General features: G+C 43.3%; 51 protein-coding genes and 2 pseudogenes (2 of these 53 running past the window's edge). 12 read left to right on the top strand and 41 right to left on the bottom strand.

Going from position 1 to position 57,671, the window contains the following annotated elements; all coding sequences use genetic code 11:
* The 6 genes from VZF35_RS16470 to galU all read right to left on the bottom strand — a co-directional run.
* Nucleotides 1-739: the beginning of a polysaccharide biosynthesis protein gene (locus VZF35_RS16470; RefSeq protein ID WP_407306568.1), read on the bottom strand. It extends 1,133 nt beyond the left edge of the window; 739 of the gene's 1,872 nt are visible here — the first part of the coding sequence; it begins with the start codon at nucleotides 737-739; its stop codon lies off the left edge, out of view.
* Nucleotides 740-838: 99 nt separating this feature from the next.
* A complete protein-coding gene (locus tag VZF35_RS16465; protein WP_407306565.1) occupies nucleotides 839-1,987 on the bottom strand; it encodes an acyltransferase in 1,149 nt (382 codons plus the stop codon).
* Nucleotides 1,988-2,113: 126 nt separating this feature from the next.
* Entirely contained in the window at nucleotides 2,114-3,178 is a 1,065-nt protein-coding gene (locus VZF35_RS16460; protein ID WP_407306563.1) for an acyltransferase family protein, read from the bottom strand.
* Nucleotides 3,179-3,308: 130 nt separating this feature from the next.
* Nucleotides 3,309-4,046 (bottom strand): hypothetical protein, encoded by a 738-nt coding sequence (locus tag VZF35_RS16455; RefSeq protein ID WP_407306561.1) that lies wholly within the window; start codon nucleotides 4,044-4,046, stop codon nucleotides 3,309-3,311.
* 475 nt (nucleotides 4,047-4,521) lie between these two features.
* Entirely contained in the window at nucleotides 4,522-5,289 is a 768-nt protein-coding gene (locus VZF35_RS16450; protein ID WP_407306559.1) for a hypothetical protein, read from the bottom strand.
* A gap of 195 nt (nucleotides 5,290-5,484) precedes the next feature.
* A complete protein-coding gene (gene galU / locus VZF35_RS16445; RefSeq protein WP_407306557.1) occupies nucleotides 5,485-6,372 on the bottom strand; it encodes a UTP--glucose-1-phosphate uridylyltransferase GalU in 888 nt (295 codons plus the stop codon).
* A 38-nt stretch (nucleotides 6,373-6,410) separates the two neighbouring features.
* On the opposite strand from galU, the gene VZF35_RS16440 reads away from it, so the two are divergent.
* A complete protein-coding gene (locus VZF35_RS16440; protein ID WP_407306555.1) occupies nucleotides 6,411-6,989 on the top strand; it encodes a putative ABC transporter permease in 579 nt (192 codons plus the stop codon).
* Here the strand turns inward: VZF35_RS16440 and VZF35_RS16435 are convergent.
* The 9 genes and pseudogenes from VZF35_RS16435 to VZF35_RS16395 form a co-directional block, all read right to left on the bottom strand.
* Nucleotides 6,986-8,716, bottom strand: coding sequence for a methyl-accepting chemotaxis protein (locus VZF35_RS16435; RefSeq protein ID WP_407314654.1), 1,731 nt, complete (start codon nucleotides 8,714-8,716; stop codon nucleotides 6,986-6,988). The two genes, VZF35_RS16440 and VZF35_RS16435, sit on opposite strands and share 4 nt — an antisense overlap.
* A 198-nt stretch (nucleotides 8,717-8,914) precedes the next feature.
* Nucleotides 8,915-9,532 (bottom strand): ATP-dependent Clp endopeptidase proteolytic subunit ClpP, encoded by a 618-nt coding sequence (clpP, locus tag VZF35_RS16430; RefSeq protein WP_407306553.1) that lies wholly within the window; start codon nucleotides 9,530-9,532, stop codon nucleotides 8,915-8,917.
* 82 nt (nucleotides 9,533-9,614) lie between these two features.
* The gene (locus VZF35_RS16425) at nucleotides 9,615-11,708 is read right to left on the bottom strand and encodes a PAS domain S-box protein (protein WP_407306551.1); all 2,094 of its coding nucleotides are present in this window, start codon (nucleotides 11,706-11,708) and stop codon (nucleotides 9,615-9,617) included.
* Nucleotides 11,709-12,040: 332 nt separating this feature from the next.
* Entirely contained in the window at nucleotides 12,041-12,379 is a 339-nt protein-coding gene (locus tag VZF35_RS16420; protein ID WP_407306549.1) for a P-II family nitrogen regulator, read from the bottom strand.
* A gap of 79 nt (nucleotides 12,380-12,458) precedes the next feature.
* On the bottom strand, nucleotides 12,459-13,688 hold the full coding sequence (locus tag VZF35_RS16415; protein ID WP_407306547.1) for an ammonium transporter: 1,230 nt from the start codon (nucleotides 13,686-13,688) through the stop codon (nucleotides 12,459-12,461).
* A gap of 206 nt (nucleotides 13,689-13,894) precedes the next feature.
* Nucleotides 13,895-15,202 (bottom strand): DUF445 domain-containing protein, encoded by a 1,308-nt coding sequence (locus VZF35_RS16410; protein ID WP_407306545.1) that lies wholly within the window; start codon nucleotides 15,200-15,202, stop codon nucleotides 13,895-13,897.
* Nucleotides 15,199-16,461, bottom strand: a complete 1,263-nt coding sequence (locus VZF35_RS16405; RefSeq protein ID WP_407306543.1) for a DUF445 domain-containing protein — start codon at nucleotides 16,459-16,461, stop codon at nucleotides 15,199-15,201. Before VZF35_RS16405 ends, VZF35_RS16410 begins: the two co-directional genes overlap by 4 nt.
* Nucleotides 16,462-16,537: 76 nt before the next feature.
* A pseudogene (locus VZF35_RS16400) lies at nucleotides 16,538-17,724 on the bottom strand (MFS transporter).
* Between the two features lie 66 nt (nucleotides 17,725-17,790).
* Nucleotides 17,791-18,237, bottom strand: coding sequence for a MarR family winged helix-turn-helix transcriptional regulator (locus tag VZF35_RS16395; RefSeq protein WP_407306541.1), 447 nt, complete (start codon nucleotides 18,235-18,237; stop codon nucleotides 17,791-17,793).
* A gap of 453 nt (nucleotides 18,238-18,690) precedes the next feature.
* On the opposite strand from VZF35_RS16395, the gene nuoE reads away from it, so the two are divergent.
* The 4 genes from nuoE to VZF35_RS16375 all read left to right on the top strand — a co-directional run bounded on the left by nuoE (nucleotide 18,691) and on the right by VZF35_RS16375 (nucleotide 23,774).
* Nucleotides 18,691-19,200 (top strand): NADH-quinone oxidoreductase subunit NuoE, encoded by a 510-nt coding sequence (nuoE, locus tag VZF35_RS16390; RefSeq protein ID WP_407306539.1) that lies wholly within the window; start codon nucleotides 18,691-18,693, stop codon nucleotides 19,198-19,200.
* Nucleotides 19,197-21,080 carry an NADH-ubiquinone oxidoreductase-F iron-sulfur binding region domain-containing protein gene (locus VZF35_RS16385; protein WP_407306537.1) on the top strand — a complete coding sequence of 628 codons (1,884 nt, stop codon included), beginning with the start codon at nucleotides 19,197-19,199 and terminating at the stop codon, nucleotides 21,078-21,080. Before nuoE ends, VZF35_RS16385 begins: the two co-directional genes overlap by 4 nt.
* A 24-nt stretch (nucleotides 21,081-21,104) precedes the next feature.
* Nucleotides 21,105-22,847, top strand: a complete 1,743-nt coding sequence (locus VZF35_RS16380; RefSeq protein WP_407306535.1) for an NADH-dependent [FeFe] hydrogenase, group A6 — start codon at nucleotides 21,105-21,107, stop codon at nucleotides 22,845-22,847.
* Nucleotides 22,848-23,024: 177 nt separating this feature from the next.
* Nucleotides 23,025-23,774 carry a ThiF family adenylyltransferase gene (locus VZF35_RS16375; protein WP_407306533.1) on the top strand — a complete coding sequence of 250 codons (750 nt, stop codon included), beginning with the start codon at nucleotides 23,025-23,027 and terminating at the stop codon, nucleotides 23,772-23,774.
* Between the two features lie 78 nt (nucleotides 23,775-23,852).
* Here the strand turns inward: VZF35_RS16375 and VZF35_RS16370 are convergent, their stop codons facing one another.
* The 3 genes from VZF35_RS16370 to VZF35_RS16360 all read right to left on the bottom strand — a co-directional run bounded on the left by VZF35_RS16370 (nucleotide 23,853) and on the right by VZF35_RS16360 (nucleotide 26,642).
* Entirely contained in the window at nucleotides 23,853-24,416 is a 564-nt protein-coding gene (locus tag VZF35_RS16370; protein ID WP_407306531.1) for a DUF5317 domain-containing protein, read from the bottom strand.
* Nucleotides 24,417-24,441: 25 nt separating this feature from the next.
* Nucleotides 24,442-25,731: an HD-GYP domain-containing protein gene (locus tag VZF35_RS16365; RefSeq protein ID WP_407306529.1), complete on the bottom strand. Its 1,290-nt coding sequence runs from the start codon at nucleotides 25,729-25,731 to the stop codon at nucleotides 24,442-24,444.
* Nucleotides 25,732-25,988: 257 nt separating this feature from the next.
* Nucleotides 25,989-26,642, bottom strand: coding sequence for a hypothetical protein (locus tag VZF35_RS16360; RefSeq protein ID WP_407306527.1), 654 nt, complete (start codon nucleotides 26,640-26,642; stop codon nucleotides 25,989-25,991).
* Nucleotides 26,643-26,900: 258 nt separating this feature from the next.
* On the opposite strand from VZF35_RS16360, the gene VZF35_RS16355 reads away from it, so the two are divergent.
* Nucleotides 26,901-27,413 (top strand): gamma carbonic anhydrase family protein, encoded by a 513-nt coding sequence (locus VZF35_RS16355; RefSeq protein ID WP_407306525.1) that lies wholly within the window; start codon nucleotides 26,901-26,903, stop codon nucleotides 27,411-27,413.
* Nucleotides 27,414-27,598: 185 nt separating this feature from the next.
* On the opposite strand, the gene hcp is transcribed toward VZF35_RS16355, so the two are convergent.
* The 9 genes from hcp to VZF35_RS16310 form a co-directional block, all read right to left on the bottom strand.
* The gene (hcp, locus tag VZF35_RS16350) at nucleotides 27,599-29,242 is read right to left on the bottom strand and encodes a hydroxylamine reductase (protein ID WP_407314652.1); all 1,644 of its coding nucleotides are present in this window, start codon (nucleotides 29,240-29,242) and stop codon (nucleotides 27,599-27,601) included.
* 167 nt (nucleotides 29,243-29,409) lie between these two features.
* Nucleotides 29,410-30,114: a hypothetical protein gene (locus tag VZF35_RS16345; protein WP_407306523.1), complete on the bottom strand. Its 705-nt coding sequence runs from the start codon at nucleotides 30,112-30,114 to the stop codon at nucleotides 29,410-29,412.
* A 138-nt stretch (nucleotides 30,115-30,252) separates the two neighbouring features.
* Nucleotides 30,253-30,420: a hypothetical protein gene (locus tag VZF35_RS16340; RefSeq protein ID WP_407306521.1), complete on the bottom strand. Its 168-nt coding sequence runs from the start codon at nucleotides 30,418-30,420 to the stop codon at nucleotides 30,253-30,255.
* Complete coding sequence (locus VZF35_RS16335) at nucleotides 30,417-30,803, bottom strand: GntR family transcriptional regulator (RefSeq protein WP_407306519.1); 387 nt, start codon at nucleotides 30,801-30,803, stop codon at nucleotides 30,417-30,419. Before VZF35_RS16335 ends, VZF35_RS16340 begins: the two co-directional genes overlap by 4 nt.
* A gap of 586 nt (nucleotides 30,804-31,389) precedes the next feature.
* Complete coding sequence (locus VZF35_RS16330; protein WP_407306517.1) at nucleotides 31,390-33,249, bottom strand: ABC transporter ATP-binding protein; 1,860 nt, start codon at nucleotides 33,247-33,249, stop codon at nucleotides 31,390-31,392.
* Complete coding sequence (locus VZF35_RS16325) at nucleotides 33,242-34,978, bottom strand: ABC transporter ATP-binding protein (protein WP_407306515.1); 1,737 nt, start codon at nucleotides 34,976-34,978, stop codon at nucleotides 33,242-33,244. The genes VZF35_RS16330 and VZF35_RS16325 overlap by 8 nt, the downstream gene beginning before the upstream one ends.
* A 189-nt stretch (nucleotides 34,979-35,167) precedes the next feature.
* Nucleotides 35,168-36,133: a zinc-binding dehydrogenase gene (locus VZF35_RS16320; RefSeq protein ID WP_407306513.1), complete on the bottom strand. Its 966-nt coding sequence runs from the start codon at nucleotides 36,131-36,133 to the stop codon at nucleotides 35,168-35,170.
* Nucleotides 36,134-36,168: 35 nt separating this feature from the next.
* The gene (locus tag VZF35_RS16315; protein WP_407306511.1) at nucleotides 36,169-36,846 is read right to left on the bottom strand and encodes an efflux RND transporter periplasmic adaptor subunit; all 678 of its coding nucleotides are present in this window, start codon (nucleotides 36,844-36,846) and stop codon (nucleotides 36,169-36,171) included.
* A gap of 55 nt (nucleotides 36,847-36,901) precedes the next feature.
* Complete coding sequence (locus tag VZF35_RS16310; RefSeq protein WP_407306509.1) at nucleotides 36,902-37,414, bottom strand: PadR family transcriptional regulator; 513 nt, start codon at nucleotides 37,412-37,414, stop codon at nucleotides 36,902-36,904.
* Nucleotides 37,415-37,765: 351 nt separating this feature from the next.
* On the opposite strand from VZF35_RS16310, the gene VZF35_RS16305 reads away from it, so the two are divergent.
* From VZF35_RS16305 to VZF35_RS16290, 4 genes and pseudogenes are all read left to right on the top strand, one after another.
* Entirely contained in the window at nucleotides 37,766-39,808 is a 2,043-nt protein-coding gene (locus VZF35_RS16305) for a glycosyltransferase family 39 protein (RefSeq protein ID WP_407314650.1), read from the top strand.
* 15 nt (nucleotides 39,809-39,823) lie between these two features.
* A pseudogene (locus VZF35_RS16300) lies at nucleotides 39,824-40,791 on the top strand (glycosyltransferase family 2 protein).
* Nucleotides 40,784-41,173: a GtrA family protein gene (locus VZF35_RS16295; protein WP_407306507.1), complete on the top strand. Its 390-nt coding sequence runs from the start codon at nucleotides 40,784-40,786 to the stop codon at nucleotides 41,171-41,173. The pseudogene VZF35_RS16300 and the gene VZF35_RS16295 overlap by 8 nt, the downstream one beginning before the upstream one ends.
* Nucleotides 41,164-41,451 carry a hypothetical protein gene (locus VZF35_RS16290; RefSeq protein WP_407306505.1) on the top strand — a complete coding sequence of 96 codons (288 nt, stop codon included), beginning with the start codon at nucleotides 41,164-41,166 and terminating at the stop codon, nucleotides 41,449-41,451. The genes VZF35_RS16295 and VZF35_RS16290 overlap by 10 nt, the downstream gene beginning before the upstream one ends.
* 68 nt (nucleotides 41,452-41,519) lie before the next feature.
* Here VZF35_RS16290 and VZF35_RS16285 read toward each other — a convergent pair whose 3' ends face one another.
* The 6 genes from VZF35_RS16285 to VZF35_RS16260 all read right to left on the bottom strand — a co-directional run bounded on the left by VZF35_RS16285 (nucleotide 41,520) and on the right by VZF35_RS16260 (nucleotide 48,540).
* Nucleotides 41,520-42,815 (bottom strand): acetyl-CoA hydrolase/transferase family protein, encoded by a 1,296-nt coding sequence (locus tag VZF35_RS16285; protein ID WP_407306503.1) that lies wholly within the window; start codon nucleotides 42,813-42,815, stop codon nucleotides 41,520-41,522.
* Nucleotides 42,812-43,111, bottom strand: coding sequence for a hypothetical protein (locus VZF35_RS16280; protein WP_407306501.1), 300 nt, complete (start codon nucleotides 43,109-43,111; stop codon nucleotides 42,812-42,814). Before VZF35_RS16280 ends, VZF35_RS16285 begins: the two co-directional genes overlap by 4 nt.
* Nucleotides 43,112-43,177: 66 nt before the next feature.
* Complete coding sequence (locus VZF35_RS16275) at nucleotides 43,178-44,626, bottom strand: 4-hydroxyphenylacetate 3-hydroxylase family protein (protein WP_407306499.1); 1,449 nt, start codon at nucleotides 44,624-44,626, stop codon at nucleotides 43,178-43,180.
* 68 nt (nucleotides 44,627-44,694) lie between these two features.
* Nucleotides 44,695-45,498, bottom strand: coding sequence for an N-acyl homoserine lactonase family protein (locus tag VZF35_RS16270; protein WP_407306497.1), 804 nt, complete (start codon nucleotides 45,496-45,498; stop codon nucleotides 44,695-44,697).
* Nucleotides 45,499-45,838: 340 nt separating this feature from the next.
* Complete coding sequence (locus tag VZF35_RS16265; RefSeq protein WP_407306495.1) at nucleotides 45,839-47,908, bottom strand: sigma 54-interacting transcriptional regulator; 2,070 nt, start codon at nucleotides 47,906-47,908, stop codon at nucleotides 45,839-45,841.
* A gap of 233 nt (nucleotides 47,909-48,141) precedes the next feature.
* Nucleotides 48,142-48,540, bottom strand: coding sequence for a J domain-containing protein (locus tag VZF35_RS16260; protein ID WP_407306493.1), 399 nt, complete (start codon nucleotides 48,538-48,540; stop codon nucleotides 48,142-48,144).
* Between the two features lie 308 nt (nucleotides 48,541-48,848).
* Between VZF35_RS16260 and VZF35_RS16255 the strand changes: the two genes are divergently transcribed.
* Entirely contained in the window at nucleotides 48,849-49,091 is a 243-nt protein-coding gene (locus VZF35_RS16255) for a hypothetical protein (RefSeq protein WP_407306491.1), read from the top strand.
* Nucleotides 49,092-49,153: 62 nt separating this feature from the next.
* Nucleotides 49,154-49,567: a lytic transglycosylase domain-containing protein gene (locus tag VZF35_RS16250; protein ID WP_407306489.1), complete on the top strand. Its 414-nt coding sequence runs from the start codon at nucleotides 49,154-49,156 to the stop codon at nucleotides 49,565-49,567.
* Nucleotides 49,568-49,700: 133 nt separating this feature from the next.
* Here VZF35_RS16250 and VZF35_RS16245 read toward each other — a convergent pair whose 3' ends face one another.
* The 8 genes from VZF35_RS16245 to VZF35_RS16210 form a co-directional block, all read right to left on the bottom strand.
* On the bottom strand, nucleotides 49,701-50,669 hold the full coding sequence (locus tag VZF35_RS16245) for an ABC transporter ATP-binding protein (protein WP_407306487.1): 969 nt from the start codon (nucleotides 50,667-50,669) through the stop codon (nucleotides 49,701-49,703).
* A complete protein-coding gene (locus tag VZF35_RS16240) occupies nucleotides 50,666-51,652 on the bottom strand; it encodes an ABC transporter ATP-binding protein (RefSeq protein WP_407306485.1) in 987 nt (328 codons plus the stop codon). The genes VZF35_RS16245 and VZF35_RS16240 overlap by 4 nt, the downstream gene beginning before the upstream one ends.
* 14 nt (nucleotides 51,653-51,666) lie before the next feature.
* Entirely contained in the window at nucleotides 51,667-52,599 is a 933-nt protein-coding gene (locus tag VZF35_RS16235; protein ID WP_407306483.1) for an ABC transporter permease, read from the bottom strand.
* Between the two features lie 5 nt (nucleotides 52,600-52,604).
* On the bottom strand, nucleotides 52,605-53,621 hold the full coding sequence (locus VZF35_RS16230) for an ABC transporter permease (RefSeq protein WP_407306481.1): 1,017 nt from the start codon (nucleotides 53,619-53,621) through the stop codon (nucleotides 52,605-52,607).
* A gap of 98 nt (nucleotides 53,622-53,719) precedes the next feature.
* Entirely contained in the window at nucleotides 53,720-55,291 is a 1,572-nt protein-coding gene (locus VZF35_RS16225) for an ABC transporter substrate-binding protein (RefSeq protein ID WP_407306479.1), read from the bottom strand.
* A 320-nt stretch (nucleotides 55,292-55,611) separates the two neighbouring features.
* On the bottom strand, nucleotides 55,612-56,235 hold the full coding sequence (locus VZF35_RS16220) for a response regulator (protein WP_407306477.1): 624 nt from the start codon (nucleotides 56,233-56,235) through the stop codon (nucleotides 55,612-55,614).
* Nucleotides 56,232-57,563, bottom strand: a complete 1,332-nt coding sequence (locus VZF35_RS16215; RefSeq protein WP_407306475.1) for a sensor histidine kinase — start codon at nucleotides 57,561-57,563, stop codon at nucleotides 56,232-56,234. Before VZF35_RS16215 ends, VZF35_RS16220 begins: the two co-directional genes overlap by 4 nt.
* Before the next feature lie 83 nt (nucleotides 57,564-57,646).
* Nucleotides 57,647-57,671, bottom strand: partial view of an ATP-binding protein gene (locus VZF35_RS16210; protein WP_407306473.1) — the 3' portion only. It continues 1,391 nt past the right edge of the window; only the last 25 of its 1,416 coding nucleotides appear in the window; its start codon lies off the right edge, out of view — the gene reads right to left on this strand; the stop codon is at nucleotides 57,647-57,649.

Below are 57,671 nucleotides of genomic sequence, written 5' to 3'. Positions count from 1 at the left end.
CTGGCATAATTTTCAGGTCGACACCGGACTTTTCGCAAATTTGCACAATCTCCCGGACTGACTCTCCTGAGGCAGAAGGCATAGCAATAATCACTTCATCAATATTATGCCCTTTGACGACACGAGCAATATCTTTGCGCGTTCCCAGAACAGGAATCCCGAGCAAATGCAGCTTAAGCTTTTGTCGGTTGTCATCGATAAAGCCAATCGGACGCCCGTCCCGATAGTTGCGGTTTTTCAGTTCTCTAGCTGCCAAAACTCCAGCATCACCGGCACCAACAATCAGAACTTGTTTTTGAGAGCCTGGGACATGACGGTCGAAGACATTCTCCTGCACAATCCGCCAAATAAAGCGCGAACCACCAATTAGGAAGACCATGACCATCCACAGCAGTATTGCTGCGGAATTTGGCAGTCGTAACGGGAATGAGGTCAAAACAACGCTATAATAGTAAACCACTGCCACCGTTCCGCCTGTTCCAACGGTTACTGCATAAACAATAGAAAGCAGCTCTCCGGTGCTGGCGTACTGCCAAAGGCGATTATATAAGCCAAAGACATAAAAAACTGCTATGTACAAAACCGTTGCCACTATGGCTGTGTGGTAATATGTTTGATAGTACTCTGAGGGAATATGTCCAAATATTTCAAAACGCAAATAAAAACTGCCAAAGGCTGCTAAGTTAATTAACAGAGCATCAATCAGCATCAGAATCAGTGTACGTTTGCGAAATAACACTTAGCTCAGCCCCTTCTAAATTTCACGAACGATGGAACTTTATCGTTCTAAAGTTTACTACAACTTACTTGCTTTTACAACTCTAAAGATCTAGGCAAACTATGGCCTGGCGCTGTTTTTAGCGATTTTCTTACGGGGAAGTTTTTGATTTCGCAAACCAATCAAATAGTAACTAAAAGGCAAAAAACTGATCAATCGAACTCCAACATAGCTAAATATCAGCGTGACAGTGAAAACAACTGGGTAAAAAATCCATTGATTAGGGCCTATTTGGTGACCGCCAAGAATTTTAATGGTTGTTTGATTAAAAAAAAGATGAATAAGATAGATTCCAAAAGAATAGTCTCCAAGTTTCGCCATAATTTTGGCCAAGGCATTTTTTTTACTCGCCAACTTACCTGCTAAATTCCATAAAAATAGAAAGGTTACGAGTCTTAAGGCCGGATAAACCAGTTCTGAACCCATGGTAAAATAAGGTGGAATTTCGTTATACCTATGACCTGTAGTCAAACCGATGACAATAAAGAAACTAGCACCGAAGGCTAAAGCCAAGGTCATTGTCCCCAAGATAGGCGTCAGACGCTTTGACAAGCCTCTAAGCCCACTAAAGTGGTCGTTGGAGTAAATTCCCACACTAAAATAAAAGAGATAAGCGACAGCATTAACCTTGATTACGTTGGCATAGGATGTGTGGGTACCCACCATCCAAAGGACTTGAAGGATGAACACTCCAGCAAGGAAGTGTTCCGATAAATCCCTCGTTTTACAGAAGTCATAGGCTTTGATAATCAGGGGGTAGGCTATATAAAGCTCGATAATAATTGCAAAAAACCATAGATGATAGGAGGCCTCTGAGTTGAGGATATTTTTACCAATTAATTTCAGATTGGTCACGAGTGAGTTACTGTGCATTTCTCCCCAATGATTAAAGGCAGTATACAGTACGGAAAATATGACATATTGCGGAAGGATCGCCAGAGCCCTCTTGTGGTAAAACTTCGTTAAAGAGAAACTTTGACGATAGTTCTTGGCCAAAACAAAACCAGAAATGGCGATAAACATAGGTACTGCAAATTGGGAAAGAACGTCTGTCCAGATATTGAGGAGGGTTAAGGTATTATAACGCTGGATCTCTGTAAAATAGCCGCTTGTATGAATTGCTAAAACAGCTAGGATGCTAAATCCCCTTAGGAAATTAATTTCTTCAATTCTACCCGATTTTGATCGTATGCTATTTCGCTGATCCATTCTATCTGCGATTCCTCTCTTTGCAGAATTAATTAACTATCTCCGCACCCAGGATCACTCTTCCCTCTAACAATATGTGAACTTATAGGATGATGCAAGTATTCGTTAAGATTTGATCCGCTGATTTTATGCTGTTGTATTCGGGAAGCTATTCGAACCAAGGTTTGAATGTCTAAAGCCCCTTGAAGAATCACCTAAGGCTAAATACGGTCCATAGGGTACATACTGAATGGCCTTATAAAAGAGAAGAGGCCCAACCGTTCCCACGACGAAAAAACGGACGGGGGTGATAGCAAAAAAGTGGCCTGCTGCGTATACGAAGCCGAGATGCAGGTACATAATCACCATTGCTGCTTTTCCAATGTAGCTGAGTCCCTGGTTTACAGACCGAATCCTTGTCAAGGCCATGCTAAACTGAACAAGAAGCAAGGTGAAGGCTATGGGAAGCAGAAGATTTGTGCCAAAGTAATAGTACTGACGGTGTTTCATATCCAATCCATAATCAAGGACGTGATGCGCATATAAATAAATAAATCCCAATGCTATAATCCAGGAAAGTCCAAAGACAATCTTTCTGAGTTTCGCCTCTTCCAAGAGTTTATTTCTTCTCATAACATGACCTAAAGCATAGAAGACGATGGCATAAAGCCCAACATCCAGATTCCAGGGCATAAAAGCACTCGCTCGATATCGGGATTCCCAATAAGCCGAGAAAAAGCACCCTAGCACAAAGAGCCCTTTAAGTAATGGAGAGGAAACTTTCCGGCACAGAAGATCGTAGACAATTTGCACTGAAAACAAGCAAGTTGTAAACCAAAACGTAGCATAAACCCCTTCTAAGAGACTTCCGCCCAATAAAAGGGCTTTCCAATTTTGACTCCAGAACTGTACCACAGATTGACCTTTCCAGAAATCAAAGGCTATGACTAGAAGTGTCAAAAGCCCTAAATAAAACAAATAAGGAACCATAAGATGCTTGGCTTTGCGCATTGGAAAATGAATTCCCTTTTGCCTAGGTTTGAAACGGTATAAATAGCCACTAATCCAGAAAAATAAAGGCATATGAAACCAAAACATATAAAAAGAAATTTTGCTTCCTGCGTGACCCCATACTACAGTCAAGATTCCAAGTCCTTTTAATATGTCAGCCCATTCAAGATGTTCTGTTTCCCGGACTAAGACGGTTTCCACGTTTTGGCCTCCTATAAGTCAAACTATCGTCTCTAACCGAGCATTAGTCTATCATAGACTGACGCGTTCTGCACTAAAAAAAGGTTGTGCCAGACTCGATTGAGTCCGGCACAACCTTAAGATCTTCTTTCTAATTGCTGAGACTGCTCTCCCCGGTAATCATCCAGCGTGAATTCATTTTTACGAGATTTACCCGAACATGGACATTTTGCTCATGGGCGTCTCCAACGGCTTCACCTTGTGCAATATTGTAATCTTTAGCCGTGTAACGATAGTCTACTCGAAGTGTTGCCGTGTTGGCATCAGCACTCTCCACGTCCACACGGTCAAAGTTGATCTGACTGACATCTAAGCCAATGCCTTGGACAAGATATTCTTCTGCGCGGCGAGCATGTTTTTCGAACAACTCACCAGAATAGGCTTTGGCAAGTTTAAGACGAAAGGTATCGATATCCACTGACTTCCAAGCCTCAAAAAATATCCCGATATCTTGCTTATAATCCGCAATAATTTGCTCCTTTAATGAGTTAGGCACCGCATTATTATTGCTTCCATTTTGGCCCGATGAAAGGGCATTATTTTGCTGTCCACTGAGATTCGGATTCAGATTAGAATTCGAACCTGAATTACTCTGATCTGAAGATGAGGGCTCTTCCGCCGCTCTATCCGGCATTATGTTGGCAGTAAGCGGGGCCTGTGCTGAGTCGGCAACAGGACCGGATACTGTATGAACATTCTCTTGCCCTCGCAGCTTAGAAATAAACGATGTTGCGGAACTTGAATTTGGAAGCAAAGACATTCCCAGGGTTCCAACCAAGACACCTAGGCCTAAAACCAACGCACCTACTAAGTAATTCATTTTACGCATAAAGACCAAAATCTCCTTCAAACTGGATTTTTAGTATTAGCATGACCAGCTGAAAAGAATTTTAGACATTTATGTTAAATATTTATCAAAGCGCAAGGCCTGTCCATTCGGGCAGGCCTTGCGCTTTCTTATTCAATTGTTCTTATGATTGCTTGGCAACAACTAAATTAGTTTTCAACCCTGTCAAGCAAGGTCACAGTCTACTGAATCCAGTTGTTTATTCAGTTGTCAGTAATAAGGAACAGAAATTTCTTTTCCGAATCATCCCTTTAATTAACAAGGATTCTATTCTAAAAAACTTGGTCTTCCATGCGTCATCTCGACATGTTAAAGCCTTATTTCACTAAAATATCGTTATGCAAAATTCCTGGAGCCGTTTACACCATGGAAATAATTCAGTGCGTTTACTGGCATTTCAATTGCTTTGACTAAGCTTCAGATCATTCCTATCATCTCTACATAACTAGGCCTAGAATTAGGTCCGTTTGGTTGCAAACGGCGTCGCCCCATAGATTTTGGAATTAGTGTCATTGCGCATAATGTGCGCATCCAGATCGTGAATTCCTTGATGGAATTGTTCAATCCGAGCCTTATCTTTCGAATCAAACGCATCAATTCCGCTGTTTAGCAAGACGTCTAAGTAGCTCGTGAAAGCTGCTGCTTTGCCAGCATTAGCCTCGCTTTTTAATTGCTTGTCCAAAAGTGTTTTGTGAAAGAGGATGTACTTTTTAATATCTTGCTCGTTCATCTGAGGACCCGCTGCTGGTCCATAAAGATAACCATCCACATATTGGTGGACGTTCCACGCTGTGCCAAAGACTAACGTTTTGGCATCATTGCTTAAAGCATTTTCTCCGAAGTACGCTGCAACCGATGGTGCCAAGTCGATTAAATTCGTATCCGGTTCCCTATATTTATTTTTGGAACCTGTGTCACCCTGGGGGGGCGTGTTAATCGTACTAGGAGCAATCACGGTTGGCGTAGCTTTTCCGGGCGGTGCCGTACCGTCAGGCAACGCCGCACCGGTTCCGGTTCCGGTCCCGGTTCCAGCACCTGCATTGCTGACAGATGTATTGGTGCCGTCAACAACTGGATTTTGAATGACAACTTGGTCTGACATTGAGCTTTGCTGCCTAAATACTTTCCACACACTGGGTCCATAAACCCCGGCGGCAACAACAGCCCCTGCCAGAACCAGCGTTCCCGCAACGGTTACTATCCGCTTCTTATCCATTGGCCTCATTGGTCTCTTCCCTCCTTATATCTTTTTTCTTGGTACGTGAGTATTTTACCAATTTTTAGGAGAGAAGCTTGTCACTTTTGCTGTATGACTTGACCTATTTTCCGTCCTCAATAGTTGTGATTTGCCAACAGATGCTTTCTGATACGGATATTTCGCGAAAATTTCGCAGCATTAAGCAAAAAAATTGCTATTTTCCTAACCACCTATATCAATCGTTCGAACTAGCTCTCGCAGGTAACCGGCAAGTTCCTCCGCAAGGTCTTCTCGGCGCAGAGCATATTCGATGGTCGCCTCTACAAAACCCAGTTTGTCTCCCACATCATGCCGGCGCCCATCAAATTCATAAGCCAAAATTTCCTGATAACGTCCAAGTTCCTTAATTCCGTCCGTAAGCTGGATCTCCCCACCCTTACCCGGTGGAAGTACCCCCAATAAATCAAATATCTCCGGATTTAAAATATATCGTCCCATAATAGCTAAGTGGGTTTCCGGTGCATCTTCAGGCCGTGGTTTTTCCACCATATTCTTAGCCCGGTATAAACGATCCGCGAATTTTTCACCATCGACAATTCCATATTTGGAAATGTCCTCGAGGGGAACTTCCTGAACTCCTACGATGCTGGCACCATACCGTTCATAATGATTCATCATTTGGCGCAGTGCAGGCACTTCCGAATAAATGATGTCATCCCCCAAAAGAACAGCAAACGGTTCATTCCCAATAAATTTACGTGCACTATAGATTGCATGACCTAACCCCAACGCTTCTTTTTGACGTACGTAATAGATATCCGCCATCCGGGCAACATCTTGCACCAGATCCAAAAGCTCTTCTTTCGAGTTCTTTTCTAAATAGGCCTCAAGTTCCATTGATCGGTCAAAATGATCTTCTATGGCTCGTTTATTGCGGCCTGTCACAATAATGATGTCCTCAATCCCCGATTTAATAGCTTCCTCCACAATGTATTGAATCGTCGGTTTATCTACGATAGGCAACATTTCTTTAGGTTGTGCCTTTGTTGCCGGCAAAAATCGTGTCCCCAACCCTGCAGCTGGTATCACAGCTTTACGAATTTTACGCATCTTTGACTCTCCTTTTTACAACAATTAAGTTACCCCTAATGTATATAATAAAACTTCTCAACTCATTCACTATTTTCTTTAAGAAGTCTATTTTCCTGTGGAATATTTTCAGTTTCTTAGGCTACGCAAAACGAGGACATGAAGTCCTCGTCTTCCAGAACCTACCTGTCCATAAAATGTATGGTCCGATTTCGCTGAACCATACTAATCCTATGAAAACATTTAGACGCTTCATAATTTACGGAATGGTTGGCCTCGTTCTTGAGGTCATTTATACAGGGCTCGCCTCTCTCCTCCAAGGAGATTACAGTATGCATGGGTTTACCTTCTTAGTTATGCTGCCAATCTATGGACTGGCAGTATTTCTCGAACCCCTGCATTCTAAGATTCGGGACATACCTTGGTGGACCCGTGGAGCTATTTACCTAGTTATCATTTGGAGCATTGAATATTCCAGTGGCTTGATACTGGCAGGCATTATAGGAAATTGTCCTTGGCACTATACCGATCGTTTAAACATTAATGGGTATATAACTCTAAAGATGGCCCCAGAATGGTACTTTGCCGGATTGGGCTTCGAGTTGCTTCACAATTTCTTAGATACGTTACCCATTTAAAGTTTAAAGTAATCAATGAGATGCTTAAGATTGCTTGCTAATTCATTTAAGCTCTCTGCTGAGGCAAACAATTCTTCCACTGAGGCGTTCTGTTGTTCTGCAGCTGCTGCTGTGGTTTGTGTTCCTGCTGAAGCGGATTCGGCTTGATGCACAACATTTTGCATACCCAGTTTAATCTGTTCCCCATCCCCTTGAACTTTTCGCACGGTTGATTCGATGTTCTGTGCCAATCCCGCGCTTTCTTCAACAGAATTGAGAATCACGGTGAATTGTTCCGAAATTTCCTTGAGATAACTGCTTCCCTGATTAACACTTTCTACACTAGCCTTCATTCCTTGGTGAGCACTTTTCGAAGTTTGCTGCATTTCTTGAACCCGTTGAGAAATGTCTACCAAGCTTGCCTGGACTTGTTCAGCAAGTTTACGGACTTCTTCAGCTACAACGGCAAAGCCCCGACCGTTTTCTCCGGCACGTGCTGCTTCGATCGCAGCATTTAAGGCCAGCAGGTTCGTTTGTTGGGCAATGCTATCGATAATTTGAACAGTTTTGGCAATTTCTTCTGATTTCTCGTCCACATCCCCAATCACCTTACTCAAATTATGAACCTGACTTTCGATATCATCCATCTGTTTGACCACTTGCTCAAGGGCTTGGTTTCCCTTGTGCGCAAGTTCTGCAGAGCGTTTTGAAGCGTGGCTGACGTGTTCTGCATGTTGTTCCGTCTGATTCATATCATCGATGACCCGACTCATTCGTTCATGATTCTCGGTCATAATCTGAACTTGCATTTCAGCTTCCGTAGCTATTTCACTTGCAGATGAAGCAACTTGTTCGGAAACCTTAGCGGATTGTTCAGCTCCCAGGCGCATCTCTTTGGCTGTCTGAGATAACTGCCCGGCCATATTGGCCACTTTCGTCATGATTTCTCTCAAGGAGAGAACCATATCGCCAAAGGCCATTTGCAATTGATGCTCTTCACGGTTCCAGACTTTCCAAGGCGCTTTCTTCTTGCGGGCAATATCTCCGGCTGCAATTTCCTTGGCGTTCTGCAGCAAGTGACTCATCATCCTACCTAGGGCGCGGCTCAGCAGCCAACCAATGACAACACTGACAATAACGTCAACCACGATCAGGATAATTGATACCGATGAAGCCTTGCGGAAAATCTGCATCATTTTGTCCATACTGTCGGCATTAACTTTCGCCATCTTATCGTCAACCATTTTTTGAAGAATATCCGTGGCCAACTGATTCTTAGTCCCGGCATCGCCGTACATATTTTCTTTGGCGTCATTGATCCTGTCATCTTCAGCGTCTTGCATGGTAACCTGAGAAGCCGTGACATAATCATTCCAAGCGGTCTTGAACTGTTTCCAGGCGGTATCTTCTTCAGGAGAACGAGGAATTGCTTCGTACTTGCCAATGTGACTGATCATAGCGTCCTTCTTCTGGTCGACTTGACTAAGGAATTTCTGACGCTCTTCAGATGTTCGGGCGCTGACAGACAAGACAACGTCCGAGCGATAGGCCTGAGCATCGGAATGCATCTGAGAAAGCAGATTCATGGGAACGACATCTTGCTCGAATACTTGATCTGAGGCACTATGCATCTGATTCATCCCGTAAATTCCAATTCCTCCGACAACCCCGGCGGCTAAAGCGATAAATAGCATTAAGGCCGTAACCTGAAATCCAAGTCTTCTATTCGTTAGATTCAACTTCTTCACTCCTTTTAGCTGGGAAATTCCGTCTGAATTTTTCATTATTCTACAACAGCAACCCAATATCCTGTTGAATTACATCATCTTCTTAAAAATAATAGATCACTGCTTGCATATTTAAAGGCTGCAACAAATCAAAGATGATTTTGTTACAGCCTTAAGAGTTATCGTGATATTTCTAGCTTTAGCTTCTAGTTTTAACTTCTAGCTTTGGGGTTCCTTCTTAAGTTCAGTCTTTTCTAAGATCTGATCCACCAAACCATATTCTTTGGCCTCTTCAGCGGTCATATAATAATCACGTTCGGTGTCTCTTTCAACTTTTTCTAAGGGTTGACCTGTTCTCTCGGACATAATTTTGTTCATCTTTGCCCTAGTTCTGAGCAATTGTTTCGCATGAATTTCGATTTCCGTGGCTTGCCCCGAGAGACCATGTCCCCCAATCAAAGGCTGATGAATTAGGACTTCAGAGTTAGGTAGTGCCACACGTTTTCCCTTGGCACCTGCGGTCAGCAGGAAGGCACCCATGCTGGCTGCCATCCCGATGCATATTGTACGCACATCAGGGCGAATATATTGCATAGTATCATAGATCGCCATTCCAGCCGTGATTGAACCACCTGGACTGTTGATATATAAGTTAATGTCTTTTTCCGGATCCTCTGCTTCAAGGAAAAGCATTTGGGCCACGACAAGATTAGCTACGTCATCGTCAATGCCGCCCCCAAGAAAGATAATACGATCTTTGAGCAGACGAGAGTAGATATCGTAGGAGCGCTCTCCGCGATTTGTTTGCTCCACAACCATAGGAACTAGATAACCCATTTATAATTCCCCCTATTCATTTCTTCATAGCAGCACTTAATCTAATATATTCTAGCCGATTACGTTTATTTTATTACAAAGGTCAGTTAAGGTCAAATGATTTGGCCTTAAATTTTACAAAAAATATGGAACCCTTTAAACTACTTTCCACACTAATTGTGGCATTATGCCGTGCGGCTATGCCATAGCACACTGCCAGACCCAAACCTGTGCCCTTTTCTTTTGTGGTCAGGAAGGGAGTTCCGATTCGATCAATAATTTCTGGACTTATGCCTGTTCCTTCGTCTTGAATTGATAAAATAACTTCGTCGTTAAGATAGGCTGTCTCTATGGTCAGGCACCCACCCTCGCTCATGGCTTCAAATCCGTTGCGGGCCAGATTTAGGACTAATTGGCGGATCTCCTTATCATCTAAATCCAAGTCTGGGATGACCTCTAACCTCATCATCACAGTTTTATCCTCATGCATAGCATCCATCTGGAGAAGGGGCAAGATGCTGTTCAGAATATCATTGAGATTTCTCCTGGCAAACTCATTGGCTTTCGTTCTGCTGATGGATAGAAATTCTGTAATAATTGAGTTGGCTCGATCAAGTTCGCTGATCATAAGAGGGATATAACCGCTATATTTATCAGAAGCCGGATTAGCTTCAAGAAGCTGCAGAAACCCCCTGACGGTTGTCATGGGATTTCTTACCTCATGGCCTATGCTGGCTGCCATTTCGCCGATTAAATTCATTTGCTCCATTCTTGTCATTTCTTTTTCCAGTATTTTTTGCATGGTGACATCGCGGACGATCGCCGAAGCTCCGCTAATCTCTCCCCGACGATTCTTAAGCGGTGAGACCGTTAGATAGACGTCAATGATTTGTCCATCTTTCTTAAGCCGCAACGTCTCACAATGAGTCAAAGAAACCCCTTCAGAAATCCTCCTTAGAATTTCTTCAAGTTCTAGGACTCTGTCTGGAGGAATTAATCGTTGGGCTGATCTGCCGATAATTTCCGCTTTGGAATAGCCATAAATTTTCTCGGCACCACTGTTCCAATTTATGATAACTCCTTCCAACGTCAAGCCTATGATTCCATTATCCGAAGACTCGACGATAGAGGCTAAGCGCAGGATATCTTCTTGAATTTGCTGGCGTTCCTGAACTTCCTTTAGGAGATATTGGTTCGTTATCTTACTCTCAACCATAAAAATGATTAATCCGATGAACACTAAACCTACGATCCCGATTAGAATTATGAACTTGCGAATGTTAACAGCTTCCTCGGAAATCTCTTCCAAGGGAACGCTAACTAACATTGACCATGGAGTTGTTGTTCTCCCAATGGTAATCGGTATGTAAATATCATAAGAACCATTCTTTGTCGTCGTAAAATGTTTCCCTAATTTAATAGCATCTTTTGCCTGACTATCCTCAATAATTTTGCCAATTTTCGAGGAATCATTATAGGCAATGTACTTTCCTTCATTTGATAAAAGGCATGCATAACCTTTTTCTAAAGGATTTATTTTTGATATCGTCTTTTGCAGAGTATCTAGAGCTATATCTATTCCTACAACCCCTACAAACCTTCCATCCACCATAATAGGAACAACAACGCTGGTAATCATGACCTCTTCGCCCTCAATCGGATACAGATAGGGCTCGACGATGGTTTCACGTCCAGTTTCCTTAGGAATTAAATAATAATCTCCTTCCCCTGGGATCTTATAATTTACAAGAGGTTCTAAATGAACGACTCCATACTGTTTACTGTAATAGGGTATAAAACGACCGGTCTCATCATTGCCGGGCTTATTTTTATAATCGGCATCTTTCCCATCGAGGGCATTGGGTTCCCATAAAGTCCACGTTGCAACAAACTGTGGGTTGTCGGTTAAGACCTTAAGCAAAATCTTATCCATCATCTCACGATCGACTTCACCTGAAAGTTTCATTTGCTGAAACGTATATGACAATGTTCTCACCGTATCCATGGCAATCTCCAGATTGGCTTTAACGTAAGCACCGTTTTTATTAGCGCTTTCCTCTGCGATTTGATAAGCGGAGTTTTTAGCCATTTCGCTGGATTTCGCGGATACAATATAAATAACAATACTAAACGACAGCAAGGTTATTAAGCCAATGGATGCTAGAATTTTTGTCTTCAGTCCGAGATTTCTAAACAAACTCGTTCCTCTCCCGCCTTAAGCTCAGCATGTATTTCCTGCTTAATTCTCTAAAATTTCTTATAATCCTTTATTAGATTCCTCAATCGAAACTATTTTCTCTAATTTTAATTAAAGAGAGCGCGGACATCTTTCCTGTTAAGGATTTGAAGTTCATTTGAGCCGTCATCCTATAGAGCTTGGCGATAATGACTCCATAACTAAAACCAATAAACGAACGATATGCGCTAAAAACCTTAAAATAAAAAAAGGGCGGCGCTTAACTATCAAAAGTTAAGTACCAACCCTCTTGGCGGCCTTGATAAACACCAACGTTCACTTACTCCATCCTTCTATAAAGCATTTTCTCCAACATTTCCCGTTCTGATAGTATAGGCATTTTCCACTGGTGACACAAAGATCTTGCCGTCTCCGATCTCACCGGTCCTTGCTTCTTGCACAATAAGCTGAATCACTGAATCGACATCCCCATCTTTAACTACAATTTCGATTTTTACCTTGGGAATGAGGTGAATGGTATATTCTACCCCACGATAAACTTGAGTATGCCCTTTTTGTTTACCGCAGCCAATGACCTGAGTTACTGTTAAACCATTAACCCCATGAGTGCTCAAGGCATCTTTAACACTATCGAGTTTTCCAGGACGGATAATGGCCTCTATCTTCTTCATCGGAATCCCTCCAAACGTCTCTTTAATTTTTTAAAAGCTTTGATCCTTAATACTGGCTTAAATGAGCAGGGTAGACTTATTAGATGAAGTCCGGATAAGCTTCTTCTCCATGTAAGGACAAATCCAAACCAGTAGCTTCTTGATCCTCGTTCACACGAAGTTTCGTAAATAGACCTACGATTTTTAATAAGATGAACGTTCCGATTACGGAAAAGGCTACCGTCACTAAAACACTCAGAATCTGAATTCCCAATTGCGAAGGATTACCATAGAGTAGTCCGTCGGCACCTGCGGAATTGATGGTCTTTGTAGCAAAAATCCCGGTTGCTAAAGCCCCCCATGTCCCGCCGATTCCATGACAGCCAAAGGCATCCAAAGCATCATCGTAACCAAATTTCGCTTTCATCACACTAATTGCCAGATAACAGACTGCACCGCCGACAAGGCCAATGGCGATTGAAGAGAGGGGAGTTACAAATCCGGCGCCTGGTGTAATAGCGACCAAACCTGCTACTGCACCACTGGCGGCACCTAGTACGGTGGATTTTCCACGGTGAAGACGTTCTACAATTGCCCAAGCTATCGCTGCTGCCGCAGCAGCTGTGTTGGTATTCACAAAGGCCATACCAGCCAGACCATTAGCTCCTAAAGCACTCCCCGCATTAAACCCAAACCATCCGAACCAAAGAAGGCCTGCTCCCAAAACGGTAAAAGGAATGTGATGTGGTGCCATGGAGTCTTTGCCTAAACCTTTGCGCTTGCCCAATACCAAGGCTGTAACAAGTCCAGCGTAACCGGAACTGATATGCACAACATTTCCTCCTGCAAAGTCCAGAGCACCGAGTGATCTCAAGAAACCGCCAACTCCCCAGACCCAATGGGCCAATGGATCATAGATTAAGGTCGCCCACAACAACGTGAAGAGAATAAAGGCGGAAAAACGCATCCGTTCTGCAAAGGCGCCGCTGATCAGAGCCGGAGTAATTACTGCAAACATCATTTGAAACGCCATGAAGACGATGGCTGGAATCGTAGCTGCGTAATCCGGGTTAGGATCAACCCCAACTCCATTTAAGCCCAACCAGTTGAGACTGCCGATTATGCCATGAAAATCCGGTCCAAAAGCCAAAGTATAGCCCACTAAAATCCACTGCAATGATATAAGTCCAATAATAATCCAACTTTGCATGATCGTCCCGAGTACATTCTTTTTACGAACCATACCGCCATAGAAAAATGCTAAACCAGGTGTCATTAGTAAGACCAGTGCTGCAGAAATCAAGACAAACGATGTATCTCCTGTATCCATAATCTTTCCTCCTCATAAAAAATAGCGCTTTGAGTCTACTCTAAAAAGAGTCTACTCAAAGCGCCATTGCTTTGCATTATTTCTTGGAACCAAGCGAATTTCGGTAGTGCACACCTTATGTTTGGTATTCTAGCACGAAGATGGGCAATATTGCAACCCCTTATTCATCATGAATTTTGTATACCTTACAAGTGCATCAATGTCAGTTAATGATGAAGTACTAAGTTCATGATCAAGGGCAGCACATAAGGATCATAGACGAGATCTAAAAACAAAAATAAGAAAACCCCGACAACTCCTCCGATCATGGAACCATTAATCCGAATCCATTGAAGATCGTTTCCTGCCTTTTCCTCAACAAATTGATTTAAATCTTCGTCCGTGTAACTTGTGAGAGTCTCCTTGACAATTGTTCCGATGACATCATGCTCACTTTGAATGATCCGACAAAGAACATCAACGATAAAGGTATTAAGCTGTTCTTGAAACGCTTTATTCTCCAAAAAACAATTCCATCCCTGCTTGACATAAGAACATACCGCCGGAAACAACACTTTGGAATCCGAAAAAGAGACTGAATCATTAAGGACCATACGCAGTGCTTTCGTTAAGAACTCCTCAAATAGCTCTTCTTGCAAAAGGCCCTCTTTCCAAGCCTCAACCTGTGACCGAAACTGTGGCTCTGAAATTAACACTTGTATACTATTCAAGAAGCTTTCTTTCAGGGCTATACGCAGCGGGTCTACCGGATCACTAAACTTGCGCAGCGTAAGGAGAAGTTCAATATGCAGAGCATCTGCAGCCTCCTCCATGTTCAGTCCATCAGACATTTCCACAAATCCCAATAAGGTTCGGAAGATTGATCCGCCATTACCCAATTTCTCTTCCTTCACACTCTCAAGATACTTCAAAATGATCTGGCGGGTCTCTCCTTCTGAGGCCTTTTCCCATAACCCTTCGGCTAAACGATCTAAACCCTGATCAATATACCCCTGTTCTAACGCCCATCGGCTTAATTCTTCTATTTTAGGCATTAGAGGCCATTCCTGTACCTTACGGCGCAGAAACTTGGCCAATTTCTCTGCTAAGATAACCGGATCCTGTTTTTCCGCATATCGTTGGAGTGAAAGAACAGCCTTTTCTGCTAAATAAACAGATCCCCCTCGTCTTTCCACAAACTGGATAAGTCCATCGAGGAAAGCAATGCCAGAGATCTTCTGACGGATTAGGTCCATGTGCAAAAGTTCAGTCTGAACCATCCCAGCTACAGCTTCAATCAACTTTACACGGTTTCTTGGGATGAGTGCAGTATGATAACCCCAACCAAGCGGCTTTTTAAAAATTGCCGTCACAGCGAACCAGTCGGCGATGCCACCCACTAAAGCTGCCTCCAGAACAAAATAAAGAAGGCGAACGCCGAAGATATAAGGGTAACTGTGTTTTAGCAGAGCTGCACCTAAGAAACATATAAAGACCGTCGCAAGGGTGATATTGGCTTTCTTATGATAATTCATTGGAACACCATCCCCAGAATATAGATCAGCATACCCGCCAAACCTCCAACAATCGATCCATTGATCCGGATCATTTGCAAGTCATTCCCCGCTTTATCTTCAATGAGCGCCACGAGTTTATCATTGCTTAAAGGATTTAGCCCTTCACGGACCAATCGTCCAATGGCATCATGATGGTATTCAATCTGTTTCTTTAAGATATTCCTGATCTCTCTATCCACAGTTTGTCGCAGATCTGGATTATGCTTTATACCCTCTAAATATTGATCCCAGCCATCTTGCAGCTTCGTCATACCACGTTCAATTAACGCGGCCAGATAACTAGGACTCATTCTCCCAGTAGCCTCGCCATATTCAGGAACAGCGTTTTCAAGAGCTTTTATACCGGCGAGTTCAGACACTAAGGCTTTGTGACAAATTCGCTTGACACTCTCCTGTAGCTCCGCTCTCGTCCTTAGGTCCGCTATAAAGCGGAGAACGGATTCCTTCAGCCACCGATCAGCCGTTCCATCTTGCAAGGCAATCTTAACTCTGTCTAAAAGGCCTTGAGCGAGAACTGCAGGTGAGGGCAAAAATTTGCCAACTAGTTTACGGGTAGGGTTGTTGCTGCCATACCTTGTCAAGGCTGCTTCAATCATAGATATTAAAGCCTCATTCACCACAGGCTGAGCAAGCAATTCACTGATTGCCTGACAAAGGGCCTTAGATAAATCGTCGACCTGACCGCTCCTTAAAGAAAACTCTACAACTTCAGCTAAGGTTTGAGCAAGCTCCAAGTCGTTTAGGTTTTCTTGAACAAGGTCCTTTAGAGACCGAGTCAACACATAAGGATCTAAAGATCGAGCGAAATCTTCTGCCAGATCTGTAAGCAGCCGCTCTGCTGACAGCTTTACCTCATCTTGCTGAAACGCTCGGATAAGCACTCCTGAAAAATCCCAAGATGAAAGTTTCCGTTCCAATATTTCTTGGGAAAGCAATTCGTGCTGAACCATGTCTGCTAAAGCATTAAATATGCGTTCTCGATTCAAAGGAATAATTTCTGTGCGCAGCACCCTGCTAGGACGAATTCCCAGAGGCCGACGAAATAGAGCGGTCACTGCAAACCAATCGGCAAGCCCGCCAATCATCCCTGCACTGCATCCACTGGAGATGAGTCCGCCGACAAAACTTGTATGAAAGGGGTAACTGAGCAGAAAACCCAAAGTAATTCCCCCTAAGGTGAGATTCGCACTTCGGGTATTGTTAATTCTTTTGACCATTAAAACCACCTACACTAAGCATTAATGACGATCCGCCAAAGGGCAGAAACATATTCACCCTATTTTAGTCCATATTTCAATCTTGTACCAGTGACGCCGGTGCATTGACGCTTATTTTGCTTCCTGCTGTTAAAACAGCGAGGAGCAAAAGGACAGACCCAATGACATAGGGAAGACCCATATCTAATACAAAAAAGGCTCCGCCTGTTATCGGTCCAAGAATTCTTCCAAGACTGGCAAAGGATTGAAAGAAACCGAGAGAGGCTCCCTGTCCTTGAGTACTACGTTTCGTTACCAAGCTCGAACTTGTGGGAACCATTAAGGAATTTCCCACCATAAAGATGGCTGTTGAAGAGACCAAGAAAATAATAGTTTTCTCTTCTGCTGAGACAATAATTAAAAGTAAGCCGACAGCACACAAAAGTGCTCCAGTGTTTACGAGTTTGGCCTCGCCAAATCTTTTAACTAATTTACCAATAAGGCCCCCCTGAACAATCACTGCAAAAACTCCTAAGATGGCAAATGTGACTCCCATATCTCGAGGGCCAAACCCCACTTTAGCTGCTGCCAATAAAGTAAACGTACTCTCGAACATGGACATTGTAAAGTTTAAGACAAAGTTAAAGGAAAATAAAGCAAATAGTGGGTCCTTCAGTACCTGAAGCGTGAGCTTAGGTCTTTTGCGTGCCGCACCTTCCCCCGCGCTTGGTGCGATTCAGGCAAGAAAGTCCAGGTAAATGGCAGAAGCAGCAGGGCTAAACCTCCTGCCACAAAAAAAGGCAAAGAAAAACTGTAATGTCCCAGTAATCCACCCAAAGCAGGACCGAATATCATGCCCAAGCCCATGGCAGCACCGATCATCCCCATACCCTTGGAACGATCTGCACCTTCAGTAATATCAGCCAAGTAAGCCATGGCAGTTGGCAAAGTTGCCGAAGAAACCATTCCTGCCAAAGCCCGCAACCCAATCAGTAAAAATAGGTTGTTTACCAACCCAAACATTATATAGGTCAGGCCATATCCACATAGCCCGATAAGAATAACGGGGCGCCTGCCTATTCGATCTGACAATTTACCCCAAAAAGGAGCAAAAAAGAATTGCATAATCGAATAAGCAGACATAAAGGTGCCTAAAGCCAATGCACCTCCGCCTAATTTACTTACCAAGAAGGGCAAAATAGGAATCACTATTCCGAATCCTACCATGACCAAAAACTGAATAACGAGCAAAATGGCCAAAGGCCCCATCATTTTCTTGCGCATCTATCAAACCTCTATTTTATGTATTTGCGATGAATACGTTTATCACCAGCACTGACGGTAGACTGATTATTCACTTGAAACATGATCCAGAACAAAGTCCAGCTGTTCTAAGGCCTTTTTCAGCTCCACTAACGATGAACTTTCAAGTTTTTGCATAATACAGCTAAATTTTTTCTTTCGTTCGCCTTCAAAATCCCTAAGTACTTCCATGCCCTGAGGAGAAAGTTGAATAAGGACTACTCTACGGTCTTCATCACTGCGGGTTCTCATGACGTAGCCTACCCTATGCAAACGGTCCACAAAACCAGTGACTGCCCCTAAAGTAATCTCAAACTGTTGGGCAATATCAGAAGGGGTACAAGTACCTTTGTGTTCTAAAAATTTGAGGAACATCATTTGGTGCATCGACAAATCACCTGTTTCAGGCATCAAAAAACTCAAATATTTTTTCCAGACTTTTCTGAACAAAAAATCCGTCTCTTCCATGAGCATTAATTCAGTTTGCTTAATCACACGGATCCCTCCTATTAGAATAGGGAGATTGGAGAAAGCTTCATCAACCCTCAGCTGTTAGGATGATTGTTAATCTCTTCTTTACGGCCTATTATAAGTTCCCTAAATAATTTATGTCAATAAGTATTGCGCAACAGACAGACTATGCTAGAGGACGGTTGTACTGGTCAATCAATATACCAATACAACCGTCCCCTACTTGCTAAACTTTTATTCATAAACCTTCTCTTCGTCTAAATAGGCGTTCCGAGCATCTTCTTCGACCGCAGCGTCGAGCGAACCTTCTCCCTCGCTCCGTCTAACCCCTAGTGAAAATTACCTCTAATGCTCGAATTGTCTTTGACAATAGTTTGGGTAATCGTCAAGTGCTCTTCACCAAACTTTTTATTGACATACGTAAATTTTAAAGCACTGGGTATTCTAAGCTTATGTACCAATTGAAGGAGGATTCGTATGTGTGATAACCCTTCCCAATATAATCCCTATCAACAGCTAGACCATTACATAGACAATCTCCCCTATAAGAAAGAAAACCTAATTGCGATCCTGCATCACGCTCAACAGCTCTTTGGCTATTTACCCGACAAGGTTCAAAGGCATATTGCCCAAAAGCTTGATATCCCATCGGCTAAAGTCTACGGAGTTGTGAGCTTTTACTCCTTTTTCACCATGAAACCACGTGGTAAGCATGTTGTTAATGTCTGTATGGGCACCGCTTGTTTCGTTCGCGGCTCGGAAAAACTTCAGAAGGAGCTTGAAAAACAGCTTGGAATCAAAACTGGACAAACGACTCAAGACGAGCTATTCTCCTTGGATTCCCTGCGCTGTATAGGAGCCTGCGGCCTTGCTCCAGTTATGATGGTAGACGGTAAAGTCCACGGGCGTCTTAACAACCCTGAGGAAATCAAACAGATCTTAGAATACTATCGTCAACCCTCAGCGAAGGAAGGGACACCGTCATGAAACTTAAAACGATCGATGATCTTAACAATTTCAAAGTCCAGCACCAAAATCTTCTAAAAGACCGTCGGGTCCCTCAACCAATTTCCGTCGCCGAAGCGCAGGGCTTGCCCAGACAAATTATGGTCTGCGGAGGGACGGGCTGCCATGCCTCAAATAGTCCTGAAATTGTAGAGCTTCTTAAAGAAGAGCTTAAGCAACATGGGTTGTCTGAACAGATTCAGGTACTCCAAACCGGCTGTTTCGGCTTCTGCGAAAAGGGCCCAATCCTGGAAATCCACCCTGATAATGTCCTCTACCTTGAGGTTTCCACCAAGGATGTGGCGGACATTGTCGAAGAACATTTTGTTCAAGGAAAACTGGTTGATCGCCTTCTTTATCAGGACCCAAACACAGAAAAACGCATCGCTTCGGATCTTCCTTTTTATCAAAACCAAATGCGCATTGCTTTACGCAATTGCAGCTACATTTCTCCCGAAGATATCCGGGAATATATCGCTGCCGACGGGTATCAGGCTTTGGCAAGGGTTCTTTTTCAGATGACTCCCGACTCTGTCATTGAAGAGATGAAAAAAAGCGGCCTTCGCGGACGAGGCGGCGGAGGATTTCCCACAGGGGTAAAATGGGAGCTGACTCGAAAGAGCGAGGCAAATCAGCGTTATATTATTTGCAATGCTGACGAGGGCGACCCGGGAGCCTTCATGGATCGCTCGATCTTGGAGGGGGATCCCCACAGTGTCTTGGAGGCAATGTTAATTGCCGGAGCAACGATCGGGGCTTCCCACGGATTTATTTATATTCGGGCGGAGTATCCCCTTGCCATACACCGCTTGGAAGTTGCCATCAAACAGGCCAAGCAATACGGCCTGCTGGGAAAAGAAATTTTAGGAAGTAATTTTTGCTTCGATGTTGAGATCAAATATGGTGCCGGAGCTTTTGTCTGTGGTGAAGAAACCGCATTGATTCATTCCATCGAAGGGACTCGCGGGGAACCTTCTGTCAAACCTCCTTTCCCTGCCCAACAGGGGCTGTGGGGTAAACCGACGTGTGTTAATAATGTGGAAACCTTAGCTAATATTCCCCCGATTATCCTAAAAGGGGCTGAATGGTTTGCAGGAATTGGTACGGAAAAGAGCAAAGGGACAAAGGTATTTGCCTTAGCAGGGAAAGTCAATAACGTCGGTCTTGTGGAAGTACCCATGGGGACAACCCTTCGGCAAATCATTTTTGACATAGGTGGCGGAATTAAACATCAAAAGATCTTCAAAGCCGCTCAAACAGGAGGACCATCGGGGGGATGTATTTCCACTAAGTATCTGGACACTCCGATTGATTACGAATCCCTGATCTCAATTGGCTCCATGATGGGTTCCGGTGGCCTGATTGTCATGGATGAGAGCGACTGCATGGTGAATATCGCCAAATTCTACTTGGAGTTCACTGTAGACGAATCTTGTGGCCGCTGTACCGCCTGCCGGGTCGGCACCAAACGGCTTCATGAAATCCTTACCAAAATCACCGAGGGCAAAGGAGCACTCGATGATTTGGATCAACTTGTCAAATTGGGTAAAATCATCAAAGATTCTTCCCTTTGTGGACTGGGGCAAAGTGCCCCCAATCCGATATTATCTACCATTGAGTATTTCCGAGAGGAATACCTTGCTCATATCGTCGACAAAACCTGCCCTGCCGGTGTTTGCAAAAGTCTGCTCAAATATGACATCACCGACAAATGCAAAGGGTGTACCCTTTGTTCCAAACACTGTCCTGCCGGTTGTATAACGGGCTCACCCAAAGAGCCTCATGTCATTGACCAAGAACGTTGCTTAAAATGCGGGGCCTGTTTAGAAAACTGCCGTTTCGATGCCATCATTCAGCATTAAGGTGCCCCAAAAGGAGGATTCCGTATGGATGTACAACTTACTATTAACGACATACCGCTTACTGTACCAGAAGGGATGTCTATTTTAGATGCTGCACGGACCGTCAATATTGATATACCAACTCTGTGCTACCTTAACCTTCATGAGATGAGAATGAATAACCACATTGCTTCCTGCCGTGTCTGTGTGGTAGAAGTTGAAGGCCGCCGCAATTTGGCCCCTGCTTGTTCGACCCCTGTATTTAATAACATGGTGGTTAAGACGGATACCCCACGGGCCATTCAGGCCAGGCGAACCATGGTGGAGCTTTTATTGTCTGATCATCCTAAATCTTGTTTGACTTGTGCCAAAAATTTAGACTGTGATCTCCAAGCGCTGGCAGCGGATCTGGGCGTTCGAAATATCTCTTATGAAGGAGAAGAATCTGAGTTTGAAATCGACAAGTCCAGTTTAGCGATGATACGCGACCCGAACAAATGCATTCGCTGTCGGCGGTGTGAAACGATGTGCAACGATGTCCAGACCGTAGGAGTGTATTCCGCCGTCGGACGTGGTTTTGAAACTGTGGTTAAGACAGCCTTTGATTTACCACAACACGAAACCTCCTGTACGTTCTGTGGACAATGCATTGCCGTCTGCCCAACCGGGGCTTTGATGGAATTGGATCAAGTGGATAAAGTTTGGAAAGCCCTCAACGATCCAACGCGCTTTGTTATCGTGGAAACGGCTCCAGCCGTGCGGGTGGCTCTAGGAGAAGGCCTTGGCCTAGAACCTGGGACCATTGTCACGGGTAAAATGGTGGCCGCTCTTCGGAGACTTGGCTTTGACCGTGTCTTCGATACAGAATTCGGGGCAGATGTAACCATTATGGAAGAAGCTACCGAACTCATCCACCGTCTCAAGCACGGTGGCCGACTTCCTATCCTAACAAGTTGTTGTCCGGCCTGGGTTAAGTTCTTCGAACATCAATTCCCTGACCTTTTGGACATACCGTCAACTTGCAAATCTCCCCACGAAATGTTGGGAGTTTTGGCCAAAAGCTATTATGCAGAAACCTATGGAATTGATCCTCAAAAAATCACTGTCGTTTCCATTATGCCTTGCGTGGCCAAGAAATACGAGGCAGCTCGGCCTGAGCTCGGGCAAAATCCTGTCACACCGGATGTCGACATTGTCATCACTACTCGAGAACTGTCGCGCATGATCCGGGAGGCCGGAATTCACTTTGAGCGTCTTAAAGACGAAGAATTTGATCACCCCTTAGGAGAATCCACAGGCGCGGCCGTGGTATTTGGCACCACTGGAGGGGTTATCGAAGCTGCCTTGAGAACGGCCTACGAATGGTTAACCGGAAAACCGCTGGAAAATGTTGAATTTGAAGATTTACGCGGCATGGATGGCATCAAAGAAGCCGTGGTCCCTATTGAAGGGCGGGACTTCAAAATAGCCGTAACCCATGGCTTAGGTAATGCACGGACAATATTAGAAAAAATCCAATCCGGAGATGCTCATTATGATGCCATAGAAATTATGGCTTGCCCTGGCGGATGCATCGGAGGAGGCGGTCAACCCTACCACCATGGGAATGTAGAAATCCTCAAAGCCCGTGCCGCAGCTATCTATAAAGAGGATCGTTCCAAACCTCGCCGCAAATCTCACGAGAATCCTGCCGTCATTGCTCTTTACAAAGACTATATCGGAGAACCTTACGGCGAGAGAGCCCATGAATTGCTTCATACCAGCTTTACTCAACGCCCCAAAATATGATGCAGGGGATGATCATTGATCGCGCTTTAGCGGAAACAGAAACAGTCATTATGGTGCGGTGCAGCCTGTTTAGTTAGCATGATTCGCTTAATTGACGGTGGTTATGCTACAATACTAGGAGTGAACTCGTTCGGCTGAAGTTAAACATCAATAATTACTCTATAAACGGGGGACATAATGGAACATGAATTTTCGAGAACGGAACTTTTAGTAGGAACTGACGGCCTGGAAAAACTCCGCCGCAGCACTGTGATCATCTTCGGGATAGGAGGAGTCGGTTCCTATACCGTCGAAGCATTAGCCCGCGCTGCCATCGGCCATTTAATCTTGGTAGACTTTGACGAGGTCAGCATCTCAAATCTTAACCGTCAAATCCACGCACTTCACTCTTCAATTGGGGAAGCCAAAGTGGAGGTTATGAAACAACGTATCACAGAGATTAATCCTAAGGCCCAAGTTGAAACCCTTAGGGAATTTCTTTCAGCGGAGAATGTCAATCAGTTCCTTGACAGGGAGCTCGATTACGTCGTGGATGCTATTGACACGGTCTCCAGCAAGGTGATTTTAGCTAAGGAATGTTTGGCTCGAAAAATCCCCTTGATCTCAAGTATGGGAGCAGGCAACCGTCTAACTGCAGAAGGTTTTAGAGTCAGCGACATTTCTAAAACCAGCGGAGACCCTCTTGCTAAAACCATGCGCAAACTTCTGCGCCAAGAAGGAATCACCAATGGCGTCAAGGTCGTTTCCAGCCCAGAATCTCCTCTGACTCCTCTCTCTTCGCTCGCTCAGCCAATTCAATCTTCCGATGAATTAACGACAAAACGCCAAACGCCAGGAAGCATCTCCTTTGTCCCATCAGTTGTAGGGCTCCTCATCGCTGGTGAGGTTGTCAGAGACCTTTTAAAAAGATCAGCAACAGAATCTTGATATCTAATGTCTAGCTCTAATAGGCCGTAAAAAAGCGGGGACTAAGTTTTTAAGCTCAGTCCCCGTTTTATTTCACTATTAAACTTTAACTTGCAGCTTCTCTGCAGTCGATAGTTTCTTCATCGTCCTAAATACTAAAATGAAACATCCCATATCAATGACACAATCTCCAACACTAAACACCTGTTTTTGAAGTCCCGGAATTGCTAAATAGAATCGATCAGCCAAGAAAGCCAAATGAGTCGTAGCACTCACCAATCCATGAGTACCTTGTCCAACTGAAAGTGCCTTACGGAGGGTCTCTGGAAGAAAAAAAGGATCAACCGGCATTACTCCCCCATTAAAGGCGATGACCATTGTATTCAGCAAAATGCCTGACGTAATCCACCGCATTCCAGGTAAACGGCTATTTCGCAAAGTGAATATCAAAAGCAAAAAATAGGATCCGGTGTCCAACACCGAATTGCGCCAATTGGGTCCTACTGTGATATTTTTGAGGGTTGTCCAATAAACTGCCCCTTGCAGTAATAAAGCCAGCGGGACAAGCCAAAACTCTCTCAGAACCAGTTCACCTAACCGACTCAGTTTCCCTCCACTGATAAGGCTTATAACTAAGGCTAAAATCAAGGTTTCTATCAGCATGCTTCACCTCTTATTTTTTTTGCGTCTAATAGGATGAAGCGATTTTTATTTGGCCGGCATTGGCCATCTGAGATGCGGATTCAGGCGTGACTACTTTACAAAAAACTTCGACCAATTCAGGATCCAATTGCGATCCAGCTACTCTCTTAAGCTCGTTAATCGCTTCCTCATGATTCTTACCTTTGCGATAACTCCGATCTGATGTGATCGCGTCATAGGTATCTGCTACGGCGATGATCCTAGACTCCAAAGGAATTTTCTCCCCACTAATACTATCCGGATATCCCTTCCCATCATAACGCTCGTGATGATGTCGCACGATTTGTCCGATATCAAACAGAAATTTAATGTTCTTAATAATTGTCTGACCCATAAAAGGATGACTTCGAATAGATTTCCACTCGGAATCGAGCAATTTTCCTTCTTTATTTAAAATTGTCTCACTAACTCCGATCTTGCCTATATCATGCAGGACCGCGGCGTATTTTAGAGACTCTATCTTTTCCTCGCTCATTTCAAGTCCTTCGGCAATGATAACCGCCAATTTCCCCACTCTCGCAGAATGTCCGCTTGTGTATGTGTCTTTTGCCTCAAGCGCCTGAACTAAGGCCTCGACGGTGTTCAGATAGTTTTCTCGCATGTCAACATAGAGTTGAAAGGCATGGCGAGAAACCAAAAGTGGGATAAAGAGTAAAGAAAGTCCTAGCGGACCATAGTTTTGAAAAATCAACGCCAATAAAAATCCAAGAGGAACTAGTGCTATAAAGTTAGGAACGGACCAACGAATGTTACTGACCCATATAGCCCAAGGAGATTTTTCGAACATTACTCCTAAGGCAATTGAAACGATGGTTATATTTATAACCATAAAAATAGAAGCCGCCATTAAATACAATAAAAGGGATTTTAAATCGAATTGTAAAGAGGTGGGTTTAAAAAAATCCATAACACTATAAGCGATGGCTAAGGACAACACATATTGTGACCCATTAAACACTCGCTTATAAAAAGGTTGCTCTGAGGCCACTTTGCCAAATATTATTAGGCCAGACAAAGCCATCGCTGTAAGCGTCACTCCCAATGGAAACAAGATTAATGCAGAAAGAAAGATAGGGTAACTTACAGTCACGTACCCTCCTTTCGGAAGAGCAACTGGTAAGGATTCGCTGGCAACTGCTAGCATCCCGAAGACTAAAAGATGGAATAACTGTGTTAGATTCCAATCAGTATGCAGTATATTCCATCCCAAAACTATCATTGCACAAGATGTCACTATTAAAAATAGAAGCTTAAATTTCTTCGGTAAACTTTCCATTAGCCACCTCTTAAATATTTGGCCGACTATTCGAACATTAGATTCTGTAGGCTGCGCCACCGGCAAGAACGAGAGTCACGATAACAGAAATAGCTTTGAATAATTTGCTCATTGCGGTAAACCTCCTCGATTTTTATCAAAGGGACAGTTTAACCGCTTCGCTCTTCTTCCGTTTCGCTGTTTTTTCGCTTCGCTAAAGGGAACAAAACAGAGGTTTCAAATCTAATTGTTTGAAAGGTCGGCCAAAGTTAGCAAGTTTAATCGTTTCTTAAAAAACGCAGTTTGCGATTAACAGCATCAAGGGTTGCCTTAACCACCGCTTCCCGGTCATCATTTCGGACCAAGGCACATCCGGTTAAGGATTGCTCCCCTGTAGAAGCAATCAAAGTTATAGAAACTAAAGCAATCTGTTGCTTAGCGAGATGGGTAATTCCAACATCCTCAGTCACAAATAGAAATTTATCCAAGGTTAAGGGAGTCAGTGCCTTAAGAGTTGCCTCGACGAACAAACGCAATTTGTTGAAGGACGACGATGGCCCTTCCGCAGTTCCTTCAATAAGTTTATCTCCCGTTAATAATTCAACCTTCACTTCGGCCATACCGTTTACTGTTCTGATGGTGACACCGACCAGTTTGGGGCGTGACGATTCCACGATCGCAAAAGCATTTTCGTCATCGTCACCTATTTGGGCTACACTGATCTTTTTATGATCTATTTGTAATCCAAATTGGGCTACAAGAACTGACTCTACATCTCTAACAACCTGCTTTGGCGCTCTTCCCGAACCTGCCAGAATATGAACTTCTTCGATGTCTCCTTGATTATTAGCATTAATACGAGCAGTTATTACAGATTTGATTTGCTTTATTGCCTGCTCCCAGTCTTGGATTGAAAAAGCCATATCCGACATGAAAACACTCCTCAATTATTAAGTGATGCCAATACATTCTATTATTCAAAGTATGTATTTTCGACGCTGAAATGCTTTTTCCTCCCATAGTTCTGGGAAAAGTGCCAAAACCTTCATTAAATTCGCTATAACGAGATTAGAACGAAGGAGGAAAATTGATACTTATTCTTGCTAACTAGCATAACGATCTGTCTCACAGTATAATTGATGCAAAAAGAAGATCCATCATTTTTTGAAAAGTAAATGGGAGGCGGAACTATGACCGAAATAAGAAGCAAAAAACCCCAAATAGCTGGCAGCGTATTTCTTGCCGATGGCTGCAAAGTGATCGGGGACGTGACCATTGAAGAGCATTCCAGTGTCTGGTACAACTCAGTCATTCGCGGCGACCTCGCAAAAATACATATTGGTGAATACACTAATATTCAGGACTTAGTAATGATTCATGTCAGCGGAAATCAGCCTGCAACTATTGAAGACCACGTCACTGTCGGTCACTCAGCTAGTCTCCACGGTTGTACAATACGCAAAGGATCCCTTGTGGGTATGGGCTCAATCGTTCTTGATGGTGCCATCATCAATGAGGAAACCTATATTGCTGCCGGAACCCTCGTTCCTGGCAACAAAACCTATCCACCCCGTGTCATGTTGATGGGAACGCCTGCTCGAATCGCCAGAGAGCTTACGGAAACAGAAATCCAGACAATGCATGAAACCGCTGAACGCTACGCTCGTAAAGCAGAAGACGCTCAGCAAACAGATAATACCTAATTGACAGCACTAAGCTATGAGCGTATCAGAAATGACTCAAAAATATTTGTTGAAGTACTCAACAAAGTTATCCTTTCTGGCAGCAGCACAAAAGGGTTGCAACAAGCTGGATCTTAACCAGTTTGTTACAACCCTTTATTGGATAGTTATTAATTAGCCCATTAGCCCATTAGCCCATTAGCCCATTAGCCCATGAAAATTTTAAGGTCGTCTTCTACATTGGTGATACCGGCAATGCCGAAGTTTTCAACGAGAACTTTGGCGACGTTCGGGGATAAGAAAGCCGGAAGTGTAGGTCCTAAGTGGATGTTTTTGACACCGAGGTAGAGTAAGGCGAGTAAGACGATAACTGCTTTTTGCTCATACCAGGCAATATTGTAGGAAATGGGAAGCTGGTTGACATCGTCTAATCCAAAGACTTCCTTGAGTTTCAGAGCAATCACGGCCAGAGAGTAGGAGTCGTTGCATTGTCCGGCATCGAGTACTCTTGGAATGCCTCCGATATCACCCAGGTTAAGCTTATTGTATTTATATTTTGCACACCCTGCCGTAAGAATTACCGTGTCTTTCGGCAATGCCTCTGCAAAGTTCGCATAGTAGTCACGGCTCTTCATGCGGCCATCGCAGCCCGCCATAACGAAAAAGCGTTTAATAGCCCCTGTTTTGACAGCATCAACAACCTTGTCGGCAAGCGCCAGGACTTGATTGTGAGCGAAGCCTCCAACAATTTCTCCGGTTTCGATTTCAGTCGGTGCCGGGCATCTCTTAGCATGTTCAATAAGGGCTGAGAAATCCTTTGTTTTCCCATCAGCACGATCTGAAATATGCTTAACTCCTTCAAAACCAACCACGCCCGTGGTGTAAAGGCGATCCTTGTAAGAATCTTTAGGTGGCACGAGGCAATTAGTGGTCAAGAAGATAGGACCATTAAAGGACTCAAACTCCTTGTCTTGTTTGTACCAAGCATTTCCGTAGTTGCCGACGAAATTGTCGTATTTCTTAAAGGCCGGATAATAGTGGGCTGGGAGCATCTCACCATGAGTATAGACATCAACGCCTGTCCCTTGAGTTTGAATTAACAGTTCTTCGAGATCTTTTAAATCGTGGCCGCTGATCAAAATCGCGGGATTATTTCTAACTCCGATGTTTACCTTAGTCAGCTCCGGGTTACCGTAGGTTGTGGTGTTGGCCTTATCCAAAAGGGCCATAACTTCAACACCATATTTTCCAGCTTCCAAAACCAGAGCGACAAGGGCATCTGCTGACAGCGTGTCGTCTAAGGTAGCTGCTAGAGCTTTTTCAAGGAAAGCAAAAATTCCATCTTCCTTGTAAGCCAGAGTATGGGCGTGTTCGGCATAGGCAGCCATTCCTTTTAAACCATAGGTAAGCAATTGTCTCAAAGAACGAACATCTTCATTTTCTGTCGTTAAAATTCCAACGAGTGTTGCTTTATTATCAAATTCTGCGGCAGAAGCTGTCCAAGTTGCTGCATCATGTAAGTCCGTAGCTATTGTTCCGCCCGCTTTAATAATTTCTTGTTTTAATTCATCGCGGAGTTTTAGCCCTTCTTCAATTCTGGCTACAAACCGGCTTCTATCGAAGTTTGCATTTGTAATTGTAGTAAAGAGGCTTTCCATAATAAATTTATCGATTTCCGGTCGGACAATCCCCATATCACGAGCTTGAACCGCAAAAACAGAGATCCCTTTTAAGGTGTAAATAAGAAGGTCCTGCAAATTAGCGACATTTTCTGTCTTCCCACATACTCCCTTAATTGTGCAGCCTGTTCCTTTTGCGGTTTCCTGACATTGATAGCAAAACATACTCATCATGTTTCCCCCTAAATCTTATTTAAATTTTTGTCGTAACTCAACTTGACAATAGTAAGTTTAAATCAAATTTAGGGAGCAAACTGTGACTATGTAGATTCTTTTGGTGTGAGAAAAGTCACACTTCCTAAGGCATGATGGCCTGGAATTGAAATTACAATTAACCGTTAATTATCAAGCATTATCACTTGATTTGTCCCTGCATCAAGGCTTACGCTCTTGGGAACCTTTAGATAAACAGCATTTATACCGAACTTTGTGGAAGTCCAAGAGCTATAATTCATATCTGAGGGTCTAAATTGATTCTGAATAAAGCTCGTCTTAAATAACTTAAACGTTAAATCCTGTTGGACAGGGTATATAGATAATAACCCACCTTGAAGGGATACTCTCGGTGGTATGAGTAGTTTCGAAATATCCGTTTTCCCAATTGAATAGGGGGTAACATAGGTCAGAACATCTAGTTTACCGTCATTCTCGGCTTTTCGCTCGACAAAGATCAGAGTATAGCCCGAATTCACGGCCATATCGAGTTTCAAGGTCGCTTGATCCAATTTGAAGGTTTGACTACTGTTCTTATACATCCCTTGTTGCTGATTGAAAACTTCTTTATTCCTTATCCTGTACAAGTTAGTTTCAAGACCTGGGGACTGATTCGCTGCACCGTTGTTTATCTCCGATTGAAGAAAGCCGTTGTTCGGTAACATACTTACAAGCGGAACGAATAGCACTATGACCACGAGATAAGCCCCTGCAAGGACAGCATTTTTTCTCCAGGTCATAAATGTAAAGAGTTTGGTGCTTATTTTCCCTGCTATCATCAGAACAATGAGAATGACCGCAATGAATAAAATAAGAACGATGCTGCTCATTTCCTTACCTCCATTCTGTCGGAAAGCAAACAACTAAGGAAAAAGAATATCATCGAGGAGATGAAGACTTTTATAAGAAATACTACAAGGGACATTTCAGTCGCAAAAAAATCAAACACAGACTTTATGAACTGGGGATTAACTCTCGCCAACCCAACCAAGACGGCTGGGAAGAGTACTGTAAAGAGCATGTGGATCTGAACAAAAATGCCGATCAAATAACTCGTTGCTGCGATTAACATCATGATCTAGGGCCTTGATTTTACCATAGGACTTAGTAAGATTATTTCCCTGAATGACCTTCATTCCTTACCCTCCTCACTCTCGTTCAGCACCTGTAGGACCATGTTGATCAATTCAGCCTCTTTAACGTCCAGGTGTTTAGCTTCGAGTACAAGTTCTTTGACCATTTGACCCAAAACCTGGTTTCGGCGCTTATTTCGGATAAATTCCTTAGCATCAGGTGACACAAACATACCTAAACCACGCTTTTTATAAACAATGTTCTCATCCGCCAAAATATTGAGCCCTTTTGCTGCTGTCGCAGGGTTAATATTAAACATTTCTGCTAATTGATATTGTGAATAAATTCGTTCTCCTTCTTCGAGGTTAGCACGCAGAATTTCCGTTTCCAACCATTCGGATATTTGAACATAAATAGGTTTCATGCTGTCGGAATTCAGAATCACAATCTTAACCTCCTACGTTTAAGACGACGACTGGTGCATTACTGTTGTGATGTACTATATATTAACTTCCTCTAATTTTCAACCGTTCTGTCCATAAGACTTTATAAGCGATCCGATCATCAAATCCCTAATGCTTCCAGGTCCGAAAGTACAGTGAAATGTAGAGAACGTCGGGAAACGTCGAAAAACAAATAAGAATAGAACATGGAAGGAAATCCCATATTGGTGCAGAAACTAAGACTTAGCTAATATTTTAAGGGGAGAGATATATGCCATGAAATTAATTATTGTCTTAATGTTAGTTGGTATCGCACTTTCTGCAACAAGAGCCTTATCTTCAGTAGATCAATACGGAAATAGCTAAGCCTCAAGCTGATAAATGATAGAAATTTCCTGGAGAGATGATTATGCAGCGGTAAGAACGGTTAGTCCATGAAAAAGCTAAAGAAGCAATCATTGGAGGAGACATAAAGACTATAGATTTAAGGACCCCAGCAAAAGCAAAAGCTGGGGTCCTTTCTGAATTTACTTATTCACTTCTTACTCAATCAGACAGCTGATCCAAACTAAAACCCAGGAGCAACTATCAAGAAATATGCTCAACATCATTGTCATATCCCATTTGACTTATAACCATTTCATAATAGGCGCCTTTGTTTTTCATGAGTTCATCGTGAGTTCCGCTCTCCAAGATCTCCCCGCTGCCTATAACCATAATTTTATCGGCATCGCGAATTGTGGAAAGCCGGTGGGCGATTAGAAAGCTGGTACGGTTACTCATAAGGGTCAGCAGAGCATGCTGAATTTCTTTTTCCGTTTTTGTGTCAACGCTGCTTGTGGCTTCATCCAGAACTAATATTGGAGCATCACACAGAATCGCTCGGGCGATTGCCAGCAATTGACGCTGCCCTTGACTGAGATTATCTGTGCTGCCTGTTACAACCGTCTCATAGCCTTTCGGCAAGCGGGATATAAACTCATCGGCATGAGCCAGTTTGGCGGCCTCTCTAACTTCCCTATCAGAGGCACTCGGCCTAGAATACCGGATATTGTCATAGATGGTCCCGGTAAATAGACAGGTATCCTGTAAAACGACGGAAAAGCAGTTCCTTAGACTTTCTCTGGAAATTTCCGTAATATCCGTCTTGTCGATCAGGATTTTGCCCTGATTTAAATCATAAAATCGAGTCAGAAGGTTGACAATGGTCGTTTTTCCTGCTCCTGTTTCGCCGACTAAGGCAACGACTTCTCCAGGGCTGACTTTAAAGGTTATGTCTTTTAGAACCGGTCTGCCGGGATCGTAAAAAAATGACACATTGCAAAACTCTACTTCTCCTTTAGGGCTGGTGAGCTCTTTAAATCCCTCTTTATCAGGCGCTTCCTCTAACTCATCCATGATTTCAAAAACCCTTTCCGCACCGGCCAAGGCGGATTGAATGTTGTTGAACATTCCGGCGATATTATTCAGCGGCTGCCCAAACTGCTTGGAATAGGTGAGAAAGCTCACCACAACCCCGACGGTTATCACTCCCTTCACCGACAATATCCCTCCGGCACACGCTATACAAGTAAAACTTAAGTTATTGATGACATTCATAAACGGCATCATAAAACCGGACCAGATCTGGGCCTTGGTAGAATAACCGCAGAGTTCCTGATTTAGGCATTCAAAATCAGCTAAGACAGTTTGTTGGCGGTTAAAGGCTTTTACCATTTTAAGCCCAACAATATTCTCTTCGATCACTCCATTTAAAGCTCCCAACTTTTGTTGCTGCCCCAGAAAATACCTTCGGCTTCGACTGGCAATGGTTCTTGTCAAGACCAGAAACAAGGGAATCGATATCAGGGCAACAATTGTTAAAACCGGGCTTAGAAGCAGCATCATCACAAAAGAACCGGTTATGGTAAAAATGCTGGCGATTAACTGCGTTGTCGTCTGGGAAATGGTCGTGCTGATATTATCAACGTCATTTGTTATCCTGCTCATGGTATCCCCATGGGATCGTTTGTCATAAAAGTTCAGGGGAATCCTCTGAAGTTTGGCAAAAAATTCCGTTCTTATATGCTTCACCAGTCTCTGGGTAACCTTAGCCATCAACACGCCATTGAACGTATCAATACACCAACTCACCACGTAGCAAGAGACAAGGGCTGCAATAATGGCTGTCAAGAGAGACGTATCCACTAAATTTGTTTTTGTATTGAAGGCATTAATCGCTTTACCCAATAGAAAAGGTGTGAAGAGGGAAACCGTAGAGGATATAATCGTCAAGATCACTGCAAGCAGGAAGGATTTTCTCCATAGCATAAAAATTTGTATCAGTCTAAGCAATGTGGCTTTGGTATTTTTGGGCTTAGCTGTCGGAGCAAAACGCCGAGGTCCGCCGCCGCCCATTCTTCCCAAATTCGGCATGTTCTCATAATTCTTATTAATCGTCTCAGCCATACGCAATCCCCTTCATGTCACCGCCAATTTGCGAGTCGAAGATTCCTCTGTAAGTTTGGCATGAGTCAAGCAGTTCTTGATGGCTGCCGAATCCGACATTCACGCCGTTATCGAGCACGAGAATCTTATCGGCGAACATTGCAGTACCTATCCTTTGAGTTATCATAATGACTGTTTTTTCAGCATCCATAGTTTTTAAGCCGCGCCTGACCTTTGCTTCTGTCACTGCGTCAAGGGCACTGGTGCAGTCGTCTAATATTAGAATAGGTGACCGCTTAACCAAAGCCCTGGCGATGGAGATGCGCTGTTTTTGACCGCCGGAAAGATTTACCCCGCTCTGACCTAAATTGCTTTCATATTGATCCGACATAGACTGAATAAACTCATCGGCTTGAGCCAGCCGGGCCGCCTTGATAATTTCTTCTTTAGAGGCCTTTGGATTGCCCCAGGCTATATTTTCTAATACGCTCCCTGTAAACAGCATGCTCTTTTGGGGAGCCAAAGCGATTTGATCTCTCAGGGTATTGCAGTCAATTGTTTTTATATCCGTACCATTTAGATAAATCGCACCTTTTTCGACCTCATAAAAATGGAGGCAAAGCCAGACAAGGGTCGATTTCCCAGAACCTGTGGGACCGATAATCGCCAGTGATTCTCCTTGATTAATCTTGAAGCTAAGATTTTTTATGATCGGTATTCCGCTTCCATTCGGATAGGCGAAAGTCACATCGTTAAAGGCCAGCTCCCAAGAACCTTGCTTGAGGGTTTGTTCAGAGTCTTTAAAATCCTCTTCACTGTTCAAGACCTCATTAACTCGTTCGGTTGAGGCTTTCGTCCTGACAAACGTATTAAACACGTTCGTAATCATAATCAGGGAAGCTAAAATCTGGGCCATATAATTAATGAAGGCTGCAACTTTACCGACTTCGATATCTCCACGACCGAAGAGGATGCTTCCAACATAAAGGATCAGCGCAATCCCAAGATTAATCGTCAGCGACATAAGCGGTGAAAAATAAGCAATCACAATTTGAGAAGACACTGTTTTATTCGCAAGATCCGAATTGGTGCGATCAAACTTTGCTTCCTCATCGTTGTATCGTCCGAAGGCCTTTACCAACCTAATTCCCATCAGGTATTCCTGAACAACTGTATTAACTTTGTCGATAGCATACTGTACCTTGGCAAAGCGTGTATAACTTAATTTCATGCTGATCACGATGAAAGCCGCCACTACAGCAACTACAAGAAATAGAATGAAGCTCAATTGGAGGCTTAGAATGACCGCCAGAATGATGCTGCCTAAACAGGTAATCGGTGCTTTAAAAAAAATTCTCATCATACCGTTGATAAATACGGTGATCTGAGAAATGTCATTGGTCATTCGGGTTATCAGAGAACCGCTTTCGATTTTATCGGCGCTGATTTCGGAAAAATTAATGATTTTAGTAAAGACATCATACCGTAAATCTGCTCCGAAACTTTGGGATACCTTGCTTGCCAAAACACTCCGGGTGGCCGCAAAACAGGCCCCTACAGCTGTTATCACCAGCATCAAAAGACCCAATTTCAGCACAGTTTCCACTTGCCTGTTTTTTACGCCTTGGTCAATAATGTGCGCCATAATTGTCGGCTGCAAAAGATCACAGATAGCTTCAAAAAACACACAGCTGACTGCCGTAATAAACATCCATTTGTATTTTTTAAAATAATGTTTATAAATACCCATTATTTCTATCTTTTCCTGCCTTTTTAAGTAATCAAAACATTGAACTCTTTCAGCTATGTTGCACAAGGCTTCAGCAGCGTTACTCTCCGGGAAACTACCATGCCCAGTGAAATGCGATCCTGAAAGCACGGAGTAGTTGTTGACGCAGCCTTAAGCGCCAGAGGAAGAGTATCGCCGGAGCCGACGCTTTTATCTATTCGCTGGTTCCATTGTCAAAACCGCTCGAAAGCGTACCTTGGTATTCATCATTTTTTCGTAAGCAACACTGGCTTGTTCAAGGGGGAACGTCTCGATCATTGAATGAACTTCAGTAAGCAGGCTAAAATCGATCGTATCTTTCCTGGCATCGGGACCGCTGGCTACCCAACCTTGGATACTGCGTCTTCCGTGCAGCAATTGCCCGCCAAAGACTTGGATAGGTCCCTCCACCCCCGCGACGATCACTAATTTACCATCAAAACCCAGTCCGTTAATAAGCTGGGAAATCGCTTTATTGTCAGGTGCAGTCGCGAGGATAACCTTTGCTCCGCCATGTTTTTGAAGTTCTTGGGCTGCTTCTGTGCTCTGGGTATCGATATATACCTGGGCTCCCAATTTCAAAGCCAATTCCTTTTTATCGATGCCTCGAGAAAGCGCAATAGTTTTAAAGCCCATCCTTTTAGCGTACTGAATAGCCAAATGTCCGAGCCCCCCAACCCCTTGAACAGCAACTATATCTCCAGGGCGAGCACCGGAATTGCGTAAAGCATCAAAGGTTGTCACTCCGGCACAAAGCAAAGGAGCTCCCTCTAATTCATTAAGTTCACTGGGTATGAGTACTAGCTCTTCAACTTGGGTGACCATATATTCAGCAAAGCCGCCGTCATAGGTTATCCCTGCCGGCCAGCCGACACCTACGCGTTGTCCGATCTCGTAGCCGCTAACTTTTGGCCCCAATTTATCAATAACTCCAATTACTTCGTGACCAGGAATTCGGGGATATTCGATATTTGCGAAGGAGCCTCCCTCTTTGACTATGGCGTCTCCATGACAGACACCGCAAACTAAAACCTGAATCCTCACCTGCCCTTCACTTGGTTCAGGGATTTCCCTCTGCACCAGTTCAAAATCTCCCCCGGGGGTACTGACTTGAATTGCTCTCATAAACTTCATCATTACACCTCTTCCTCTATTTCAGTTTAATCATAGTTTTACTTCTGTGATTTTTGAATATTGACCTTTTGTCCATCACTTAAGAAAATTTGCCCCTCAGTAATAACATTATCTCCCGCTTTTAGGCCACTGACGATTTCCGTGATTTTATCAACGGTATCGACATAGGCAACTCTATTTTCCATCGATATTGCCTCATTAGGTATAGTTAAAACATTGTTTTTTTGTTCTGAAGGAAGTATTACTTTGGCGAACATTCCCGACTTTAGTTCGTTATCGGCATTATCGATATTGACATCAATCTCATAAGAATTTGTTTTGCTGTCTGTCGCAGGGCTTATTAAATTAATAGTTCCATTAAATTGTTTATCACTAAGGGCACTGACCTTTACAGGTACTGTTTGACCTTTTTTCAGTTGAACTATCATCTTATCTGGAACATTAATCTTTGCGACCACCGTCGTTGTATCTATTACCGTAAACGCTGGAGTTGCATTGGAAGTAATCTCACCCACATCAACATTACGAGCAGACACCATTCCGGAAATAGGGGATGTTAAGATTGTATTCTGTACCTGAACCGATGCATAATTCACTGACGACTCCGCTTGCTGAACTTGGGCTTTAGCTGACTGGACAGACTGAGGTCCTAGTTGATCCTTCAGCAAAGAAAGGCTGGCATTTGCTGAATTAAGCGCAATGGTTGCTTCATCCAATTTCTGCTTGTCACCAAAACTTTAACAATTATTGTTCCTCCTTTTTAAATATATCCTATTCTTTTTCTTCCATCTCCTTTAAGATTTTCTCTAAAAAGCTTTGTTCTAGATGATAATGAGACAATAAATATTCTTTAACCATTAGCCGTTTTGTGGGATATAACTCTTTAGTCTTCTCGAATTTCTCATTAAAATGGCTAACGAAATCGTTCAGGTCCTCTAAACGTTCTTGGATGGCTTGTTTAAATATTTCCGGATTCATTAAGTGACGGCAGGATAAACCAACCGTCAAATCAAAATAATAACGTTCGCTATTTTTCAATATCTTAACAGTCGATTTATCAAAAGCTTTGTTTCCATTTTCCGTCACATAGTAGCGCTTTCTTTGGGGCATGTTCCCTTCCTTCTCAATTTTGAACTCGAGAAGTCCTTTATTGCATAACCTGTCTAGAACCTGGTAGACGGTTGTACCTCCGATCTTTACCCAGGTTCTTATTTCGCGATCCTCAATCATTTTATCTATTTCATAAGCATAGGAGGGTTTAGTCTTAACAAATTTTATCAACATAAGTTCGATATTGGACAACATCAAATTCACCCTATCTCCTTCAGTAACTACTACGGTTAATACTAGTATTATCTATAGGGGCAAGTCAAGAAAAATTCCCCTGTTAAGCTAATCTTAACAGGATCTTTAGATAACTAACACAGAGTCATCACAATATCTTAACACTTAAGCACTATGCTTAGATATTATTTTGGATATATTAACCAATGTCCGAGAACTTTGAATAGCCCAAATCAAAATTCAGAAGAATGCAGGGAAGTTATGCTGAACAACAACCCCTAGTAACAAGGTTACAGTGAAGACGAACTCATAGTATCAATTAAACTTTATTACAGAGGAGTAGGAAAATTGATGACTTCGAAGCCAAAGTGCCTTGATCCACTTTTAGTTGGATCTTCATTCCTAGCAGGTTTCTTAAATATTTATGGAATTTGGAAGGATCAATATGCCAACGCCTACTATACTGCTGCTGTGACCAGTATGCTGCAGAGCTTCCATAATTTCTTTTTCGCTTCTTTCGACCCAGGGGGATTTGTTACCGTGGATAAACCGCCGGTCGCCTTTTGGCTGCAGACTTTGTTTGCTTCAATATTCGGTGTCCACGGCTGGAGTGTTATTTTGCCTCAGTCCCTTGCGGGAATCGGTTCGGTTCTTTTGATTTATGCCCTTGTCAAGCCTACATTTGGCCAAACCGCAGCAAGAATTTCGGCTTTAGTGATCGCCTGTACTCCCATAGCAGTTGCCGTTAGCCGCACAAATAACGTAGATAGTTTGTTAGTGTTTACTCTCTTGTTGGCAGCCTGGATGTTATTTAAAGGGATTAAGACAAGCAAGCCGAGTTGGTTCATTGCCTCTTTCGCTCTAATTGGTTTGGCGTTCAATATCAAAATGCTTCAAGCATATATGGTTTTGCCGGCTTTTTATTTGTTCTATTGGTTGGCATTCAACGTTAATTGGCAGAGAAAATTAGCGATTGTTGTAGTCTCAACGGCCTCTTTGCTCGTCCTATCATTTTCATGGGCTCTCGTTGTGGACAGTATTCCTCAGACAGATCGGCCATACATAGGCAGCAGCCAAACGAACTCTGTTCTGGAGTTGGCTTTTGGTTATAACGGGCTTTCCCGTTTAACTGGCCAGCGAGGACCGGGTGACGGTAACCGGGGAGGCTTCTTCGGCGGTCAAGCACGTCCTCAGTCACAGCCTTTTAGCAGTGGACTAGGGGGTAATCAGCCCAAAGAACAAAATTCCGGACAACGACAAAGTGGCCGAATAGGCGACGGAAGACCCAGAGGAAGTTCAGGTGGCGGAGGTATGTTTAATACCGGGAAAGCAGGACCGCTCCGCTTATTCCAATCCCAACTCTCCGGACAAATCAGTTGGCTGCTTCCTTTTGCCCTCTTGTCAGCAATCAGCTTACTGCTGGGGATGCGCAGAAAGCAGCCTTTAACGGACAAACAAAAGGAAGGCCTGTTTTGGCTAGCTTGGCTCTTGCCAATGATGGGATTCTTTAGCATCGCAGGGTTTTTTCATCCCTATTATTTAATTATGCTGGCACCTGCTATTGCCGCTTTAACAGGGGCGGGATGGGTGGAGTTGTATGAATTCTGCCACGACCATAAAGGATGGAAACAATGGTTGTTGCCGATCGTCATCCTCGGTACAACATTGTTTCAACTGTATATCATCATGCCGTATCGCAATCAAATCGGTTTCCTATGGCTGATTGCAGTGGGAACTTTAGGCAGTGTGTTCTCCATTTATATAGGTCTTTCTCTGTTTAAGAGCAGGGAACAAACCGCCGAAGTCTCCAGAGAACAGTCTAAATTTATCCGGGCTGCTGCAGTTGGCGGCCTGTTGGTGTTGCTGGCTGCGCCTCTATATTGGGCGGCCACCCCTCTTTTGTATGGGGGAAACAGTACGCTGCCGGAAGCAGGGCCCCAACTTAACTCCTCTAAACGTGGCGGCTTATCTGCTCCAAGTCAATTTCCGGCCCAGGCCCCCGGGCAGATGCAGGAAAATGTCAACACTCAATTGCTTACGTATTTGGAAGCCCATAATACTGGCGAGAAATTTCTGTTTGCTGCTACCAATGCTAGGACAGCCGAAGCCTATATCATCAAAACCGGCAAGGCCGTGATGGCAATGGGTGGGTTTTCCGGATCAGACCCGATCCTCACTGTCGATAAATTAAAACAAATGGTTGCCAAAGGAGAAATAAAATACTTCCTCCTATCTGGGGGAGGTTTCGGTGGAGGCAGATCGGATATCCAAACTTGGGTTAGACAAAACGGCAAGGAAATCCCGCAGACGGATTGGCAGTCCAACTCGGATAATCCTATCCAAGGAGGTAGGGGAATGAACGGAGCTGGGACTTTATATAAGGTCAATCCTTAAGAAGGAGGCAAAACTATGAGTACGGACATTCGTTATTCCATCGTGATTCCAGTCTTCAACGAAGAGGCGGTCATTAACCAGACCTATCAGCAATTAAAAAAGGTGATGGATTCGACCAATGAGCGTTATGAATTGATTTTTGTCAATGACGGAAGCTCGGACCATTCTGATAGTCTTATCAAAGGTTTGTGCGATGAAGATGAATCGGCGAAGCTGATTTCCTTCTCCCGTAATTTTGGCCACCAAGTTGCTATTACAGCAGGTATAAATTACGCCGCCGGGGCAGCAGTGGTGGCGATCGATGCCGATCTCCAGGACCCCCCTGAGTTAATCTTGCAGATGATTGATAAGTGGAAGGAAGGGTATGAGGTCGTTTATGCCAAACGGATTGAGCGCCAAGGGGAAACATTTTTCAAGAAACAAACCGCCCGCCTGTTCTACCGAATTTTGCGCGCTTGTACAGAGACAGATATTCCCGTTGATACAGGCGATTTCCGTCTGATCGACCGCAAAGTGTGCGGTGCTCTGAAACAGTTGCCGGAAAAAAATCGCTACATTCGAGGCATGGTGAGCTGGGTGGGTTTTAGACAAACTGCTGTAGAATACAGCCGAGATCCGCGTTTTGCAGGGAAAACCAAATATTCGCTTCGAAAGATGATTAAGTTAAGCCTTGATGGTCTGACTTCCTTTTCTTTTAAACCCTTAAAACTGGCAAGCTATGCAGGCGCCCTTTTTACGTCTTTGGGATTAGTTTACCTGCTCCTCTTGCTGTTATATAAGGTATTCAGCAACACAGTCATGAACGATTGGAATTTGGTACTAGCCTGCCAATTGACGTTGACTGGATTCCTCCTAACCATGATGGGTATCATGGGGAATATATTGGCCGCATTTATGATGAGGCAAGAGACCGCCCGCTGTATATCATACGTGAATGTTACCAAGGTGAAGGAAAAGAACGGACTGTGAAGAAGATTGGCTAAGATATCAGACCGTCAACAGGAATTTTTTAAGTTTTGTGTCGTCGGGGCCATTAATACCGGGATCGATTTTTCGATGTTTGCAGCACTGTCCGCTTGGGGAGTCCCTTTACTCCCGGCGCATATCCTTTCCTACAGCAGCGGCGTCATCAATAGTTTTCTGCTTAATCGAAGATGGACGTTTAAAGAGTCCGCTCCTCAGCCGATCGGGCAGTTGGTTCGGTTCGTTGTTTTAAATCTCTGTACCTTAACCACTACCTACGGGCTTTTAGTATGGTTCCATTTCGCTTGGGGATGGCCCCTGCTTGTGAGCAGACTTATGGCAGTGGCTGTAAGCTTAGTCATGAATTTTGGAGGCAGCCGTCTCTGGGTTTTTTGGAACTGAGTATCTTTACCGTAGCGTTTTATTGTTTCAATCCGGCTATATTTGTCAATTCCACTATTTGGGGACAAGTGGATTCTTTTTTTACCCTGATTGTCATCGCCGGAGTGGTATTGTTAGCGGAACAAAAACTAGTCTATATACTTTGGCAAACCGACCTGGGTATCAACCAAGCTGCGCGTAGTGCTATACCTGTTGCGACTTCAATCCTGAATCTGCTGCTTTTTATGTATTTGGTAAAAATCATGCTTGACCTAACAATTAGAAACGCTATCCAATAACCTAAAGGGGCCAACCGATCTATAAAAGCCTTCTCTGGAAAGCCTTCATACCACGCTGGCCCCTCTTTTTAAAGAATTCCTTTTTCTTTGGCATCAGCCATCAAGCTACTGCGGAAATTAGGATGAGCAATACCAATCAAAGCTTCAGCACGTGCCCGAAGACTTTTACCTCTTAAATCAACAGCGCCATACTCAGTCACTACATAATGAACATCATTGCGAGATGTTGTCACAGCGGCCCCTCGGTCTAATTCACAGGTAATGCGCGAAATCTTGCCGCCTGCTGCTGTTGACGGTAAGGCGATGATGGATTTACCATTCATGGAACGGCTTGATCCACGGACATAATCAACTTGCCCGCCTACAGCACTAAATTGCTTTGAGCCAATCATTTCCGCATTTACCTGACCCATGAGATCTACTTGTAACGCCGAATTAATGGATATCATAGATTCATGAAGTCCGATAACATAAGGATCATTAACATAATCTACCGGATGAAGCTCAACGTTGGGATTATTATTGACAAAATCATAAAGTTTCCGTGTCCCCATGAGAAACGTCGCTATAAATTTGCCTGGATTTGACGTCTTCTTACGGTTAGTAATGACTCCTGCCTCTGCCAAGGCTACAACACCGTCAGAAAACATTTCCGAATGAATTCCCAAATCCTTCTTTCCCTTTAAGAAGAGCAGCACTGCATCCGGTATTGCCCCTATTCCTAATTGAAGGGTAGCGCCATCTGGGACCAGTCCAGCGACATTTTCTCCAATGGCCTTTTCTACTTCTCCGATTTCAGGCGGCTTCAGCTCAATTAATGGTTCGTCCTTTTCCACAATAAGGTCAATCTTGTCCAGGTGGATTTTAGCTCCTCCTGTTCTCGGCATGCGGCTATTGATCTGAGCAATGACAAGCTTGGCACATTCTGTGGCCGCCTGAGTATAATCAACAGAAATCCCAAAACTACAGTACCCCTGCTCATCAGGGGGTGTCACCTGAATCAGTACCACATCAACCGCTAGCGTATTGTTTTTAAATAAACGTGGAATCTCGGAGAAAAAACAGGGGGTAAAATCTGCCCTCTTCTCTTCAAAAGCTTTGCGAGTAGAAGAGCCGACAAAAAGTGCATTATGCCGAAAACTCTTCTCCATTCCTGGTTGTGCGTATTTTGCCGGACCCATGGCAACCATGTGAACAATTTCAACTGAATTTAGTTCTGGAGCTCTATTTACTAATGCCTCGATCAAGGAAGGCGGCTCTCCACAGGCGTGCCCTATTACAACCCGCTCACCGGACTTAATCTGACCGACAGCTTGTTCAGGGGTTACAAGCCTTTCTTGATAGTTCTCTCTCCAGTTGCTCATAAATAATTCCTCACCCTTTTTACAATTTCAGTTACCAACCTGCTTTCCTCCACAAGCAACGTATCAACAGTTAAGGCAGCAACGATGACACTGGGAATATCGGTCTTGCTATACTTTTGAGCGCAGTTTGAAGTACATCCGCTTAAATAGATGACAAGATTTGCGTCCAAGCTGTTAAATGATATTAGGTATGCATCGGACATTAAAAGCTCTTTGACTTCGTAGGCAATTTTTCCTCGGTTAATCCTGGGGTTACACCCACCACAGAAATTAATGCTTATACGTTTATCAGACATAGCCCTACTGTTGGCCCTTCCGTAAAATTCCTAAAGCCTCGGAGATTAAATCTTTACTTGTTTCATTTATTTCGTGGGAATTCCGGCGATAGTCCTAGCGAGTTCTTTCTTATGTTCCAGGTTAGCTTGTCGGGAAATCATGATCCTTTGCGCTTGAGGTGAGCCTGCACCATGCATGGACTCTGTTCTGTAACCAACTGCAGCGGTACCCAGGGTGAGGTTTTCAACCAAGCGCAGAATACGCATACGATGTTCCGTCGGGACTGAAGCAATGCCCTTAAAGTACTTTTTAACTACTTTCCCAATCTCAGGATGATGCAGATCCTTTTCAGAAGGCATCGTGACCATTAAGCCTCCGGCAATATCCTCGGCTAAACGAGCAATCTCGTAAGGGAAACGAGTAACATTCTGTTTACATACATTCGCTAGAAGGAGGTCAATAAGATAGGTACCTGAGGCTGTCTTATGACCTTCCGCCGAACAGGCAATACCACAGGCATAGAGGGTCTCGTTAAGATGGACCATTTCAATTAGTTTATCCTTGATATGCGAGGCTTTGGAAGCACCGTTGTAATCCGCCGCCAGAGCCGCCGCTCCTATTAAGACATCCCCAACACCCACTTTGCAGCCACCATAACTTTGACGATGATATCCTGCAAACCTCTCCACTAAGGAACTGCTGAACTCGTATTCTCCGCACATGAAAACATTCTCCCAAGGAATAAAAACCTTATCAAAAACCATTAAGGCTTCATGACCGCCAAATTGTTTATTCCCAACGTCTATGTTTCCGCCTTCTAATTTACGAGTATCACAGGATTGACGGCCATAAATATAAATTATTCCTTCCGCATCTGCTGGAGCCGTGAAGCTCACGGCATAGTCCGCATCGCTTTTTCTCATCGCCATCGTCGGCATGACTAGAATCCAGTGAGAATTAAGAGCTCCGGTTTGGTGAGCTTTAGCTCCGCTTACTACAATCCCATCTTCCCTTTTTTCAACGACATGAACATAAAGGTCTGGATCTTCCTGCTGGCTGGGTGCTAAGCTTCGATCACCTTTGGGATCTGTCATGGCTCCATCAACTGTCCAATCCTCTTCCTGAATTCTTGTGAGAAATTTTACAAATCGTTCATGGTAATTTGTTCCTAATTTTAGATCCATCTCAAAGGTAACACTATCGACTGCATTGATTGCATCCATCCCGACACAGCGTTGAAAGCAGGCTCCAGTTTTTTGGCCTAGAAGACGCTGCATTTTTACCTTCTTCACAAGATCCTCAGTATTTTGATGCAAGTGGCAAAAACGGTTGATCTTTTTACCTGTAAGGTGTGATATCGCTGTCATCAAATCCTCGTATTGCGGGTCTTCAGCTAAGGCATACGTTGCTTTAACCGAATTCATAGACGGTCGAATAATTGGGTGATCTACTGGATTCTCTACCAACTCGCCCTGTAGATAAACTTTTAAGTTAAGTCTGCGCAGACTCTCTTCATACTGTGCTGCAGTCTTCATAAGTTAGCCTCCAAACGTTAATTTAGAACCATTAGTTTGCTCAGCCATTAAATTTTAGCCGGCAATTGTTATTCATAAAATTCAGGTGCAACTTTCATCATCTTAAAGAAATCCATATCATGGGAAAACATAACTTTGCCATTGTATTTCTTAGCATAATTACGTACTTTTTCTATGGAATTAAAGAACGCTATGCTGTCGTAGACAATACCTGACCCTTTAGCTGGCGGCCCATAATTCCGGTGATCATAGACAGCATCTTGGGGGAAAATAAGGGTACCTTCATTTTCCAGATGGACTATTAAACCCAATATTCCTGGTGTATGGCCCGGCAAAGTAATAAGTTCAACACCTGGAACCAATTCAATATCTTTATCTACAAGGTGATATTGCCTTACAGGGACTTCCAAGTCAGCTTTTACATAAGCGCCGTGAGCTGCAGGGTCAGGACTTAAGTGAACAAGAGTCTGCCCATATTCAAAATCCTTTTGGTGGACATAAACATCTGCGTGCTCAAATAAGTGCAAATTACCTGCATGGTCTAGATGCAAATGGGATAAAACTACTGTTTTAATGTCTTCCGGTTTCGTACCAGTCAAAGCAAGCTGCGCAGTAAAGCTTTGCGATTCTTCGAAATAGTAAGGGAAAACACTTTGCAGACCTGCCGGCCAATATCCTTTCATTGCGTCCGGGTGACATCCTAAATCGTATAATATTTTGCCTTGGGGGTGATCAATTAGGACTGCATATACAGGTATCTTGATCCAATTTACTTGAGGAGTCTTGCTGTTCAAAGACCCAAGCACTGTTTGAGCAACCATCCAGTTCTCATCGCATTCCAGCCAACCATTATTGAGAACATATACTTTCATTATCTCTTCCTCCATTTTCTAAGATGTCTTTGCGAGAAGCCGGTTTCTTTTTTACTAATTATCGTGGTAATCTTAAAATGTAGGATTTGAGTGGAAACTTAATAATAGCTATCGCTGCAACACCTCCTTAGTATTCTAATGATTTGGTTATCCATGAATATTGCAATAATTATGCCAAATAAAATAACCCCTTTCGCAAGAGGTTATAGAAATTCCTTAATCATTAAATTGTTGCAATATCGCATTCTAAATTTTCTGAATACAACCTCAAGGGGTGCAGATAGCCCTTGTCGCAATATCGCAATCGAGTTGCAATATTGCGACAGCTATTTAAGCACTGCTATTTTAAAAGCCCATGCTTCAAAGCTTTACGATAAATGGTGCTTTTGTTCACTCCGAGAATTTCAGCTACTTTAGCCCATGATCCCCACTCTCTATATGTCTTAGAGATCAGGTAGGCCTCTGCTTGAGCGGCCGCATCTTGAAGTTGGGTACCGTATTCCGGAAGTACATCTTTGCGATATATAGTTTCCGGCAGCAAATCTACGGATAACTCATTTTCATTCGTTGTAATCATCAATCGTTCAATGATGTTTGACAATTCGCGAATATTTCCGGGCCAGGGATAATCGGATAAGGCGTTGAGTAGTTGGGCGGAAGCATGGCATCTATAACCATAGCGCTTATTTAGCATATCGACAAAATGTTTTACCAAGAGAGGAATATCCTCTTTGCGATCCCGCAGAGGTGGCAGCTCGATGGGTATTACCATCAGGCGATAGTACAAATCTTCCCTAAAATTACCCTCTTTGACCATCTTGGGCAAGTTACGGTTGGTTGCGGCAATTATTCTTACATCAACATCCAGTGGCTTGGTTCCGCCGACTCTTACAATCTGTCTCTCCTGAAGTACCCTTAAGAGCTTGGACTGGAGCAAAAGCGGCATTTCAGCAACTTCATCCAGAAATAGAGTACCATTGTGAGCCAATTCAAAAAGCCCCGGTTTTCCTTCTTTTTTGGCACCCGTAAAGGCTCCGGAATCATATCCGAACAACTCAGATTCTAAGAGCTGATCCGGTATTGCCGCACAATTAATCTTAATAAATGGTTTATTGACACCTTTTCCATGCTTGTGGATTAACTTTGCTAACAATTCTTTTCCGGTACCGGATTCCCCAGTAATTAATACTGTTGAATCGACGTTAGCCAACTTTAGACTCAATTCTATCGTCTTACTCATACAGGAACTGCGATAAATAATCCCTGTGTCTTCCGCTTGCTGTGAGCGTAAATGCCTTAACTCCATTTCGTACAACATGGTCTGCTCTTCTGATTTCTGGAGCTGACTCTGCAGATTATAAAGTTCTGTCACATCCCGAACATTGGTCACTATGCGAAATAGATTACCGTCTTCATCAAATATCGGGTTGCCAGTCACTAACACTTGTTTATGGGTCTTTTTTATCGTTTGGGGAATCGTAACACTCTTCTTTTTCTCCATGACCAAAATAGATACCGACTGGTCGAATACTCCCGCTTCGACTAGTTCGTGCATGGTTTTTCCTACAACTTCACTGTTGGAAATACCGGTAACTCGCTGATATGCTTCATTGCAGTTCAGAGTGAGACAATTTCCATCCGTTATATAGATGCCGTCATAAGAAGAGCCGATAATAGCTTCCAATTCTCTGGTCAGCTTTTTTACGGAGTCCAGTTCGCTGTGAATAGCGTCCATACTCGACAGGTCTTGAAACACACAAACGGCTCCGGAAATTACACCATTTTTTTCGACCGGAGAATAATTTGCCATGATCGGTGTTGTGTTAAGAACAAATTTTTCACCGTAGAGTGATTGTCCAGTGATTAAAATCTTTGGCATTAGAGAGTTCGGAATATATTCAGTCACTTGGCGGCCAAGCAGATGCTCTACAGAAATCCCAAGAATTTCAGCCACAACACGATTCGCCAGAATAATATTTCCGTTTAAATCAACTGCAAGTATGCCATTATGGGCCGATTCAATCACTGCATACATACGCTCTTGGAGATCATCAATATCCGAACGATAATAACGGATTAAATCAATATTTCTAATAATCCCTATGACCTGGTTATCATCATTTAAAACAACGACACCCGTGCCGCTAGTGGGCATTATTTCTAATTCGACGCCAAACCGAACGCACGGTATTTCTTGATCAAGGCAATCCTTAATACCGGTATGATAGGCTGAACCATTTAAAACTTCTTTCAGCAAAGAGTCTTTGGAAACTGTACCTATGTAATTCCCTTCTTCATCAGTAACCGGGAGAAAATCTGTGTTATTCTTCAATAAACTATCATTTGCTTCTGCAATATTACAGCCTATGGGCAATGGATCGACCGTGTACATTATGTCAGAAGCTTTCATGTCATCATCTCCTTCTTTTGGGAAGAAATACACTACTTCTCCGAACATTCAACCGAATCGTTAAACTACCTCTAACTCGATTCAGTTGATATATGTCGGCAATCAATTTGTCCATTGATATCATATCACTATATCTGTACTCCTACCATTGTTTCGTTTGCTCAGGGATCGCAGCAACAATGCTTTTAGGTTGTCAAGCTAATGTTATAATAGCGGCTGTGTGGACTGATCTATTAAAATAATTCCACAGTTGTCTGTATTGAGGCAGGTTGAGTTATCGAAGAATCCCCATGGAGAGTAAGATAAACTTTATAAGCAATAAATGCTACAAAACTTAAACTCAATACAATAAGAATAACCATTATCAGACATCCGAATGGAGTTATGGAATTGTTGTTAGTGTCTTGTAAAGCTATATCCTCGCTTGCGTTTCGCATTTCATCATAACGTCGGCGTTGTTGTGGGTCACTTAATAGTTCATAGGCCTCAACAATTTTAACAAACCTCTCATAAGCATCCTTTTCCGCACATACATCGGGATGCCAAATCTTCATGAGAGCTCTGAATGCGCTTTTAATCTCGTCACTCGTAGCATTTTCATTGATTCCAAGAATTGAATAACAATCTTCCACTAAGGCACCTCCCAACAAAAGCCTATGAAAATACTTAGTTATAAAACCGTTACATGCTAGTTAGTTGCTTTATCAGTATTTCCTAAAGGTTATGGTTATAATAATGAAATAACGTTACGAGGTGGAATTCTGCCATAGCTGAAATTAATAGAACGATCATAGACTTTCTAATCCAACGACGCAAAAAATTAATCGTAACTAGTATCTGCTTGTTATTGGTGTATTTATTGTTCTTCTGTTCTGCAACCAGACCAACATGGGAAGGCCTAATCAATCTCCTCAGTAATCGCAATCCGCCGACTTGGCTAATGCCTTCCCGGCCTGGGGAGAAAATTGATGTAGCCCAGACCAAAATTTATAAACGGCAGAAGTTAGCCCAGTTTAGGATTAAAATAAGCCTGGTGACTCAAGATATTCATCAACTCTTGGGGATAAAAAGAACAAATCCGATGTATCCATTTCAGAAAAAAGAAACACCTTGGGAAACTCTAAAACTTGACGTCGCCGCCGCGGGAAATACTTTCGTCGAGTTCTGGGGATTACCATTGTAACTTACCAAGGTCAGACTATTATTGTCGGGGAAAGTTCCCAACCCATTAATCTTAACGACAGAGTGCTGCGCTGGCATAAGGAAATCGAAGCTTCTGCTAAGAAATATGCCCTTGATCCTGCCTTAATCGCAGCCGTAATTGAACAAGAATCAGGTGGAGACCCGAACTCAGTCAGCCCTGTTGGGGCTTTAGGCTTGATGCAATTGATGCCGTCGACGGCGAAATTACTAAACGTTGACCCTTATGATCCTGCTCAAAACATTGAAGGCGGTACTCATTATTTGCAAATGCAGCTTAAAGAATTCGGGAATCTCTCAGAGGCATTGGCGGCTTATAATGCTGGCCCTGGAAATGTGGAGAACCGTACCTGGGCTAAAATCCCTGAAACTCTAAACTACGTTCAGAAAGTACCTATCCTTATCAATAAGTATGAAAGGATTTGGAATGCAAACCGCTTTTTTTCTTCATCCACATGAATCTATTTCCTTGATAAACCCCAGAGAGTAAGGTGATCAAAAAGAAAGACTAGCCTGATTTTGTTAATGGCTAGTCTAGTTACACTTTTCTATGTCATATCAATATTGAACTTCGCCTGAATTCCACTTTAAATCAATCAAATAAATGACAAGCAACAAAGTGATTAGGAGAGACTTCTTTTAATGCTGGCTCATTGAGTTTGCAGTGGTCCATTTCCCTGAAGCAACGGGAACAGAATCGGCAGCCTGAGGGCGGGTTAATCGGACTAGGTACGTCACCCTGCAGAATAATACGCTCTTTCTTCTTTTCAGGATTAATCAACGGAATTGCGGAAAGCAAAGCTTGAGTATAGGGGTGCAGAGGGCTGGAGTATAGCTCTTTTTTCGGAGCAACTTCCATCAATTTGCCCAGATACATTACCCCAACACGGTCGCTGATGTGTTTAACCACGTTCAAGCCATGGGCAATAAAGAGGTACGTCAGGCCAAACTCTTCTTTCAAATCACTCAGCAGATTCAACACCTGGGCCTGAATGGATACATCTAAGGCAGAAACCGGTTCGTCACAGACAATCAGCTTAGGCTCCACTGCCAGGGCGCGGGCAATACCAACGCGCTGGCGCTGGCCACCAGAGAATTCGTGAGGATAGCGATTACGTTGGTGGCGAGCCAACCCCACACAGTTTAAAAGAAAGATAACACGTTCTTCCACCTGACTCTTCGGCAGCAAGCGATTGATAAAAATCGGCTCAGCAATGATGTCGCCAATGGTCATTTTAGGATTTAGCGAGGCATAAGGATCCTGGAAAATCATTTGGATATCTTTCGAGTAGGAACGGCGCTGCTCTTCATTGAGGACCGTTAGATCTTTTCCCTCAAAAAATAGTTTACCACTTGTTTGTCTGTAAAGATTTACAAGGATTTTACCAAGCGTCGTTTTACCGCAGCCGGATTCGCCGACCAGGCCAAAAGCCTCCCCTTTATCAATGGTAAAGGACACGCCGTCAACTGCTTTTAAAACAGCAACAGGCTTGCCAAGGAAATTGGTGTCCACTACAAAATGTTTTGCTAAGTTTTGAATATCCATCAATACTTCGCTCATTTTCCACACAATCCCCTTTCCTCTGCTTCATCATACAAGAAACAGCGGACCTTATGTCCGTTAATTTCGTGCAGCTCCGGCATTTCTTTCGTGCATCGTTCCTTACTATGATCGCAGCGGTCAGAAAAAGGACAGCCTGATGGCATATTAAGGGGGTTGGGAACCATACCCTTGATCATATATAAACGTTCATCACTTTCATTATCGATTTGCGGAATTGACTGCAGCAGACCCACAGTATAAGGGTGCAGCGGTTGGGAGAAAAGGCTCTTGACATCAGCTTCTTCCATAATTTTGCCGCAGTACATAACGATGACTCGGTCAGCCGCTTCGGAAACCACACCCAGGTCATGAGTAATGAGCAAAACTGCCATATGAAACTTCTCCCGCATGCGATAGAGCAATTCAAGAATCTGAGCTTGAATCGTAACATCAAGCGCTGTAGTGGGCTCGTCAGCGATCAGCAATTCAGGCTCACAGGCAAGAGCCATAGCCGTCATCACCCTCTGGCGCATGCCGCCGCTCATTTGATGAGGATAATCGTTGGCCCGCTGAGCAGCAGAAGGTATACCTACCGTATTCAGCATTTCGATAGTACGTGCCAGAGCCTCTTTTTTGGAAAGACCCATATGCGTCATAATACTTTCCATGATCTGGTCCTTGATGCGCCAGACCGGATTGAGAGACGTCATCGGTTCTTGAAATATCATAGAAATCTTATTGCCCCGAAGTCTTTGCAGTTCTTTCCGGCTCATTTTATTCAAATCCTGGGAATTATATAAAATTTCTCCGCCGGCAATCCTGCCAGGCTTCTGTAAAAGTCCCATAATAGAAAGGGAAGTTACGCTTTTCCCCGAGCCGGACTCACCGACAATTGCCAGAATTTCGCCTTTATCTATAGTAAAACTGATATCATCGACGGCCTTGACAATGCCGCGCTTCAGCTTAAATTCCGTAGTCAAATTTTTTACTTCCAACAACATCCTGTTCACCTCCCTTATTTTATTCTGGATTTGGGATCAAGAGCATCACGAAGCCCGTCGCCAAGCAGGTTAAAGGCCAGCACAGTAATCGTGATGGCAATACCAGGAAAGATCAGCGTATAAGGCGCTGAGAAAATAAATCCCCTTGCCCGGCCAAGCATATCGCCCCACTCAGCAAATGGCGGCTGAACGCCCAGACCTAAAAATCCTAGTGCTGCCGTATCCAGAACTGCTGTAGAAATGCCCAAGGTAGCTCTGACGACTATCACGGAAATAACATTAGGCAAAATGTGCTTATAGATAATGCGACTAGTTTTATTACCGATGATTTTGGCCGCATGGACGTAATCGTTTTCTTTAACGGAAAGAATATTACCTCGCACAATACGGGCATACTCTGGAATGGATACCAAGCCGATGGCTATAATCGCTTTGTCCAATCCTTTACCCAAAGCTGCCATAAAAGCAATAGCCAACAAAATGGACGGAATAGCAAGCATCATGTCCATAAGCCTCATAATAACTGTATCCGTCTTCCCTCCGCGATAGCCGGCAGTAGAGCCTAAGATAACACCTACAGAAAGTGAAATAGCAACGGCTGCAACACCCACAAACAGTGAAATCTTCGTCCCGTCAAGTATTCTGCTGAACATGTCCCGGCCCAATTGATCCGTTCCGAACCAGTGCTCGGCATTAGGCCTGATAAAACTCTTGGTCATATCGGAATAATTGGGATCATAAGGCAAAATTTGTTTGCCCATAAGTTCGCTCACCCACACTGTCAGGGCGATAAGGGCTAAAATCCCGATGATAATCAGGCCGACGACAGCCGCTTTGTTCTGTCTGAGTGTTTCCCACATTAGTTTTAGCTGCGATTCTGGTTTTTCCACGTATTCTGCAGCCTGTGACAGATTTTCATCAGAATTCGAATTATGTTTTGTTTCCATACAAGCTACACCTCTTTTTTGGAATATTTAATACGCGGATCAATGAAGGCATAAACCACATCAACGATTAAATTCATCAAGACAAAAATAGCGGCTATAAGCAAGACCACACCTTGGACCACGGGAAAATCAGAATTCATGATACAGGTTACCGTATAGGCACCGATCCCAGGCCAGGAGAAAACTGTTTCTGTCAGCACAGCCCCGCCGAGAAGACTGCCAAGCTGCAGCCCAATAACTGTGATAATAGGAATCAGACCGTTACGCAAGGCATGTTTGCGAATGACCTTACCCTCCGCAATTCCTTTGGCCCTAGCGGTACGAATAAAATCCTGCTGCAGCGTATCCAACATGCTGGAACGCGTCATTCTGGTTATGATAGCCATGGAATACATGGCCAGAGCACATGCAGGCAGGATAAGATGACGACAAGCGTCTACAAAAGCACTCATGTTACCTTCTATCAGACTGTCAATTAGATAAAACCCAGTAACGTGTATAGGCTCCAACAGAGGACTGATTCTGCCATTAGAAGGAAGCCAGTGTAAAGCTCCTGAAAATAAAATGATCAACAAAATACCGAGCCAAAAGATGGGCATAGAAACACCGATCAGTGCTAGGAACATACCGGCATTATCGAAAATGGAGTTCTTTTTGACTGCTGAGATGACACCAATTAGAATACCAAAAAATGAGGCAAGGATAATGGAGACAACCGCCAGCTCAATCGTAGCCGGAAAACGCGTCAAAATCTCTTTAACCACAGGCGTTTTGGTATAGTAGGATGTCCCAAGGTTTCCGGTCAGTGCACCTTGAAGATAATGAAAGTATTGCAGGTAGATCGGATCATTCAGTCCGTTAGCCTGCCGCCACGCCTCAGCAGCCTGCTGCGTTGCGTGTTGCCCCAAAACAATCGGTGCAGGATCCGGTGAAAATACGCGCATGATAAGAAAGACAATAACGGATACCCCTATCAGCACCGGAATTAACATCAAAATTCGTTTTATGATATATTTGAGCATTAGCAACAACCTTTCAGCAATAAAACATAAAATAAACAAACCGGGAACCGGCGTTTAACCGGTTCTCGGCAGTCTAGACTATAAGGAATTCATCAAAGTTATTTCTTTGATACCCCAGCAAACGGAGTTATACCTGTCATATGGAAGTAGAAATTTTGGACATTAGGTCTGTAGGCACAAAGTGTTTGGGCGTGGGAAATCGGGAGCCATACAGCATCCGATGCTGAAATTTTTTCCAGTTGAGTGTAGATTGCATTACGGGCATCACCAGCTGGAGTGGTTAAACCTTTAGCAATTAAGCTGTTAAATTGGGGATTATTATAGAGAGCAATGTTCATCGTAGGATCTTTATCCGCTAAGAGGTTCATAAAGTTATCCGGGTCTCCGTTGTCACCAACCCAACCATAGAAGGCAATATCGTAATCCCCTGCTTTAACCTTTTGCTTATAGGTGGTCCAGTCAAAAGAATCAAGTTTGACTGTAACTCCGGCTTTGGAAAGGTAACCTTGAATGGCTTCAGCCAGAGCCTGACCAGTTGCGGCATTATAAGGTCTTGGGTTAGTGTAGGTAATCATGTGTACGGATGTCAATCCCGCGGCTTTCAAGGCTGCAGCAGCGGCAGTGGGATCATAGGCCACTTGGGAAACACTCTTGTCATAACCAGACATAAACGTTGGCAAAATAGAAGTAGCCGGTTCGGAATAACCTTGATACAGACTCTTCACTAGTTCCGGAACATTAATGGATTGAGAGATAGCGGTACGAAGCTTTGGATCATTAAAAGGTTTTTTAGAGGTATTGTAAGCCATGTAGTTAATGTTCATGCCCGGGGCTTGGAAAATCTTGTTGCCGGAATCGGTGATTTGCTTGATTACAGTGGCATCGATACCGTCGATAACATCAGCCTCACCGTTGTTTAAAGCAACAACACGTGCCGAGTTGTCTTTAATGAATTTGAAGATAACATTCTTAGTAAGAGCTTTAGTTCCCCAGTATTCATCGTTGCGGACTAAAACAATGTCTTGGTCCTTATCCCATTTGACAAACTTATAAGGACCTGTGCCGACGGGCGCTTGGTCTACGTTGTTATTGTTAGCTTGTAAAGCTTTTGGACTAATCATAGGGGCAGCCATGATCATGGCCAAATTGCTAAGGAATGGGGTGCTCGGAGCCTTTAAGTTAATTTTAACGGTTTTTTGGTCAACGACCTGGACATCTTTGACAGAACCAAAAACGAAAGATGCATAAGCCATGTCTTGCGTTACTTTCGGCGGCAGTTGACGGTCAATGTTAAACTTCACTGCATCGGCATTAAAATCAGTACCGTCTTGGAACTTAACACCTTCTTGAAGATGGAACGTATAGGTTAGGCCGTCGGGGCTGACATCCCAGCTTTTTGCGAGGGATGGTTCGACTTTAGTAGAATCTTTGTCATACTTTAAAAGTCCCTCGTAGATATTACTCATTACTTTAGCGGACTCGCCATCATCAACGAGAGCTGGGTCCAGTCCTCTAGGCTCTGCGCCCTGAGCATAAACCAGAGTATCGTTTGGATTTGAGGCGGAGCTGCTCCCTGAGCTGCTCGTTGCACTGCTGCCACAGCCTGCAGAAGCAGTAATAACAAGTGCTGCAGTTAGAGCAAGAGCCACAATTTGTTTGACCTTTTTCATTTTCTTCCTCCTATTTTTCCTTGAATTAGAAAATATCATGTATTTTCCGTTTTATATAACACCCCCGAAATATTTTAACTAATTATAGCAAAAGGGTTTGACCAACTAAAGAAATAAAAAAGAGAAAAAGTATTTGATTATTGTATACAATCTTAAAGGAATCTCGGCTTGTGCTCTAAGGCACTGTCCTCGTATTTTTTAGCTTGCGAGAACAGAGGCCGTTAGTGGCACTTATGCTGCAGAAAATATTTAACGAAATAAACTTTCTGCCAGTATAAAGAAAACCTCTTAGGAATTTCCTAAGAGGGTGATAATTATCATTAAATCCAACAGTATCGATTTTTGGGTCTTCCAACTTTTTGATAGCTTGGAATTGACCTCACTTTGCCATTGTGAACAAGATACGTAAGATATCGGTATACCGTAGGAACAGCCAGCGATAATTCTTTGGAAATCTCCTCTACCGTAGAAGGATGCTGACAATCCATGAGATATCGTTCTATATAAGACAGGGTCGATTTACTAATTCCTTTGGTAACAAACACATCGTACATTTTTGGCGTTGCTTGAACAGCCTTTGTCATATCTAACAAACGCATATGCAACTGAACGCGAGCAATTAAATCCGGTGCTTTGACAGGTTTAAGAGCAAAATCAGTGGCACCTGCATCAAGAAAGCGATCAGCAATTTCCTGCCTTTCGTCAACGGTAAGTACAAGAATAGGTATTTGTTGATCTTGTTCCCGAATCAGGCAAACAGTCTCTAAGCCATCAATTTCAGGCATATGATAATCCACTAAAATGATATCCGCTCCATGGTTGAGAAACCCTTCAATTCCCTCTCTCCCATTAGGATAGGCTATAGGCTCCCATCCAGCAAATGTAAAGATTTCGCTTAACGTATAGCGCAAAGATTGCTCATCATCCATAATTATTATTCTCATTGGCCCTCTCCCAATGGCAAGGTTATCCAAACCTTCGTTCCCTGACCTATTTCACTTTTTATATTAACAAATCCTTCGTGTCCCTCAGCAACCTGCCGCACAAAAGCTAAGCCAAATCCCGGATGGTTTTTTGTGCTGTATCCACTCTTCCAGATTCTTTTTACATCGTTTTCTGAAATACCGTATCCATTGTCTTCGACTTCCAATTTCACAGTATTTTGCAATGTTTTGGCGCGCAAAACTACCTTTCCATTCTCTCGCCCTTGAATGGCATCCAAGGCATTATCAATTAAATTTATAATTGCCCGGGTCAACCTTATTTTATTAATGTAAAGATTTGATTGAGGTTCTTCTTCTAATTCAATATCCACCGATAAATTCGTACCGCTTAGGCGACTAGCTCGGATATAATCAATGAGTTCTTTAAGCTCACACCAATTCTTTCGATCCTCATACAAGATTTCAGAAACCATTTTGCTCATCGAATTAATTGAACGATAGATCGTTTGACAATATTCCTGCATCTTAGGGTCCGGCCATCGCGTTTCCATCAGCGAAACTAATCCTTCGATTGTTGCAAGCGGAGTTTTAAGATCATGGACAAGATGGAGAACTTCACGTCCCGCGCGAGATTCATTGGCTTCAAGCTGAGCACGAAGCAAATCCTGTGAGATAGCCCATTTTTCCATATATAAAATCAAATATATCCATAAAGTGATAGCACTGGCAACGAAAATAAAAAACAGCACATTTGCATAAAGTGTAAGAACCTCACCAAATCCAATTTGAATCGCTGCTTGTTTTATTTTTATCGACAAAGAACCTTGCCCAAAACCATAAGGCGTAAGAAATGGAACCTGATTCAACCAGGCAACACCAAAAATCAATTGAGTGAAGACCAGTAGTTTCATCCCGATATTTAATTTTTGTTTGCTCAAATTCTGCATTACCACAATCGATAACCAAAGAAAAATATCTGTGGCTCCAAAACTATAGTTAAGTGGAGTAATCCCATTGACGATCACATAAGCTACGGGCACAACAGTCAGGGGAATGATGGTTTTCAATATCGAACAATTGAAGGCTTCTGCCATCCCATCTCCCAACATCACCACACTGAGAAATTGGGGAATGGAAATAATGGTATTAATTGACACAACAAGAAAAGCATTAACCATTAAGGCACTTCCGTCTGTCTTCTGGTGCATTGTTTGGAGTAATTGATCCAATCCTATGAGCTGAGGTTTTAACCAATAAGGTATTAAAATTCCCCACAAAAACAATACAAATCCTATCCACATTTTTGGGGATTTAAGGGCTCTCCTCACAGCATGACCACCTTCCTACTCATGTTAAGTATAACACGAAATCGGAATACGGATAATTCCTTCGCTGAGACAAGTGTCCAATTTTATTTGGAATCTTGCTGATTCATA

The organism is Desulfosporosinus paludis (assembly GCF_045689965.1).
GTDB lineage: Bacteria > Bacillota > Desulfitobacteriia > Desulfitobacteriales > Desulfitobacteriaceae > Desulfosporosinus > Desulfosporosinus paludis.
The sequence above is the reverse complement of the archived record's forward strand: the minus strand, read 5'-3'. Positions and strand labels throughout refer to the sequence as shown.

Excerpts from the sequence above, each read along its gene's own strand:
- VZF35_RS16465 (WP_407306565.1), bottom strand. The coding sequence starts at position 1,987 with ATGGATCAGCGAAATAGCATACGATCAAAATCGGGTAGAATTGAAGAA.
- VZF35_RS16455 (WP_407306561.1), bottom strand. The coding sequence starts at position 4,046 with ATGCGTAAAATGAATTACTTAGTAGGTGCGTTGGTTTTAGGCCTAGGT.
- VZF35_RS16450 (WP_407306559.1), bottom strand. The coding sequence starts at position 5,289 with ATGAGGCCAATGGATAAGAAGCGGATAGTAACCGTTGCGGGAACGCTG.
- galU (WP_407306557.1), bottom strand. The coding sequence starts at position 6,372 with ATGCGTAAAATTCGTAAAGCTGTGATACCAGCTGCAGGGTTGGGGACA.
- VZF35_RS16440 (WP_407306555.1), top strand. The coding sequence starts at position 6,411 with ATGTATATAATAAAACTTCTCAACTCATTCACTATTTTCTTTAAGAAG.
- clpP (WP_407306553.1), bottom strand. The coding sequence starts at position 9,532 with ATGGGTTATCTAGTTCCTATGGTTGTGGAGCAAACAAATCGCGGAGAG.
- VZF35_RS16420 (WP_407306549.1), bottom strand. The coding sequence starts at position 12,379 with ATGAAGAAGATAGAGGCCATTATCCGTCCTGGAAAACTCGATAGTGTT.
- VZF35_RS16415 (WP_407306547.1), bottom strand. The coding sequence starts at position 13,688 with ATGGATACAGGAGATACATCGTTTGTCTTGATTTCTGCAGCACTGGTC.
- VZF35_RS16410 (WP_407306545.1), bottom strand. The coding sequence starts at position 15,202 with ATGAATTATCATAAGAAAGCCAATATCACCCTTGCGACGGTCTTTATA.
- VZF35_RS16405 (WP_407306543.1), bottom strand. The coding sequence starts at position 16,461 with ATGGTCAAAAGAATTAACAATACCCGAAGTGCGAATCTCACCTTAGGG.
- nuoE (WP_407306539.1), top strand. The coding sequence starts at position 18,691 with ATGTGTGATAACCCTTCCCAATATAATCCCTATCAACAGCTAGACCAT.
- VZF35_RS16385 (WP_407306537.1), top strand. The coding sequence starts at position 19,197 with ATGAAACTTAAAACGATCGATGATCTTAACAATTTCAAAGTCCAGCAC.
- VZF35_RS16380 (WP_407306535.1), top strand. The coding sequence starts at position 21,105 with ATGGATGTACAACTTACTATTAACGACATACCGCTTACTGTACCAGAA.
- VZF35_RS16375 (WP_407306533.1), top strand. The coding sequence starts at position 23,025 with ATGGAACATGAATTTTCGAGAACGGAACTTTTAGTAGGAACTGACGGC.
- VZF35_RS16370 (WP_407306531.1), bottom strand. The coding sequence starts at position 24,416 with ATGCTGATAGAAACCTTGATTTTAGCCTTAGTTATAAGCCTTATCAGT.
- VZF35_RS16365 (WP_407306529.1), bottom strand. The coding sequence starts at position 25,731 with ATGGAAAGTTTACCGAAGAAATTTAAGCTTCTATTTTTAATAGTGACA.
- VZF35_RS16360 (WP_407306527.1), bottom strand. The coding sequence starts at position 26,642 with ATGTCGGATATGGCTTTTTCAATCCAAGACTGGGAGCAGGCAATAAAG.
- VZF35_RS16355 (WP_407306525.1), top strand. The coding sequence starts at position 26,901 with ATGACCGAAATAAGAAGCAAAAAACCCCAAATAGCTGGCAGCGTATTT.
- hcp (WP_407314652.1), bottom strand. The coding sequence starts at position 29,242 with ATGAGTATGTTTTGCTATCAATGTCAGGAAACCGCAAAAGGAACAGGC.
- VZF35_RS16345 (WP_407306523.1), bottom strand. The coding sequence starts at position 30,114 with ATGAGCAGCATCGTTCTTATTTTATTCATTGCGGTCATTCTCATTGTT.
- VZF35_RS16340 (WP_407306521.1), bottom strand. The coding sequence starts at position 30,420 with ATGAAGGTCATTCAGGGAAATAATCTTACTAAGTCCTATGGTAAAATC.
- VZF35_RS16330 (WP_407306517.1), bottom strand. The coding sequence starts at position 33,249 with ATGGCTGAGACGATTAATAAGAATTATGAGAACATGCCGAATTTGGGA.
- VZF35_RS16325 (WP_407306515.1), bottom strand. The coding sequence starts at position 34,978 with ATGGGTATTTATAAACATTATTTTAAAAAATACAAATGGATGTTTATT.
- VZF35_RS16320 (WP_407306513.1), bottom strand. The coding sequence starts at position 36,133 with ATGATGAAGTTTATGAGAGCAATTCAAGTCAGTACCCCCGGGGGAGAT.
- VZF35_RS16310 (WP_407306509.1), bottom strand. The coding sequence starts at position 37,414 with ATGTTGATAAAATTTGTTAAGACTAAACCCTCCTATGCTTATGAAATA.
- VZF35_RS16305 (WP_407314650.1), top strand. The coding sequence starts at position 37,766 with ATGACTTCGAAGCCAAAGTGCCTTGATCCACTTTTAGTTGGATCTTCA.
- VZF35_RS16285 (WP_407306503.1), bottom strand. The coding sequence starts at position 42,815 with ATGAGCAACTGGAGAGAGAACTATCAAGAAAGGCTTGTAACCCCTGAA.
- VZF35_RS16280 (WP_407306501.1), bottom strand. The coding sequence starts at position 43,111 with ATGTCTGATAAACGTATAAGCATTAATTTCTGTGGTGGGTGTAACCCC.
- VZF35_RS16275 (WP_407306499.1), bottom strand. The coding sequence starts at position 44,626 with ATGAAGACTGCAGCACAGTATGAAGAGAGTCTGCGCAGACTTAACTTA.
- VZF35_RS16270 (WP_407306497.1), bottom strand. The coding sequence starts at position 45,498 with ATGAAAGTATATGTTCTCAATAATGGTTGGCTGGAATGCGATGAGAAC.
- VZF35_RS16265 (WP_407306495.1), bottom strand. The coding sequence starts at position 47,908 with ATGAAAGCTTCTGACATAATGTACACGGTCGATCCATTGCCCATAGGC.
- VZF35_RS16255 (WP_407306491.1), top strand. The coding sequence starts at position 48,849 with ATGCCTTCCCGGCCTGGGGAGAAAATTGATGTAGCCCAGACCAAAATT.
- VZF35_RS16245 (WP_407306487.1), bottom strand. The coding sequence starts at position 50,669 with ATGAGCGAAGTATTGATGGATATTCAAAACTTAGCAAAACATTTTGTA.
- VZF35_RS16240 (WP_407306485.1), bottom strand. The coding sequence starts at position 51,652 with ATGTTGTTGGAAGTAAAAAATTTGACTACGGAATTTAAGCTGAAGCGC.
- VZF35_RS16235 (WP_407306483.1), bottom strand. The coding sequence starts at position 52,599 with ATGGAAACAAAACATAATTCGAATTCTGATGAAAATCTGTCACAGGCT.
- VZF35_RS16230 (WP_407306481.1), bottom strand. The coding sequence starts at position 53,621 with ATGCTCAAATATATCATAAAACGAATTTTGATGTTAATTCCGGTGCTG.
- VZF35_RS16225 (WP_407306479.1), bottom strand. The coding sequence starts at position 55,291 with ATGAAAAAGGTCAAACAAATTGTGGCTCTTGCTCTAACTGCAGCACTT.
- VZF35_RS16220 (WP_407306477.1), bottom strand. The coding sequence starts at position 56,235 with ATGAGAATAATAATTATGGATGATGAGCAATCTTTGCGCTATACGTTA.